A 57,671-nucleotide genomic window follows, 5' to 3' on the forward strand; every position below is an offset into this window, starting at 1 on the left:
CAGCGGCTCGATCCGGTCCCACATGGCATCAGTGATCACTAATCGGACACACACATCCGATCAACTGATCAACCCATCAAAGAGACACGCGCTAGCGGGCCATCTCCTCCTTCAGCGCGAGGACGAACGCGTCCACGTCGTCCTCGGTCGTGTCGAAGGAGCACATCCAGCGCACGTCGCCGGCCGCCTCGTTCCAGAAGTAGAACCGGAAGCGCTTCTGCAGGCGCAGCGTCGCCTCCTGCGGCAGCCGCGCGAAGACGGCGTTGGCCTGGACGGGGTAGAGGATCTCCACGCCGTCGACCGCGCGGACGCCCTCCGCGAGCCGCTGCGCCATGGCGTTGGCGTGCCGGGCGTTGCGCAGCCACAGGTCCTTGGCCAGGAGCGCCTCGAACTGGACCGACAGGAAGCGCATCTTCGACGCCAGCTGCATGGACATCTTGCGCAGGTGCTTCATGTACCGGCCGGCCTCGGGGTCGAGGACGACGACGGCCTCGCCGAAGAGCATGCCGTTCTTGGTGCCGCCGAGAGACACCACGTCGACGCCGACCGCGTTGGTGAACGCGCGCATCGGCATGTTCAGCGAAGCGGCCGCGTTGGCCAGCCGCGCGCCGTCGACGTGCACCTTCATGCCCAGCCCGTGGGCGTGCTCGACGATCGCCCGGATCTCGTCGGGCGTGTAGACGGTGCCCAGCTCGCTGTTCTGCGCGAGGGACACCACCTGCGGCATGGCGCGGTGCTCGTCGTCCCAGCCGAACGCCTGCCGGTCGATCAGCTCGGGGGTGAGCTTGCCGTCCGGCGTCGGCACGGTGAGCAGCTTGAGCCCGGCCATCCGCTCGGGCGCGCCGCCCTCGTCCACGTTGATGTGGGCGCTCTCGGCGCAGACCACCGCGCCCCACCGGTCGGTGAGGGCCTGGAGGGCGGTGACGTTGGCGCCGGTGCCGTTGAACACCGGGAACGCCTCGGCCGTGGGCCCGAAGTGGCTGTGGATCACCCGCTGGAGGTGGTCGGTGTACTCGTCCTCGCCGTAGGAGACCTGGTGGCCGCCGTTGGCCAGGGCTATCGCGGCGAGGACCTCCGGGTGGGCCCCGGCGTAGTTGTCGCTCGCGAAGCCGCGCACGGACGGGTCGTGGTGGCGGCGCGCGTCGGTACGGGTCGGGAGGGCCGGGGTCACGGCTTGGGGGTCAGCCACAGGCGCTGTCCATTCACATCCTGGGCGGGCCGGTCCCAGACGCCGGCGATGGCATCGGCCAGGTCCGTGACGTCGGTGAAGCCCGCGAACTTCGCGTTGGGGCGCTCGGCGCGCATGGCGTCGTGCACCAGTGCCTTGATCACCAGGATCGTAGCCGCGGCCGTCGGGCCGTCCTCGCCCCCCGCCTTGCGGAAGGCGTCGCCGAGCGCGAGGGTCCACGCCTCGGCGGCGGCCTTGGCGGCGGCGTACGCGGCGTTGCCCTCGGTGGGGTTGCTCGCGCCGGACTGGCTGACGAGGACGAACCGGCCGCGGTCGCTGCGCCCGAGCGCCTCGTGGAAGGCGAGCGAGGTGTGCTGCACGGTGCGGACGAGGAGCTTGTCCAGCACGTCCCAGTCCGCGAGGTCGGTGTCGGCGAACGTCTTGCCGCCGCGCCATCCGCCGACGAGGTGGACGAGCCCGTCGATCCGGCCGAACTCCTCCTCGGTGCGCGCCGCCCACGCGCGGGTGGCCGCCGGGTCGAGCAGGTCGACGGTCTCCCCGGCGACGGCGGCGTCGCCGTGCGCGGACCGGGCCGCGTCGACGGCCTCCGCGAGGCGGCCGGCGTCGGCGTCAGCGGCGACGACGGTCGCGCCGGCGGCGGCCAGCCGCAGTACGGCGGCGCGGCCGGCCGGGCCGGCCGCCCCCGCCACCGCGACGACCGCTCCGTCGAGCGCCGTGCCGTTCCCGTCAGTGGTCATGGTCCCTGCCTCCTGCGTCTGCGTTCCGGTCGTCCCGGTCCTGCCCTGCGTGCCGTCCGCGCTCACGCGGCGGTCCCCTCGACGTCGGCGGCGGTGATGCCCTTGGTGGAGGCGATCACGGACTTCAGCTTCTTGGCGAGGGCCTCGTAGAACATGCTGAGCGGGAACTCGTCCGGCAGCACGTCGTCGACGAGGCGGCGCGGCGGCTGGGTCACGTCCAGCGCGTCCGGGCCCTTGGCCCAGCGGGAGCCGGGGTGCGGGGCGAGGTAGGTGGAGACGAAGTCGTACGCGGCGAACCAGTGGACCAGCTTGGGCCGGTCGATGCCGTCGCGGTACAGCTGCTCGATCTCCCCGCAGAGCCGGTTGGTGACCTCGGGGGCGCGCCGCCAGTCGATGTGGAGGGTGTTGTCGGTCCAGCGGATCACGTCGTTCTTGTGCAGGTACGCGAAGAGCAGCTGGCCGCCGAGGCCGTCGTAGTTGCGCACGCGGTCGCCCGTGACCGGGAAGCGGAACATCCGGTCGAAGAGCACGGCGTACTGGACGTCGCGGCCGTGGGGGTTGCCCTCGGACTCCAGGCGCACGGCCTCCTTGAAGGCGGTGAGGTCGCACCGCAGCTCCTCCAGGCCGTACATCCAGAACGGCTGGCGCTGCTTGATCATGAACGGGTCGAAGGGCAGGTCGCCGTGGCTGTGGGCGCGGTCGTGGACCATGTCCCACAGGACGAACGCCTGCTCGCAGCGCGCCTGGTCGCCGAGCATCCGCCGGATGTCCTCGGGCAGCTCCACGCCCAGGACGTCGACGGCGGCCTCGGTGACGCGGCGGAAGCGGGCCGCCTCGCGGTCGCAGAAGATGCCGCCCCACGTGAACCGCTCCGGGGCCTCGCGCACGGCGACGGTCTCGGGGAAGAGGACGGCGGAGTTGGTGTCGTAGCCGGCGGTGAAGTCCTCGAAGGTGATGCCGCAGAAGAGGGGGTTGTCGTAGCGGGTGGCCTCCAGCTCGGCGAGCCACTCCGGCCAGACCATCCGCAGGACGACGGCTTCCAGGTTGCGGTCCGGGTTGCCGTTCTGCGTGTACATCGGGAACACCACGAGGTGCTGCCGGCCGTCGACGCGCTCGGCGGCGGGCTGGAACGCCAGCAGGGAGTCGAGGAAGTCCGGCACGCCGTAGCCGCCGGCGGCCCACTTGCGCAGGTCGGCGACGAGGGCGCGGTGGTAGTCGGCGCCGTGCGGGAGCAGCGGGGACAGTTCCTCGACGGCCGCGACGATCCGGTCGAGCGCGGTGTCGGCGTCCGCGCGGGCCGGGGCGTCCTCGGCGTCGAAGTCGATGGAGCCGTCCGCGGACTGCAGGACGCGGATCTCCTCCACGGCATTCTTGAGCCCGGCCCACGCGGGGTGGTCGACCACCCTCATGTCGGTGGCCGGCGCTCCACCGGCTACGCCCTGGACAAGAATTTCCGTCATTTCACTTCCTCCACAGGAGAACCTCGCGTCAAGGCACCGTATACATCCGCGCTTACCCCCCACAAGGGGCCCTGGCGTAAATTATCCTGCCCGACCCCCCTCCGGGCCGCCAATTTTCCCGTCCAGGACGGCCGGTGCACACGGTTCGGTCGCGACCGGAGGGCTGCGGCCGGACCCGGGGCGGACCGGACGGTTCCACGCAGGGTGGGTTCCGCTGCGCAGCCGGGCGGTTACGCTGCGAACGGGCCGCGCGGGCAGCCGATCCGCGTGGGATCCGCCGTCGACGGAAGCGAGAGAACCTTGAGTTTCCTCACCATCGGTCATCGCGGAGTGATGGGCGTCGAGCCCGAGAACACCCTGAGGTCCTTCGTCCGCGCGGAGCGGGCGGGCATGGACGCCATCGAACTGGACCTGCACCTGAGCAAGGACGGCGCGCTGGTCGTCATGCACGACGCGGAGGTGGACCGCACCACGGACGGGACCGGGCCGGTCGCCGACCTGACGCTCGCCGAGCTGCGCGGCCTCGACGCCGGACGGGGCGAGCGCGTCCCGGTCCTCGACGAGGTGCTGGACGCGGTGCGCTCGCCGATCCAGGCGGAGATCAAGGACGTGGCCGCCGCCCGCGTCCTGGCCGAGCTGATGCTCCGCCGCGACCTGGCGGCCCGCGTCGAGGTGTCGTCGTTCCACGACGACGCCGTCGCGGAGGTGGGCCGCCTGGTGCCGGGCGCGCGGACGGTGCTCGTCGCCGAGGAGTGGGGGCCGGACATCGCCAAGCGCGCCCGTGCGGCCGGCGCGGGCGCGCTCGCGCTGGACATCCGCCGCCTCACCCTGGAGACGGCGGACCTGGCCCGCTCCGCCGGCCTGCGGCTCATCGGCTGGGTGGTCAACACCCCGCAGCACCTCCGGCTGGCCCGCGCGCTGGAGCTGGACGGCGTGACGACGGACTATCCGGAGATCCGGCGCACGGGCCGCTTCCTCGCCTGACCTCCCCGCCATCGCCCCGCCACCGCCCCGTCGTGGTGTCCCGGCGCCGGGCACGCCACGTCGTGGTGCCCGACGCCGGGCACGCCCCCGTCAGGCGCCCGGGCCACTTGCGCCCCAGGTGTAACCGGCATGCCCCGGGGAACCCGCGTGCTGGATTCTGCCGGTCCCGGCAGCTCCCGAGAGGACAGGGACGCACACGGACGGACGCGACAGGGGCGGTCACATGAGCAACGGTTTCCTCGGACCCGAGGGCTTCGGCCCGGACCCGTTCAGCGAGTTCCTCGGCCGCCTGTTCGGAGGCACCCCCGCCTCCTCGGCGACGCGCCGCGGCCCCCGGTACATCGACATCGCCCGGATGATGAGCGAACCGGCCCGCCGCATGGTGGACGACGCGGCGTCGTACGCGGCCGAGCACGGCAGCGCGGACCTGGAGACGGAGCACCTGCTGCGGGCCGCGCTGGAGACCGAGCCGACGCGCGACCTGGTCGTCCGGGCCGGCGCCGATCCGGACGAGCTCGCCGCGGAGATCGACCGCACCGCCGGGGAGGGACCGCCGCAGTCGCGGATCGCCGTCACGCCCGCCGTCAAGCGCGCCCTGCTGGACGCCCACGACCTGGCGCGGCACATCGGCGCCTCCTACATAGGGCCCGAGCACGTGCTCGCGGCGCTGGCGGCCAACCCCGACTCGGCCGCCGGCCGCATCCTGCGGGCCGCCCGCTTCGACCCGGGGTCGGTCCCGGGCCCGCCGTCGCGCTCCCCCTCGCCGTCCGGTGGCCCTTCCGGCGGGTGGGAGAACACCGCCGCCGACCAGCGCCCCGCTCCGCAGCGGGGGACGCCGACCCTCGACAAGTACGGGCGCGACCTCACCGACATCGCCCGGGCCGGCCGCATCGACCCGGTCATCGGCCGCGAGGAGGAGATCGAGCAGACCGTCGAGGTGCTCTCCCGGCGCGGTAAGAACAACCCCGTCCTCATCGGTGACGCGGGCGTCGGCAAGACCGCCGTCGTCGAGGGGCTCGCCCAGCGCATCGCCGACGACGACGTCCCCGACTCGCTGCGCGGCCGCCGCGTCGTCGCCCTCGACATGACGAGCGTCGTCGCCGGCACCCGCTACCGCGGCGACTTCGAGGAGCGCATGACGGCGATCATCGAGGAGGTCCGGACGCACTCCGGCGAACTCGTCCTCTTCATCGACGAACTGCACACCGCCGTCGGGGCCGGCGGCGGGGGCGGGGGCGGCGAGGGCGGCTCCATGGACGCCGGCAACATCCTCAAGCCCGCGCTGGCCCGCGGCGAGCTGCACGTCATCGGCGCGACCACGCTGGAGGAGTACCGCCGGTACGTCGAGAAGGACGCGGCGCTCGCCCGGCGCTTCCAGCCCATCCTGGTCCCCGAGCCGAGCCCGCAGGACGCGCTGGAGATCCTGCGCGGGCTGCGCGACCGGTACGAGGCGCACCACCAGGTCCGCTACACCGACGACGCCCTCGACGCCGCGGTGGAGCTGTCGGACCGCTACCTCACCGAGCGCTTCCTGCCCGACAAGGCGATCGACCTGATCGACCAGGCGGGCGCCCGCGTGCGGCTGCGCTCGCGCAACCAGGACACCGACGTGCGCGCCCTGGAGCGGGAGGTCGAGCGGCTGACCCGGGACAAGGACCAGGCCGTCGCCGCCGAGCAGTACGAGCGGGCGACCGAGCTGCGCGACCGCCTCCAGGAGCTCCAGGCCCGCGTCAAGGCGGGCCGCGACGCGCCGGTCATGCGCGACGACCGCGTGCTGGAGGTCACCGCCGAGGACGTCGCGCAGGTCGTCAGCCGCCAGACGGGCATCCCGGTCAGCCGCCTCACCCAGGAGGAGAAGGACCGGCTGCTCGGCCTGGCGGAGCACCTGCGGGAGCGGGTCATCGGCCAGGACGAGGCGGTGACCGCGGTCTCCGAGGCCGTCCTGCGCTCCCGGGCCGGCCTGGCCGATCCGCGCCGGCCGATCGGCAGCTTCCTCTTCCTCGGGCCGACCGGCGTCGGCAAGACCGAACTGGCCCGCGCCCTCGCGGACGCCCTGTTCGGCAGCGAGGAGCGCATGGTGCGGCTGGACATGAGCGAGTTCCAGGAACGGCACACCGTCAGCCGGCTGGTGGGCGCCCCGCCCGGGTACGTCGGCCACGAGGAGGCCGGGCAGCTCACCGAGGCGGTGCGCCGCCACCCGTACTCCCTGCTCCTCCTCGACGAGGTGGAGAAGGCCCACCCCGACGTCTTCAACATCCTGCTCCAGGTGCTCGACGACGGCCGGCTGACCGACGCGCAGGGCCGGACGGTCGACTTCAAGAACACCGTCATCGTCATGACGAGCAACCTCGGCTCGGAGGCGATCGGCTCCGGCCGCGGCGTCCTCGGGTTCGGCACGGACGCGTCGTCCGACGGCGGCGTGGACCGCGACCGGGTGCTGCGGCCGCTGCGCGAGCACTTCCGCCCCGAGTTCCTCAACCGCATCGACGAGATCGTCGTCTTCCGCCGCCTCGCGGAGGGGCAGCTGCGGCAGATCACGGACCTGCTGCTGGAGGAGACCCGCCGCCGGCTGCGGGCCCAGCACGTGACGGTCGACTTCGCCCCGGAGGCGGTCGACTGGCTGGCCCGGCGGGGCTACGAGCCGGAGTACGGCGCCCGGCCGCTGCGCCGCACGATCCAGCGCGAGGTGGACAACGAGCTGTCGCGGCTGCTGCTCGACGGGCGGCTTTCGGCCGGCGGCCGGGTCGCCGTGGACGTCGCGGACGGGCGGCTGGACTTCCGCGCCGAGCCCGCCGCCGGCGCCACGACCACCGGATCGGCGGACGGGGCCGGAGCCGGGGGCAGTGGCGGGGCCGGGGTCAGCCCAGCTCTTTGACCAGCAGCTCGAAGCGGAGGTCGGGCCGGCGCGGCACGCCGAAGCGCTCGTCGCCGTACGGGAACGGGGTCGTCCGGCCCGTACGGCGGTAGCCGCGCCGCTCGTACCAGGCGATGAGCTCCTCGCGCACCGAGATCACCGTCATGTGCATCTCGCGCGCTCCCCACTCCTCGCGGGCCAGCCGCTCGGCCTCGCCGAGGACGCGCCGGCCGAGCCCGCCGCCCTGGAGGCCGGGCCGGACGGCGAACATGCCGAAGTACGCGGTGTCCCCGCGGTGTTCGAGCTGGCAGCAGGCGACGAGCTCGCCGCCGCGCTCGGTGAGCACGAGCCGCGACCCGGGTGCCGTGATGACCTGGCGCACGCCCTCGGGGTCGGTGCGCTGTCCGTCCAGGATGTCGGCCTCCGTGGTCCAGCCGGCGCGGCTGGCGTCGCCACGGTAGGCGGACTCGACGAGCGCGACGAGCGCGGGGACGTCCGCCTCGACGGCGTCGCGGAAGGTCTCCGGTGCGTCCTGGAGCGGTGCGGCGGTGTCCATGGTGAGCGGTCTCCCCTCGGTGCGCGGTTCGCCCGCCGAGCCTAACGCGCCCCCGCGTACGCCCCCGCGCCCGCGTACGCCCCGCCGGCGACGGGCATCGTCCCGGACCGTGTCCGTCACGCCCCGGCGGGGCCGGGCCCGGCCGGGCCCCGACGTCGGCCGACCGCGCAGCGAGGGGTCGCGGCGCCCATCGAGCCGCGCCGACGTGCCCCGCGCGGCGGGCCGGACAGCGCGTGTCCGGGGCGCGTCGAGCGGTGCTCGAAACCGTGGTGTGCGTCACTTCACCGTCCGCGCGGACCCGATGAGCACCGTCCCGCTCATAGGCTGACGGCATGTGGGTCTCCCTCGCGTTGCTCGCGCTCGGTGTCCTGGTCGCCGTCGTGGCCCCACGCCTGCTCGCGCGGGCCGACTGGCCCGAGCGGGAACCGATCGTGGCGCTGTGGGTGTGGCAGTGCGCGGTGGCGGCGGTGCTGCTGAGCTTCGCGTTGTCGATGACGTTCAGCGCGGCCGCCGCGTGGCAGGCGGTGCGGGGCCAGGTGTTCGCCCCGGCGCCGGCGGCGGTGGTGGAGGCGTACGCACTGGGAACGCTCGGCCCCTGGGCGGGCCCACTCGCGGTGCTGCTGGCGTGCGGCGGGCTGTGGACCGGGGCCATGCTGACCCGCGAGGTGCGCGGCGCGTGGACGCGCCGGCGGCGGCAGCGCGCGGAACTCCTCGTGCGGGCGCCGCTGCTGCCCGGCGAGGAGACGGGCACGGGGCCGCTGGTCCTGCTGGAGGGCGACCGGCCGGGCGCCTGGTGGCTGCCGGGCGCGCGCCCCCAACTACTGATCACGACGGCGGCGTTGCGGCGGCTGAAGGGCCGCCAGCTGGACGCGGTGCTCGCCCACGAGCAGGGGCACGCCCGCGCGCGCCACGACTGGCTGCTGCACTGCGCCGCCGCGCTGGCCGAGGGGTTCCCGCGCGTCCCGGTGTTCGCGGCGTTCCGGGCGGAGATGCACCGGCTGGTGGAGCTGGCCGCCGACGACTCGGCGTCGAAGCGGTTCGGCCGGCTGACGATCGCGCTGGCCCTGGTCGGGCTCAACGAGGACCGGGGCGTCTTCGGTCCCTGTCCGACGCCCCACCACACGCACGTGCCGCAGCGGGTGAACCGGCTGCTGACCGCCGCGCCGCGGCTCACCCCCGGGCGGCGGCTGCGGCTGACGGCGGCGGCCGCGCTGGTGCCCGCGGCGCCCCTGCTGGTGGCGCTGGCGCCGGGGCTGAGCGCGCTCACCTGATCGGGGCGGGGCACGTCTGCCCGGCGGTTCCCCGGGCAGGATCGTCCCATGCGTCCCCCCACGAACACCCCGCCGACCGTCCGTCCACCGCTGCTCCACGCCGTCGCGGCGGGGTCCGGGGTGGCCGCAGTGGTGGCGCTGGTCCTGGTGGCGGTCGCCTGGGAGCCGCTGATGGCCGCCGACCGGGCGGTCGCCGAGGGACTGCACGCCGACGCGGTGCGCAGCCCGCTGACCGTACGGCTGGCGCGCGTCCTGACGGACTGGGTGTGGGACCCGTGGACGCTGCGGCTCCTGCTCTTCGCGGTGGTGGCCGCGCTGTGGCGGCGCGGTGAGCGGGGGGTCGCCCGGTGGCTGCTGCTGGTGTGCGGTGCGGCCGCGCTGGTGCAGCAGGGGCTGAAGGCGCTGGTGGACCGGGAGCGGCCACGGTGGCCGGACCCGGTGGACTCGGCGGAGTTCGCGGCGTTCCCGTCCGGGCACGCCTTGACGGCGGCCGTGGTGTGGGGGCTGCTGTGGTGGGTGGCGGCCCGGGCGGCCGGCGCCGTCACGGTGCGGGCGGTGGTGGTGGCCGGGGCGGTGTCGACCGTCGGCGTCGGCCTGACCCGGGTGTACCTGGGCGTGCACTGGTTCTCGGACGTGCTCGGCGGCTGGCTCCTGGGCTGCTGCCTGGCGGCCGTGGCGGTGGGTTGGTACGAACGGCGCGGCCCGGTCCTCGGACGGCTGGACGCGCCCTGACGAGCGCCTGCCCGCCTCGTGCGGGCACCCGCCGGCGCCTTCGCGCGCGCTCGCGCTCCGGCCCTCCGGGGACGACCGCGGATGCCCACGGAGCCCGGATGTCCCCGGGCGTCCCGGACGGACACGGCGTCCGCAACCCGGACGCGGGTCGGGGCGGGGCGCCACGACGGACCGGGCGATCCCCCGCGTCGCCCGGTCCGCATGACACACCCCTCGCTCGACGACGCGCTGCGTGTCGGCGAGGACGCTCTGAGTATATTGGCTGGGAGCCAGTCAACGCAGGAGTTAAGCATGTCCCCGCGGAGCGCATCGGTCAACGAAGAGCTCAGGCGGCGCTCCCGGGAGCGGCTCCTCCAGGCGACGGTCGAACTCGTGGCCGAACGCGGGTACGAGGCGACGACGCTCGCGGACATCGCCGACCGGGCCGGTTCGGCGCGCGGCCTCGTGTCGTACTACTTCCCCGGCAAGCGCCAGCTGCTCCAGTCGGCGGTGCACCGGCTGATGCACCGCACCCTCGCGGCGGCCCTGGAGCGTGAACCGGCCACCGAGGACGGCCGTGAGCGGCTCGCCCGGGCCATCGACGCCGTCCTCGGCCTCGCGGTGGAGCAGCCGCTGCTGATGCGCACGCACATGGCGGGGATCCTCCAGGCGGAGGGGTTCGTGCGGTGCCCGGAGCAGCAGCGCCTCGCGGCCCTGCTGCGGGACACCGTGCGGCGGTACGGCTCCCGTGACGTGGACGCCGACTACCCGCTGCTGCGGGCGCTGCTGATGGGCGCGGTCTTCGCCGTCCTGCTGCCGGGCGCCCCGATGCCGCTCGCACGGTTGCGCGCGGAGCTGTTCCAGCGGTACGACCTGGACTGGGAACTCGGCCGGCCACCGGCCGGCGGCCGGCCGTAGGGCGCGCGACCGGCCGGGACGTCGGGGGACCACCCCGATGACGCTCCGGGCCGACGACGCCCCCCGGTGGGATGCTGGAGGTCTCCGGTGGGGGCCGGCGGGAAGGAGCCGGGAGTGCTGCGTGTCGCCGTGATCGGTTCGGGACCCAGCGGGGTGTACACCGCCCAGTCGCTGGTCGACCAGACGTCGGTGCCGGGTGTGCGGGTGCACGTGCTGGACCGGTTGCCCTGCCCGTACGGGCTGGTGCGCTACGGCGTCGCCCCCGACCACGAGAAGATCAAGTCCCTCCAGGGCAGCCTGCGCGCGGTGCTGGAGCACGAGCGGATCGGTTTCCTCGGCAACGTCCCGGTCGGGCCGGGAGGCGTCGCCCCGGCGCGGCTGCTGGAGCTGTACCACGCCGTCGTGTACTGCGTGGGCGCGGCGCGGGACCGGCGGCTCGGCATCCCGGGCGAGGACCTCGCGGGCAGCTGCTCGGCCACCGACTTCGTCTCCTGGTACAGCGCCCATCCGGACGCCGCGGCTTTCGACTTCCCGCTGGACGGGCCCTCGGCGGTGGTGATCGGCGTGGGCAACGTCGCCGTCGACGTGGCGCGGATCCTCGCGCGGGGTCCGGACGAGCTGCGCCCCACCGACGTGCCACGGGGCGTGCTGGAGGCACTGGCGGGGAGCGGGGTGCGCGAGGTGCACGTGGTGGGGCGGCGCGGGCCGTCGCAGGCGCGGTTCACCACGAAGGAGCTGCGGGAGCTGGGGGCGCTGCCCTCGGCGCGGGTCGACGTGGAGCCCGCGGACCTGGCGCTCGACCCGGCGTACGCCGACCCGTCCGGGCTGCCGGCGGTGAACCGGCGCAACGTCGAGGTCGTCCGCGCGTGGGCGGCGGCGCCGACGGGCCGGCCCGGCGCGGTCCGCTCCGTGCGGCTGCGGTTCTTCCTGCGCCCGGTGGAGATCCTCGGCGAGGCCGGCCGGGTCGCCGCGGTCCGCTTCGAGCGCACGGTGCCGGACGGGGCGGGCGGCGTGCGGGGCACGGGGGCGTACGAGGACGTCCCGGCGCGGCTGGTGCTCCGGGCGGTCGGGTACCGGGGCGCACCGCCGGACGGGTTGCCGTTCGATCCGGCGCGCGGCACGGTCCCGCACGCGGCGGGGCGGGTGCTGCGGGACGGGGTGCCGTCGGCGGGCGAGTACGTGGCCGGGTGGATCAAGCGCGGGCCGAGCGGCGTGATCGGGACGAACCGGCCGTGCGCCAAGGAGACGGCCGCGTCACTGCTGGCCGACGCCCCGCTGCTGGCGCGGCGGGCGGTGGCCGACGACCCGGTGGGCGCGCTGCGGGCGTGGGGGCTGCGGCCCGTCGAGTGGCCGGGCTGGCTGTCCATCGAGGAGGCCGAGGCGGCGCTGGGCCGCGCCCTGGGCCGGGGTCCCGTGAAGATCCCGGACTGGCCGGGGCTGCTCGCCGCCGCGGACGCGCACCGCTGACCGGGCGGCGGACCCGGGGGTGCGCCCCCGCCCCGCGGGACACACCGCGCGTGCGGCCCCGGCCGCGCGGCACAGCGGTGACCGGGCGGCGCCGACCTGCGCCGCAGCCGTTCCGGCGGCCGTTGTCGGCGGGCGGGTGCAGACTGGCCGGTATCCGCGACAACGGCGTCCTGGAGGTGTCGGCCATGACCGACGTACTGCTGACCGTGGGTACCCGCAAGGGGCTGTTCACCGCGCGCCGCCGGGGCGGCACCTGGGAGTTCGAGGGGCCCGTCTTCCCGGCCCAGGCCGTCTACGCGATCGGCATCGACCTGCGACGGTCGACCCCCCGGCTCCTGGTGGGCGCGGACAGCGCCCACTGGGGTCCGTCCGTCTTCCACTCCGACGACCTCGGCGCCACCTGGACGGAGCCGGCGCGGCCCCCGGTGCGCTTCCCGCAGGACACGGGGGCGTCGCTGGAGCGGGTCTGGCAGCTGCACCCGGGCGGGCCCGCGGCGCCCGGCGTGGTGTACGCGGGGACGGAGCCGGCCGCGCTGTTCCGGTCGGAGGACGAGGGCGAGACGTTCGAGCTGGTACGGCCGCTGTGGGAGCACCCGACGCGGTCGCGGTGGCAGCCCGGTGGCGGCGGGGAGGCCGTGCACACGGTCGTCACCGACCCGCGCGACCCGGACGCCGTGACGGTCGCGGTGTCGGCCGCCGGGGTGTTCCGCACGGTGGACGGCGGCGGCTCGTGGTCCCCGTCGAACACCGGGGTGTCGGCGGTGTTCCTGCCGGACCCGCACCCTGCGTTCGGCCAGTGCGTGCACAAGATCGCGCAGGACGCGGGCGACCCCGACCGGCTGTACCTCCAGAACCACTGGGGCGTCTACCGCAGCGACGACTCGGGCGCCTCGTGGACGGACATCGGTGAGGGGCTCCCCTCCGACTTCGGGTTCGCCGCGGTGGCCCACCCCCGGCACGCCGACACCGCGTACGTCTTCCCGATCACCGCGGACGTCGACCGCGTACCGGCCGGCCACCGCTGCCGCGTCTACCGCACGCGGGACGCCGGCGGCAGCTGGGAGGCCCTGTCGCGGGGCCTGCCGCAGGGCGACCACCACGGGACGGTGCTGCGGGACGCGATGTGCGTGGACGGGTCCGACCCGGCGGGCGTGTACTTCGGCAACCGCAACGGCGAGCTGTACGCGAGCGCCGACGACGGCGACAGCTGGCGGCTGCTGGCCTCCCACCTCCCCGACGTGCTGTGCGTGCGCGCGGCCGTCGTCGGGTGACGGAGGCGTCGCGCTGCGCCAGTAGAGTGACGGCCGTGGCAGCACGACCGTTGAGAGAGATCGTCGAACCGGGCTGGGCCGAAGCCCTCGCGCCGGTGGCCGAACGCGTCGCGGCGATGGGGGACTTCCTCCGCGCCGAGATCGCCGCGGGACGCACGTACCTACCGGCCGGACCGCACGTCCTGCGCGCTTTCCAGCAGCCGTTCGACGAGGTGAGAGTCCTGATCGTCGGCCAGGACCCGTACCCCACACCGGGGCACGCGGTGGGCCTGAGCTTCTCGGTGGCCCCGGACGTCCGGCCGCTGCCGGGCAGTCTGGAGAACATCTTCCGGGAGCTCCACCACGACCTCGGGGTGCAGCGGCCCTCCAACGGCGACCTGACGCCGTGGACGAGGCAGGGAGTCCTGCTGCTCAACAGGGCGCTGACGACGGCTCCGCGCAAGCCCGCCGCCCACCGCGGCAAGGGGTGGGAGGAGGTCACCGAGCAGGCCATCAAGGCGCTCGTCGCACGCGGCAAGCCGCTCGTGTCGGTCCTGTGGGGCCGTGACGCGCGCAACCTCCGGCCGCTCCTGGGCGACCTCCCGGCGATCGAGTCGGCGCACCCCTCCCCCATGTCGGCGGACCGCGGTTTCTTCGGCTCGCGCCCCTTCAGCCGGGTGAACGAACTGCTGCTGCGTCAGGGGGCCCAGGCGGTCGACTGGCGCCTGCCGTGACCCGTCCCCGCCGGTGGGTGCTGGGCGTCGACTCGGGCGGATCGGGGCTGCGGATCGCCCTCGGCTCCGTCCGGGACGGCGACGCGGGCGGCGCCGCCGGGGGCGGGCACGGAGGCGGGGGCAGGCGGGACGGCGGGAGCGAGCACGGAGACAGGCGGGACGGCGGGGCGGTGGCGCCGGGCTGCCGGGTGCTGACGGTCGCCATCCACGAGATCGGCGAGCCGCTGCCCACCGGGCCCGGCGGCATCGACGCGGGCCGACTGCTGGAGCGGCTGGTACCGACCGCCCGGCGGCTCCTCGCCGAGGCCGGCGCGGCGGACGCGGGCGCGACGGGCGCTTCCGAGGAGGGACGGGCCGCGGCCCGCGGGCCGGTGGCGGTCGCGGTCGGCGCCGCGGGCACGGCGGGGCTCGGCGACCGGCTGCGCGCCGAACTGCCCGGCGCCCTGCGCGAGACCCTCGGCGTCGGGCGCCTGGCGCTGGCCTCCGACGCCGTCACGGCCTACGCGGGCGCGCTCGGGCCCCGGCCCGGAACGGTCGTCGCGGCGGGCACCGGGCTCGTCGCACTCGGCACGGACCTGGTGCGCTGGCGCCGCGCCGACGGCTGGGGCCACCTCCTGGGCGACTGCGGCAGCGGCGCCTGGATCGGCCGGGCAGGCCTGGAGGCGGCCCTGCGCGCCCACGACGGGCGGCGCGGCGGCTCGGCCGCCCTGCTGGCCCGCGCCGAGACCGTCTTCGGGCCCGTGGCCGGGCTGCCGGGCGCCCTGTACCCGCGCCCGGACCGGGCCGCCGTACTGGCGTCGTTCGCGCCGCACGTCGCGCGGTGCGCGGCCGAGACCGGGGACCCGGTCGCCGCGGGCGTCATGGCGCTCGCCGCGCGGCACGTCGCGGAGGCGGCGGCCGCCGTCCACCCGCGGGAGGGTGGTGGCGTCGTGGCCCTGACGGGCGGTCTGTGCCACCTGGGCGACCCCCTGCTCGTCCCCCTGCGGGCGGAGCTGGGGCGGCACCTGCCCGGCACCCGCACCGTGCCGGCGGCGGGCGACCCGCTCTCCGGCGCCCTCGCCCTCGCCGGCTGGCTCGCCGAGGGGGTGGTGCCGCTCCCCCGCGAGCCGGGACTCCTGGACACATACGGCGAGTGACCGGCTTTTCGGACAGATCTCCCCATAGGGCGCGGGAACGCCCCCTCCCCGAACAGCGGGGCGGACAAAACCAGTAGCATGCGGCGCCATGAGCTCCCCCACTGGGCCCGCTGGCCTGCCTGTACGAATGCCACGCCCCCGTCAGTCCGGGCGGCACCGTCGCCCCGAACCCCTGGCGGCCCCCGAGGGCGCGCCCGCACTCGTCCTCGCCGTTCCCGGCGAGCCTTCCGCCGCCGTGCGCGCGCTGGCGGAAGAGCTGGTGAGCATCGCCCGTTCCGAGCTGCCCGGCCTGCAGGCCGCGATCGGTTTCCTGGACGGGGACGACACCGAGTACCTCTCGCTGACGGGCGTCCTGAACGAGGCCGCGGCGCTCCGCGTGGAGCGGTACGAGCTGGCCAGGGCGGCCGGCCGCGAGGTCGACGAGCCCGCCGGGCCGGCCGCGGTCGTCGTGCCGCTGATGGTCGGCCCGGACGAAGCCCTGACGGTACGCATACGGCAGGCGGTCGTCGACAGCGGCGCCCCCGCCGAGCTGACGGACGTGCTCGGGCCGCACCCGCTGCTGGCCGAGGCGCTGCACGTGCGCCTCTCCGAGGCGGGCCTGGCCCGTGCGGACCGGGCGCGGCTCTTCACGGTCGCAACGGCCGCGGACGGCATCGTGCTGGCGACGACGGGCGGGGCCGAGGCGGTCCAGGCGGCCGGGATCACCGGCATGCTGCTCGCGGCCCGGCTCGCGGTGCCGGTGATGGCGGCGGCGCTGGACGAGGAGGGCTCGGTGGCGGCGGTCGCCGCGCAGCTGCGGGGCTCCGGCTCGGCGCAGCTCGCCCTGGCGCCGTACCTGGTGGGCCCCGAGCTGGGGGCCGGGCTGCTGGAGGCGGCGGCCGGCGCGGCGGACTGCCCGGTCGCCGAGCCGCTGGGCGCGTACCCGGCCGTCGGCAAGCTGGTGCTGTCGCAGTACATGACGCTGCTCGGCATCGCGCCGCAGCAGGCCGGCACGTCCGTCCGCTGACCTCGTCCCGGGCAGCGGCCCGGGACGAGGGAGGGACCCGTGCGGCGAGGGCCCGCACCGCGACCAGCGGTGCGGGCCCTCCGCGCTTGAGCGCGGGGCCACCGCGCCGGAGCGCGCCCTTTCGCGAGGGGGCCGGCCCCGCGCTTGGCTTGGGCAGGGCGTCCGCGGCTGTGGGACGGGGGCTCCGGGAGCGAGCGGGGCGTCACACGGGAGCCCTTCGCACCTCCGGCCGGACTCTCCCGGGCGCGGGCGGGGCCCCCGCGCGCGGGACGGCCCCGCGTGGGGGCGGACGGGACCTTCGCCACCGGGGGAGGGTGCCCACCGGTGGTGGCGGGTGGCGGGTGGCGCACGATGGTCCCGGCATGTCGCCGAACGTCCCTTGGGGGCCAGGGCAAGTGTGGGTCGGCGTGCTGACACGGGCCGGCGGCCACGGGCGGCGCGTGCGCACGGGCAACCGCGTGCGCACGGGGAACAGCGGGTGCGGGGGTGGCAGCGGGGCCCCGAGGGTGCCTGCGGACGACGACAGCACGGCCCTCGCTGGTCGTCGGGGCGGCACGGTGCTCTCATGGGGAGGGAAGAGGGCGTGGACGAGCCGGCGGACACGGGGGCCGGTCGTGCCACGGCGCGGTCCGCCCGGGCGGTCACCGCGGCCGCCCGCGTCGCGAAGCGGAGGAGGCCGATGCCATGCTGTACCGCCGCACGGTCGGTGACGTGATGACCGAGGAGGTCGTCACCTTCCGCCCCGACACACCGCTCCAGGAGGTCGCCGCCCTGCTGGACGCGAACGACATCGTCGCGGCCCCCGTCGTCGACGACGACGGCGCTCCCATCGGCGTCGTGTCCGCGTCCGACGTGCTGCGGCACGAGACCGGCCTGCCCGATCCGCAGGGTCAGGACGGCGACGAGCAGCGCTCCTGGGGCAAGGCCCGGGCCCGGACCGCGGGCGCGCTCATGAGCAGCCCCGTCTTCACCGCCCGCGCCGACTGGACGATCCCCCGGGCCGCGCGGGAACTCCGCAGTCGGCACGTCAAGCAGTTGCCGGTGGTCGGCGACGACGGGCTCCTCACCGGCATCGTGACCCGCAGTGACCTTCTCGACGCCTTCATCCGCTCCGACGTCGAGATCCGCGGCGAGGTCGAGCAGGACGTCCTGGGGCGCCTCCTCGATCTGGACGAGGGCGCCGTCGCGGTCGAGGTCCGGGACGGGGTCGTCACTCTGCGGGGACACGTCCCGGAACGGCGTCTCGCCCCGGTGGTCGTCGGCCTCTGCCAGGGCGTCGACGGTGTCGTCGCCGTGGAAGCCCACCTCGCCGCCGCCCGAGCGGGCTGAGTCCTCCGCCCCGGAAGGGCCGACTCCCCCGGTGCGGTCGAGTCGATCCCGGCTCGGGACGCCCCACCCGCGATCACTCGCCGTCTGTCGCACGACCCGGCAACGGCCCCCGAGCCCGTCCGCCGCTGCGCACGGGTGCGCGGGTGCCCGTGCCCCGCGCCGGAGCCCTTGTCCCCGCCGGCCCGGGCCGCTGCGCTCGCCCCGGACGGGACCGTCCGGAAGGCCACGGACGGGATCGTGCGGGACGCGGTCAGGCGATCGGGTGGGGTCAGGCGAGGACGACGCAGGAGGCGGCCGGCACGGGCACGGCGCCCGCGCGGGACGGCACGCCGGTGTGCGGGTCGACGTCGTACCAGGTGACGTCGCCGGAGCGCTCGTGCGCGACGTACAGCCGCCTCCCCAGCGGGTCGTACACCAGGTCGCGGGGCCAGTGGCCGCCGCTGGGGACCGTGGCGACCGGCCGGGCCCGCTCGCCGTCGCCGTCGAGCTCCAGGACGGCGAGCGTGTCGTCGCCCCGTACGGCGGCCCACACGCAGCGCCCGTCGGGGCTGACGGCGAGGGCGGACGGATAGCCGGCGCCCGGCGTGTCGGGCGGCCGCAGACACACCTCGTCCAGCGGCGCCAGGGCCGCGGTGGAGCCGTCCCAGCGGCACACGGTGAGCGTGGGCGCCAGTTCCGACAGGACGTACACGTACCCGCCGGAGGGATGGAAGGCCAGGTGGCGCGGGCCGCTGCCGGGCCGCAGCGCCGTCTCGCCGCGCACGGTGAGCCCGCCCGTGGCCGGGTCCAGGGCGCAGACGCGCACGGAGTCGGTGCCGAGGTCCACGGTGAGCAGGTGGCGGCCGTCGGGCGCGGGCACCACCTGGTGGGCGTGCGGGGCCGCCTGCCGGTCCGGGTCGGGGCCGTGGCCCCGGTGGCGGACGAACCCGGCGACCGGGCCCGGTGTGCCGTCGGCGCCCACGGGCAGTGCGCTGACGCCCCCGGAGCCGTAGTGCGCGGTCAGCAGGTGGCCGGCGGCGTACGCGAGGTGGGTCGGCCCCGCGCCGCCCACGGGTCGGGGGACGCCGAGGAGCCGGGGCGCCCGACCGGCGACGTCGAAGGCCGCGACGGCCCCCTCGTCGGTCTCGGAGACCGCGTACAGCACGGCGCCACCGGGGCCGAGGGCGAGGAACGACGGGTCGGCGACCTCCGCCGCGGAGCCCGTCGGGGTCAGGGCGCCGGTGCCGGGGTCGAGGCGGGCCGCGGTGACGCCGTGGCCGCCCGCGGAGGTGAAGGAGCCGACGAACGCCCGTCGTGCGCCGCCCGGGCCTCCCCCGGCCGCGCCGTCGTCCCGTGTCGCCCCCGCCGTCCCCGTACCGCGATCCCCGTGCCGCTCCACCGCGTCGCCCCTTCCCCTGGCCGTGACTGGGTTACGGGGCGACGCTAGCAGCTCTGGTCCAGACCAACGCGGGTAGCGGGTCAGGAACCGACCAACGGCGAGCGGGGCGCGGTGCGCAGCGGCGCGTCGAGCTCGGCGAGCAGCCGCTCCAGGCCGTGCAGGTGCGCCAGTGCCGGTACGGCGTGGGAGGCGCCCGGCCCGTCACCCGTCGCGGGTACGGGTACCTCCACCACGTCGGCCACCCGAACCGGTGCGGCGTGCCGGTCGGCGGCGGGATCCGAGGCGGCATCGGCGTGGCGGTCTGCGGCGTCCCGGGCGCGTTCCCGGGTGAGCAGGGCCTCCACGGCCGCCTCGACCCGCCAGCACGCCGCGGCGAGCCGGGCGTCGTGCCCGGCGTCCGGATCGGCGGCCACCGAGGCCAGGCCGCGCACCTCGCGGGCGCAGTCGTCGAGCAGCGCGAGGACCTGCCGCGCCCGGGCCCGGCGCCCGCGGAACGGGCTCAGGGGGTGTACCAGCGGCGACAGTGACATCCGTACGCGGGCCAGCAGCGCCTCCAGCTCGGCGGCGTGCGGAGCCGGGTCGGCGGTCGCCGAACCCGCCAGCCGCTCGGCCGCCTCTGCGGTGCACCGGCGCACGGCGTGCAGGGCCCGCTGGATCCAGGCCTCGTTGGTGTCGTGGGTGGTGACCGGCAGCACCAGGGTGACGGCCAGGGCGGCGAAGAGCGCGCCGACGGCCGTCTCGGCGAGCCGCAGCACGAGCAGGTGCGGGGTGAGCACGCCGAGCAGCCCGTAGAGGAGACCCGCCATGACCGTGACGGCCAGCATCATCCAGCTGTACGACACGGGCGCCGTGTAGAAGATGCCGAAGACGCACACGGCGACCAGCGCCGCCGTCGGCGCGGGCGCGCCGTCCAGCGGCAGCGCCACGGCCAGGCCCGCCACGATGCCGAGGACGGTGCCGAGGACCCGGCGGAAGCCGCGGACCAGGGTCTCACCGCGCGACGCGGTGTTCACGAAGATCCACCAAGCGGTGCCGACGGCCCAGTACCAGCGCTCCTCCGAGAGGACCTGGCCCACCGCCAGGGCGAGGCCGCACGCCACGGTCGCCTGCACCGCCTGCCGGGTGGTCGGCCGGGCGAGGCCCCGGCCGGGCAGCGGCGCCGGCGCGGCGACGGGCGGGATGCGCCGTTCGATGGGCCACAGCGCGAACCGCACGGCGGCGGCGACGGCCAGCGCGATGCCGACGGCGAGGTACAACTCGGGCAGCTGGGCCGGAGCCGCGTGCAGGAACTGCACCACGAAGTACTGCATGAACGCGAAGATCCCGAGCGCGTGGCCGCGGGGGCCCCAGCGCCGGGCGTACACGCCGCAGAAGACGACGGCGAGGAAGGCCGCGTCCCGGTACGGGGACAGGTCGTGCAGGGCGGTGGCGAGGGCGAGCGCGGGGAACCCGGCGGCCGGGAGCAGGACGGTCGTGATCCGCTGGGCGCGGACGGTGCCGTCGATGACGGTGAAGAGCGCGAGCAGCGCGGCGAGGCCGCCGGTGATGGACGCGGTCAGGGACAGTCCGGCCAGTTCGGCGGCCGTGACGGCGAGACCGACGCCGACCACGGCGCGGGTCGCGTTCCTCAGCCTGAGGTGCCCCGGGTCCGGGGCCACGAAGATCCTCTTCACGACGGTGGTACCGCCCCCCTGTCTTGCTCTCGCCGGCCCGGAGGCGCCCGGGGGTGGTGGGCGTCCGGAGGCACGACGAAGGCGCCGCGGTCCGGGGCCGGCGTCGTTGCCGTCCGGCGCTGCGCGGCGCCGCTGATACGTGGATGGCACAAGGAAACCATCCGGTGGGGCGTTGGCTCAACACACGACCGGAGGACTGGGCCATTGGCCGCGATCGGGCGCCGGCCGCTCGGCCAGAAGCGAGCCAACGGACCAGATCACGCCACTGGCCGACACGCATCGGTCGCGACGGACGTCCGGTCGGCTCTCCGCTGCTGGAAGAGGGCCCCCGCCCTTCCGGCCATCGGGCCCACCGTGCCCGAGCCCACCCCGGACCCGGCCGGAGGGCCTTGACGAGGCGGACCGGGACGGGTCCGCGCGGGGACGGGTCCGGACAGGGCGGGGTGGGCCCGGGCGGGGGTGAGGTGGGCCCGGACGGGGCGGGGGGTGAGGCCGGGCAGTGCGGGCGGCACGCGGCTACGGGGCGACCGGCCCGCACACGGATCCGGCGGCGGGCCGGCCGGCAGGCAGACACGTGACGCCCCCGCCGGCACGCGGCGCCCTGCCGGCAAGCGGCACCGCGGCCGGCACCCGACGGGCGACCGGCGACGGGCGACCGGCGACCGGCGACCGGCGACCGGCGACCGGCGACCGGCGACACTCCCGCCCGGTACGCCCGTCACCCCCGCCCGGGCAGCCCCCTCACCCCCGCCCGGGCAGTTCCGTCAGGCCGTGGCCGAGTCCGGGCACGGTCGGCACGGTGACGCGCCCGGTGTCCGCCGTGGTGGCGAAGGCGGCCGGGGCGAGCGGCTCCGCCGCGACCAGGAGCGGACCCACGAGGTCGGCCGGGACCGTCGCGTGCGGCAGCGCGGCGGCGAGGTGCGCGGCGGCGAGGGTGGCGACGCCGAGCTCCGGCATGGTGCCGATCTTCACGGCGAGCCCGGCGGCCTCCGCGATGGCCGCGACCTGGCGGGCGCGGTGGAGCCCGCCCACCTTCAGGATCTTGATGTTGAGGACGTCGGCGGCGCCCCGGCGCACGATCTCGACCGCGTCGTGCGGGGACTGCACGGACTCGTCCGCCATCACGCGCGGCATGCCCCGGCCGCGCAGGGCCGCCATGCCGGTGAGGTCCCAGCGGGGCAGCGGCTGCTCGACCAGGTCGAGCCCCGCCTCCGCGAGCCGCGCCACGGTACGGGCGGCGGTGGACGGGTCGTACCCCTCGTTGGCGTCGAGGGAGAGCTCGACGTCGCCGGGGACGGCCGCGCGCACGGTGCGCACCAGCTCGACGTCCCGGTCGGGGTCCTCGCCGCCCTTGACCTTGAGGTGGGTGAAGCCGCGCGCGGCGTGGTCGGCGGCCTCCTTCGCCATCTCCTCCGGGCCGCCGAGGCCGACGACCCAGGCGGTGGGGACCTCCCGTCGCACCAGCCCGCCGAGGAGCAGGTGCACGGGCCACCCGGAGACGCGGCCCGCCAGGTCGTGCAGGGCCAGGTCGAGGGCGGCCTTGGCGAGGTACTGGCCGCGGATCGCCGCGTCCATGGCGGCGTGCGCCCCGGCGAGGTCCCGCGGGTCGCGGCCGACGAGGGCGGGGGCGACGTGGCCGGTGAGGGCCGCGCGCAGCCCCTCCAGGGTCTCGCCCGTGTAGGCGGTCATGGGAGAGGCCTCGCCGTAGCCGGTGGCACCGTCGTCGGTGCGCACCTCGACGACGAGGCTGACGAGTTCGGGGCTGGTCCCGCTGCTGATGGCGAACGGGCGTCGGTAGGGGGCCTGGACGACGTGGCTGCGAATCGAGTCGATCTTCACGCGGCTCCTCCGGGTAGCGGCCCCGCCCGTGGTCGGCGTGGGCCTGGGGCGATGTCCCGCCGGCGGGACCGGGAACCGGGGCCCGGTCCCGTCGGCGGAGCACCTGCCTGGGGGTTGTCGTACCGGTCAGGACGGAGGGGGAACGAGTCGGACCGCTCGGCCCCCGGTGCCGCGAGCCGACGCCGCCCGCCCCGGCACACGCGACCGACGCCACCCGACCCGGCACCACCCGCCCCGATCCGACCGGCGAGCCACCCCCTAGATGCTGACGCGGTAGACGGTGGGCGGCCTGCCCGTCCTGCCCTCCTGCAGGCTGCCGACGGGGACGGCGACGCCCGCCCTCTCCAGCCGCTTGAGGATGCGCCGTGCGGTGCGCTGCTGGACGGCGAGGTGCTCGGCGACGCGGTGCGCGGTGATGCCCGGCTCGGCCCCGGCGGCGACGAGTTCCCGCAGCCGTTCCAACGTCCGCGGGTCGAGCCCGACACGCCGGGCCAGCAGCCCGGTGCTCTCGGGTGCCCCGACCGGGGCGTCGTCCCCGGCCTCGTGGACGATGACGATGTCGACGTCGTCCTTCATGCAGACGACCCCGGCGACCGGGCCGACCGAGCGGGCCCGGTTCACCGCCCGCCGGGCCAGCGCCTCCGCCTCCGCGGCGGTGCGGCCCAGGCCGAACCCGACGTGGGCGGCGCCGTGCCGGGCGGCGAGCCCGTCGAGGAACGGCAGTCGGGTGAACTGGTCCGTGGCCTTCTCCAGCGCACCGCGGGTGGTCACCGCGAGGCGGCTGCCGTCGGGCAGACCGGCGAGGCTGGCGCCCAGGACGGCGAGGTCGGCGGCGAGGCCGTCGTCGCCCGCCGGCAGGTCCACGATCCCCAGCGCCACCTGGGCGTCGTCGCTGTGCGCGCCGGCCGTGGCGAGCACGAGGGCCTGGAGGGTGGCGCGTATGGAGTGCCGCGACGGGGCGAGCCGCACCGTGTGGACGCGGTGCTCCAACTGGTGGAAGGCCGATCCCAGGCAGGTCAGGGCGACCGTCGCGCCGTGCCGGTCGTGCGCGGCGAGGTGGAAGTCGACCAGGTCCGCCGAGGTGAGGCCGGGCCGGTACGGCAGGACGCGGACGTGCTCCGTGGGCAGCTTCGCCTCGATGAGCGTCTCGGTCACGTCGGCCCGGCCGAGCGTGTCGATGGAGATCCGCGACACGTCGTGCCCCAGCCGGAGGAGCTCGACGAGCGCCCGCAACAGGGTGGCGCCGCTGTACGGCACGTACATGGCGGGCCGGTCGACCAGCCCGGCGCGGGAGGCGAGCGTGTGCGGGACCACGCCGGTGAAGAGGAGGGCGTCCGCGCTGCCGGCCCCGTCCCGCACGACGTCGCACGTCTCGTCCTCGTGCCGGTACGGCAGGGCCCGCAACCGGGCGGCCCCGTTGTCCGCGGCGACCGCGACGACCCGGTCCACCAGGTCCTCGGGCCCTATCACCCCGACCGTGAGCGCCATCGGCCGGTCTCCGTTCCTCTTCCGCAGTCGTGCGGGGGTGCTTTCCGTGGGGTTGTTGACGCCCGTCCATGGGGGTCCTAATTTCGGCCCAGACCACAACGGCGTCTCTGGCGGAAGGATAGTGACCCGATGCCCGAACGGGAAATCCCCTTGCCCACGGTGCTCGAGCCCCGCGGCAGGACCATCGGCGCCGAGGAGCGGGCGGCGGTGCTGCGGGTCCTGGACTCCGGGGTGCTGTGCAGCGCGTTCGGGGAGGAGGCGCGGTCGCTGGAGGCGGAGATGGCCCGGCTGTACGGCCGTGCTCACGCCGTGGCGTGCTCCTCCGGCACGGCGGCCCTGCACCTGGCGGTGGTGGCGTGCGGGGTGGGACCGGGCGACGAGGTGGTGACGACGCCCGTCTCCGACTTCGGCACGGTCGCCCCCGTCCTGGCGCTGGGGGCCCGTCCGGTCTTCGCGGACGTGCTCGCGGGGGACGGCAACCTCGACCCGGACGCGGTCCGGGCGGCGATCACGCCGCGCACCAAGGCGGTGGTCGCCGTCCACCTCTTCGGCGGCGCCGCCGACGTCCGGCGGCTGCGGGAGGTCTGCGACCGGCACGGCCTGCCGCTGGTGGAGGACTGCGCGCAGGCGTGGCTGGCGGAGGACGGCGCGGGGCGGCTGCTCGGCACCGTCGGCGACGTCGCCTGCTTCAGCCTGCAGCAGTTCAAGCACATCACCACCGGCGACGGCGGTCTGGTGACGACGGACGACCCGGGGCTCGCCCGCCGGATGCGGCTGTTCATGGACAAGGGCTGGGACCGCTCCGAGGGCCGCATCCACCGGGAGACGGGGCTCAACTACCGCATGCCGGAGCTGGTCGCGGCCGTGGGGCGGGCGCAGCTCGCCAAGGTCGCCGGCGTCGTCCGGGCGCGCCGCGAGAGCGCCGGCCGGCTGGTCGCGGCGCTCGACGGGCTGGAGGGGGTGGCCCTCGCCGGCCGGCCGGCGGGGCACGCGTGGTGGATGGTCCCGCTGCTGGTCGAGGACAACGCCCGCTGGGCCGAGGCCCTGGGCGACGAGGGCGTGCCGGCCCTGCCCGGCTACCTGGAGCGCCCGCTGTACGCGAATCCGGCCGTGCCCGGTGGCGAGCGGGGGCTGTGCCCGCGCGCCGAGGAGCTGATCGACCGGACGCTGCTGGCGCTGCCGTGGACCGAGGGGTACACGGAGGCACACGTGGACCGGATCGCCCGCGCCCTGCACCGGGTCCACGCGCTGCACCACGGGGCCGCGCCCGTGTGAGCGCCGGCGCGCGGTCGTCCGGCGGGGCGGACGGCATCCGGCCCGCCGGCGCTCGGCGCCGCACGCCCGGCGCCCCCACCGCACGCGGGCACGCACGACGCCCCGGTCCCGCGCGCCGGACGTCCCCCGGTCAGACCGTGGCGCCCTCGTCCGCGGCGGCGCCCTCGCCCGCCGTGGCGAGCTCTTCCAGGCAGGCGACGACGGCATGCCGCTCGGCCTCCGGGAGCGGTGGGCCGTACGGGTCGTGCGCCGCCTCCTCGGGGATGATCCCCTCCCACACGGCCGCCCACATCATCCGCCGTACGTACCCTTCGATGGGGGCGAGGAACGTCACCTCCGCGAACCGGTCGAGCCGGTCCGACGCGCGCAGGAACGCACCGGCGTCACCGGCCGTCCACGCGTCGAGGACGGCGGTGGTCAGCCCCACCCGCGCGGCGGCGATGCCGACGAGGGCCGTGTCCGCGCCCCACATCAGGGAGGGGCCGAACATCCGGTCCTCGCCGGTCACGACCAGCCGTCCGCTCCCCTGCGCCGCGCGGACGGCGTCCTGGCAGTCCACGGCCCGGTCCAGTGTGGCGATCTTGATGCCGGCCGTGGACGGCAGTGCGAGCAGGCGCCGGACCAGTTCCGGCGGGTACGGGTAGCCGCCGGCGCCGGCGTGGAGGAAGAAGCCGAGCACGGGCAGACCGCTCTCCGCGGCGACCCGCTCGTGCAGCGCCACGGCGCGCTCCACCCCGTCGGGCAGACCGCCGTAACGGGCCATCGGGTACACCATCACGGCGTCGGCGCCCAGGCCGGCCGCCTCCACCGCCATGGCCACCGTGGCGTCCTCGGCGGCCGGCTGGGTGGCGGCGCGCTCCGAGCGGGGCACGCCCGCGCCCGCGACGACCGGCACGTCCAGGACGTCGCGCCACACCGTCATGACGTGGCGCCGGTCGGCGGGGGCGAGGCACAGGCCGCGCCCGGTGTGCGCCCAGACGGCGACGCCGCCGACACGCTCGGCGGCGATCCGTTCGGCGTAACGGCGCAGCGCGGGCAGGTCGACGCTCCCGGCGGTGTCCATCGGGGTGAGGACCGCGGGCAGGACGGTGCCCCGCAGCCGGGCGGTGAGTTCCTCGGTCGCGGACATGAGCGGCCCCTTGTCTGACGGTCTGTCGCCACGGTGCGCGTTCACGCTAGCCTTTACGGCCCGGACCGTAAAGGAAGGAACCGGTGCCATGCGCCTCGGTCTCTACGTCAACCTGTACGCCGACAAGGCCGACCGGCCGCGGCTCGCCGACGCCGTGGAGCAGGTGCGGCTGGCCGAGCAGGCCGGGTTCTCCTGGGTGGTGCTCGGCGAGCGTCACCTGCACCGCCCCGGCTACCACGAGGCGGTCACCACGCTGGCCTACCTGGCGGCGCACACCGAGCGGATCGGCCTCGCCACGGCCGGGCTGATCGCCCCCGTCTACCACCCGGTGTGGCTGGCGGAGACGCTCGCCCACGTCGACGTGCTCTCGGGCGGGCGCCTGACGGCGGGCTTCGTGCTCGGGTACCGGCCGGAGGAGTTCGCCCTGTACGGCACGGCGCCGCGGGAGCGGGTGCCGCGGTTCGAGGAGTGCCTGGAGCTGCTGACGCGGCTGTGGACCGAGGACGAGGTGAGCCACGAGGGCCGCTTCACCTCCCTGGACGGGGCGTTCCTCGCGCCCCGGCCGGTGCAGAGCCCGCGGCCGCGGATCTGGAACGGCGGCCGGGTCTCGGCGTCCCTGGAGCGCACGGCGCGGATGTGCGACGGCTGGACGACGTCGTTCAACGAGCTGGACGCCGACCTGCCGGAGAAGATCGCCGAGTACCTCGCGTACCCGCGGGGCGCCGCGAGCCTGGGGGCGGAGGTCATCGTCTGCCGCGAGGGCTACTGCGCCCCCACGACCCGGCTGGCGCGGGCGGCCCTGGAGGACCCGCTGCGTTCGCTGTACGACGCGTACGGCGACTGGAAGCGCACGTCGGCGGACGCGGCGCGGTACGCGCAGGAGTGGGACGACATCGCGGCCCGGTCGGTGATCGGCTCGCCGGAGGAGTGCGCGGACCGGCTCGGCCGCTACGCCGCGATGGGCGCGGACGGCGTGGTGCTGCGCGTCCAGCCGCCGGGCATGCCGCAGGCCGACGCGCTGCGGGCGATCGAGGCGTACGGCACGGACGTCCTGCCCGTGCTGCGCACGCCGTGACCGTCAGGACTTGAGGCCGGTCGTCGCGATCGAGTCGGTCAGGTAGCGCTGGAGGAGCCCGAAGACCAGCAGGCACGGCAGGACGGTGATGGTCGCCCCGGCCATGATCTGGTTGACCGCGACGTTCTCGCCCTCCAGCGTCGCCAGGCCGACGGTGAGCGTGCGCATGTGCGAGGACTGGCCGATGACGAGCGGCCACAGGAAGTCGTTCCAGTGCCACAGGAAGACGAAGACGCCGAGCGTGGCCAGGACCGGGGTGATCAGCGGGATCACGACCGTCGTGTAGATCCGCCACTCGGACGCGCCGTCGATCTTCGCGGCCTCGAACAGCTCGTCGGGCAGCTGCCGGATGAACTGGCGCATCAGGAAGACCGCCTGCGAGTTGGCGAGGGTCGGCACGATCAGGCCCCAGTACGTGTCGACGCCGCCGAGCCGCGAGACGAGGACGAAGTACGGGATGAGCGTGGCCTGGAACGGCACCATCAGCGTCGCGAGGAACGACCAGAAGAGCAGCTCGCGGCCGGGGAAGCGCTTCTTGGCGAAGGCGTAGCCGGCCATCGACGAGAAGAGCAGGATCAGGACCACGGACACCAGCGAGTACACCAGGGAGTTGACGGCCCAGCGGGTGATGTCGGCGCCGGAGAGCACCGCGGAGAAGTTCTCCCAGGTGGCGCGGGTCAGGTCGAGCGCCCCCGGCAGGGTGCGGCCGCCCGCGGGGGCGAAGGCGACCAGCACCATCACCACGAACGGCGTCATCGTCACCAGCGCCACCAGGACCAGCAGGGCCGGCAGTCGCATTCTCGCCATCAGTCGTCCCGTCCGATCAGCCGGCGCTGGATCAGGGAGAACACCAGGACCACCAGGAAGAGGACCAGTCCCAGCGCGCTCGCGTAGCCGAAGTCGAAGAACTTGAAGCCGGTGTCGTACAGCAGGTAGACGAGGGAGTAGCTGGCGCGCACCGGTCCGCCGGCCGTCATCACGTACATCGCGTCGAACACCTGGAACGCCCCGATCGCCTCGATGACGAGGACGAAGAAGAGCACGGGGCGCAGCAGTGGCAGCGTCACCCAGCGCAGCCGCTGCCAGCCGGTGGCGCCGTCGATGACGGCGGCTTCGGTGACCTCGCGCGGGATGGACTGGAGCCCGGCGAGGAGAATGAGCATCGAGTAGCCGAAGCCCTTCCACGCGGACGTGGCGGCGATGGCCGGCAGCACCAGCCGCTCGTCGCCGAGGAAGTCCAGGGGACCGAGGGACAGGAGGCCGAGGGCGGCGTTGAGCAGGCCGTCCTCCACGTCGTAGATCCACTTCCAGATCACGGCGGCCAGCACGATGCTCGTGACGTACGGCAGGAAGAACACCCCGCGGAAGAAGCCGCGCAGCCAGACGGCGCGGTGCAGGAGCAGGGCGGTGCCGAGGGAGAGGCACACCGTCAGCGGCACGAAGACCAGTGTGTACAGGGCGGTGACGCCGAGGCTGGCCCAGAAGAGGTCGTCCTCCAGGAGGCGGACGTAGTTCTCGACGCCGATGAACCGCCAGTCGCCGCTGAGCCGGTAGTCGGTCAGGGAGAGGAAGGCCGCGCCGAGGGTGGGGCCGAACCGGAAGACGAGGAACAGCAGCAGCATCGGCGCCACGAACAGCAGGCCGACGCGCGCCTCGCGCCGGCGCACCGGCCTCGGCGGCCGGCCTGCCGGGCGGGGCGGGTCGGGTACGGCGACGGGCTCCGGTGTCGGCGCGGCCAACTCGCCGGTCGTGCTCGCCGTCAACGCTGCCGCGCCAGCAGGTCGTCGGCCTGGCCGGCGGCGGCGTCCAGGGCCTCCTTCGGACTCTTGCGCCCGGTGAGGGCGGCCTGGATCTCCGGGGCGATCAGTGACATCAGCTGGCGGGCGACGGGGCTGGGTTCGCCGGGATAGGCGAACGGCAGCGCCTCCTGGAACTCCTTGGCGTGCGGGGCGCCGCTGGGGACGGTGACGTCGGTGCGCGGGGAGAGGAAGCCGCTCGCCTTGCCGAGGCTCCGGATCTGCTCGGGCCGCGCCATGAAGGCGAGGAACTTCTCGGCGCCCGCCGCGTTGTCGGAGCGGGCGTTGACGCCGAGGCCGCCGGGGACGCCGAAGCCGACCTGCTTCACGTTGCTGAGCGGCTTGCCGACGACGACGTTCCCCGGCCCCCAGGTCTTGGCGGCCAGTTCGGCGTCGGCGAGGGTGTTGGTGAAGCCCATGGCCACCTGCTGCTTGCCGAGCGGGTGGTCGGCGAAGATGTTGGTGTTGGTGAGCGCCGACTTGGGAACGGCGCCCTCCTTGTAGAGGTCCGTGAGGAAGGTGAGGGCGGCGACGCCCTCGGGGCCGTTGAACGCCGCCTTCCGGCCGTCCTTGGAGAAGACCTTCCCGCCGGCCTGCCACAGCAGCGGGTAGAAGTTGAGGTTGAGCGTCGCCTCGTTGCTCGCCGAGTAGTCGAGCGTCGCGATGCCGGCCTGCTTCAGCTTGGGGGCCGCGGCTTTGATCTCGTCCCAGGTGGCGGGGGGCTTGGTGACGCCCGCGCGGTCCAGCAGCCGTTTGTTGTAGAGCGTGCTGGTGACGGTGTGGTAGATGGGCACCGCGAACAGCTTGCCGTCGTGGGAGAGGGCGGTGAGGGCGTTGGGGAGGAACTCCCCCTTGACGGACGCGACGGCCGGATCGACCGGGCGGAGGGCGCCGTTGGCGACGTACTGGGGGACCTGGTCGGGGTTGAGGAGCACGACGTCGGGGCCCTTGCCGCTGCCGAAGGCGGTGGCCAGCTTCTCGTCGCGGTTCTCCCAGGGCTGTTCCTCGATGGTGACGGTGGTGCCGGGCGTCGCCGCCTCGAAGTCCTTCTCGACCTGCGCCCAGTAGGCGGAGTTGGCCTTCGGGTCCGCGATCACCGGGTACATCCAGACGGTGACGTCCTTCGCTCCCGAACCGTCGTCGCCGCTGCCGCACCCGGCCAGCAGTGACACCGCCGCGACGAGGGCGAGCGGGGTGGTGGCGCGCTTGGGGCGTCTGGTCATGTGGGGCCTCCGCTGGGCCTGGGGTGGGCACGCGAACCCGGTCACTTTCGGTCTGGGCCGAAAGTAACCGGGCCGATTCGGGCTGTCAATGGGCTCCGGGCTCAGCGGCGCACGTCGACCGTGTACAGCTCGGGTCCTCGGCTGAAGTACAGGAACCCTTCGTGGGCGGCGAGTCGGCGGTGCGGGAAGTTGACCAGCAGCTGCGGGTCGCGGTTGGGGAACAGCGGGTCGACCCGGAAGATCAGCGCGCCGTCGACGGACACGTACAGCTTGCGGCGGCTGATGACTATCGAGCCGTCGTTGTTGCGGGTGCCGAGCTCCAGGCGGCGGACGACCTCCCCCGTCCCGGGGTGCAGCGCGAAGAGCGAGTGGCCGGTGAGCGCCCACACCGCGCCCCCGGCCACGGCGACCGCGCTCACGGCTCCTATCCCCTGCACGAGTTCCCGCTCCCAGAGCTTCTCGCCGCGCTCGACGTGCCAGGCGAAGGCCGCCCCGGCGGTCCGCGTCGGCGGGGTGGTGCCCAGGCCGCCGAAGATGGACGCGCCGCCGTAGACCACGCCGTACTCGGCCGCGAGGCTGATGATGGACATGTCGCGCACGACGTTGCGGGTGAACGTCCAGTCGCCGGTGGCCTTGTCGTACAGGGCGAGTCCGCCGCCGAGGCGGTTGCCGTCGGGGACGGTGCCCACCGCGACCTTCTGGCCGACGTCGGCGAGGCAGCGGGCCCGCGACTGGAGCTCCGGCTTCAGGGTGACCACGACCTGGGGGTTCGGCGGTGTCCCGGGCGGGCCCTCCGGCGAGTACTCGGGGCTGTTCCACGGCTTGTCGGGGCGGTAGCGGAAGAGCCGCGCGTCGGGGTACTGCCCGATCCACACCGTCCCCTCGGCGTCGCGCAGGATCGCCTCGACCTGGCCGAAGCGGTGGAAGGAGGGCGCGCCGGTCCGGGTGTCGACGGCGGCGAGGCCGCCGTTGAGGAAGCCGCCCGCGTAGAGGGTGCGGCGGCCGCCGGCCTCCAGGGCCTGGATGTCGATCGGCTCCTTGCGGACCTTCGTCCCGAGGATGGCGTGGGCGCCGGTGGTGGGGTTGTAGCGGAACATGTCGCCCCGCCACAGGGTGCCGACGACGCTCCGGCCGGGGTAGTCGGCCAGGCCGAGCTCGGCCCAGCCGAACGAGCGCGCGTTCTGCACCTTGCCGGTGAAGTGCAGCCCGGTGCCGGTGTTCGCGCCCGTGGCCGGGTCGTAGCGGCGCAGCTCGCCGCGCTGGATGAAGTAGACGGCGCCGTCCTCGCCCGGCGGGCAGACGCTCAGGCCGTGGACCTCCGGGATGGGCGCCGACCAGGTGCGGGCCGTGAGGTCGAAGACGTACAGGGGGTTCGGCGCGTCGGAGCCGATGCGCGCGTAGAGCCGGCCGTCGTAGGCGTCGAGGTCGTAGACGGGCTTGCCGGTGATCGTGTCGAGGCCGGGTGGCGTGGGCAACTGGGTGAAGGTGCCGGTCGCCGGGTCGAGCTCGGCGATGTGCGCGGCGGCGTACGAGCCGCTGTACACCTTCCCGCCGGAGCAGGCGATGCTGCGGACGTACGTCTGGCCCGGGACGGCCTGGCCGAAGTCGGTGAAGGCGCGGGTGGCGGGGTCGAAGCGGAACACCTTGCCGCCGGGGAACGTACCGCCCCAGACCTTGCCGGCGGCGTCGGTGGCGAGGGCCCAGATGAAGGTCTGCCCCGGCGCCGGGAGGCCCAGGTCCTCGGCGGCCTCGCCGGACTCCGGCGACCAGCGGTACAGGTGGGCGTTCCCGTAGGTGCCCGCGTACACGCCGCTGGGTGCTTCGGTCACCGACCAGGCGCCGTCACCGCCGGTCAGCGGAGCGCTGACGAGGAGGTCACCGGTGGTGGGGTCGAGGGCGTTGAGACGGGCGGGTTTGCCCGTCGAGGCGCTCCAGAGGGCCTGCTTCCCGGTCGGGCCGGGGGCGACGGTGCCGCCGAGCAGCAGGACGTCGGAGAGCGGGACTCCGATCAGCTGGGGATCACGCATGAATTGGCTCCCGGCCTCGGCGTGTGCTTCGGGAGTGGGGGGCAGGAGGGTGGCGGAGATAACTGCGGTCGAGCCGGCGAGGAACGCGCGTCGCGTCGCCACAGACGGAACACCTCCCGGAAGGAGAGAGTTACGGCACTAGCCGAAAGTGATACGCCGCAGCTCATGGGCCGTCAACGGTACTCGTCACGCTGACGGTGCTCCGGTGCGACACACGGTCACCTCCCGCGCGTCAGCCGGAGGAGCGACACCGTGGTCACAGGGTGTGCGGGCCTCTTCCGACCGGGGTTGTGGCGATTTTCGGCCAACTCCTCGGCCATGGTCGGAGAAACGATCCTGCAGCGGCTCCGGGGGCGGGTGGAGGCGGCCGGAGGACCGCGCGACGGCACGCCCCGCGCGGTAGGGCGGCGATCGGGGCGGGCCGGGTGGCGAGCGGTTCCGGGTGGTCGGGCGGCGGGCGGCTCCGGGGGGCGGGCGGCGGTCCGGGCGGCGGTCCTGGCGGCGATCGGTTCCAGGCGGTCGGGTGGCGAGCGGTTCCGGGCGGTGGGCCCGGGCGGCGGGCGGTTCCGGGCGCTCGTGCCGCGGTCCGGGTGGCCGGGCCGCGGTCCGGGTGGCGGTCCTGGCGGCGGTCCGGGCGGCGGGCGGCTCCGGGTGGCCGGGCCGCGGTCCGGGTGGCCGGGCGGCAGGCGGCTCCGGGTGGCCGCGGTCGGGCCGGGCGGTCGCGTGGCCCGGACGTGCGTACCGCGGCCACCCCGGGCCCGCGCCGGTCGCCGCCCGTCCCGCACCTGGCACGGCCGGAGGGGGAGCCGGTGGGCCGTTGGTACAGTCGATGCCAGGGCCTCCCGGCCGCGAGGAGGGTGAGGGACCATGCCGGTCGACGAACTGGACACGCGGATCCTCCGGCTGCTGATCGAGCAGCCGCGCACGAGCGTGCGGGAGTACGCGCGGATCCTGGGCATCGCGCGCGGCACCCTGCAGGCCCGGCTCGACCGCCTGGAGCGAGAGGGCGTGATCACCGGTACGGGGCCCTTCCTCTCCCCCGCCGCGCTCGGCCACCCGGTGCTCGCCTTCGTCCACGTCGAGGTGACGCAGGGCCACCTGGAGGAGGTGGGCGACGCGCTCGCCGCCGTACCGGAGATCGTCGAGGCCTTCTCGATCACCGGCGGCGGGGACCTGCTGACCCGGGTGGTGGCCCGGGACAACGGCCATCTGGAGGACGTCATCCAACGGCTGATCCGGCTGCCGGGCGTGGTGCGGACGCGGACCGAGGTGGCCTTGCGCGAACGCGTGCCGTTCCGGCTGCTGCCGCTGGTGGAGGCGGTGGGCCGGGCCTCCGAGGCGACGCGGGCGGCGGGCGGGCGGGCCCGGTGACCGCCGTCCTCTTCGACCTCGACGGCACGCTCGTCGACAGCGAACCGAACTACTTCGAGGCCGGGCGCAGGACGCTGGCGCGGCACGGCGTGACGGACTTCGAGTGGGAGCGCCACACGGACTTCATCGGCATCGGGACGCGCGAGACCCTGGCGGTGCTGCGGTCCGCGTACGCGATCGCCGCGCCGCTGGAGGAGCTCCTCGCCGCCAAGAACGGCCACTACCTGGACCTGGCGCGGGCGGGGACCCGGGTCTTCCCCGGCATGCGGCGGTTCGTGGAGCGGCTGCACGCCGCGGGGGTGCCGATGGCGGTCGCGTCCGGCTCCTCCCGGACGGCGATCGGCGCCGTGCTGGCCGGTACGGGCCTCGCCGGGTACTTCCCCGTGCTCGTCTCGGCCGAGGAGGTCCCGCGCGGCAAGCCCGAGCCCGACGTGTTCCTGGAGGCCGCCCGTCGGCTGGGCGCCGACCCGGCCGACTGCGTCGTCGTGGAGGACGCCCCGCCGGGTGCGGCCGCCGCGCACGCGGCGGGCATGCGGTGCGTCGCCGTGCCGTACGTACCGGGGACGGCCGACGACCCGGCGTTCCTGCGGGCGGGCCTGCTCTTCCCCGCCGGCCAGGACGCCTTCGACCCGGCCGCGGCCTACGCCTACGTCACGGGGCGGGGGGACACCGGGTCGCCGGCGTGACGGCGGGGCCCGGTCCCCGGGGTCGCTCGCGCCGGAGGAAGGGACGCGTCCGGCGCAGCCGCCGGGTCAGCCGGGTCACCGCCCACGCGTAGGCGATGCCGAAGACGAGTGAGACGAGGAACGCCAGGTGCTTCGAGAAGCCGTCGAAGACCGGGTAGATCTGCCAGTGCGTCAGATGGATGGCGAGGGAACTCCCGGCCAGGAGGCCGGCCACCCGGTTGAGCCGGGGGCCGCTCGGCAGCGTGGGGAACCACACGAGGAGCACGAAGCCCGCCATGACGAACAGCTCGTGGCGCGGCTCACCGGGGAAGAAGCCGGGCACGGCGGCGAGCGCCGCGACCGTGACCAGCAGCCGCCGGGGCACGGTGCCCGCGCGGGCCGCCGCCCAGCCGAGCGCGAAGAGCCAGAAGACGGTGACGGCGTCGGTGATCTGGGTGCGGTCGGGGAGGCCGACGAGTTCGTAGCGGGTGAGCAGCCCGATCCCCACGAGGACGGTCGGCAGTGCGTACGGGTGGCGACGGGTGACGCGGTCGTCACGGCTCAGGTCCCGTCCAGCGTGACCACCCGCCCTCTCCGGTGGAGAGGTCGCGGGCCGTGGCGGGGCCGGGCGTCCGCCGAGCCCGCCGCTCCGGCTCCGCACCGGAGCCGGAGCGGGGCCACTCGTCAGCGCTGCAGCGTCAGCAGACCGGGCCGGTAGGGCCACTGGCCGTAGTCGCCGCCGGAGCGGGGATCGCGTCCCTGGTAGAGGAACCTCAGGTTGCAGGGATCGACCGTGAAGGTCTGGTCGGCGCCGGTGCGGATCAGCTCGCCGTGGCTGATGTCGTCGGTCCAGGTGGCGCCGCTGTTGGCCTTGCCGGCGAAGGGGTTGCTCTCGGTAGCGGCCTGGGGTGTCCAGGAACCGTTCAGGCTGGTGGCCGTGAACGAGCGGAAGTACCGGCCCCGCGAACCGATCGCCTCGACGATCATGAGGTAGCGGTCCTGGCCCTGGAGCTTGTAGACCTGCGGGGCTTCGAACAGGTTGTTCGTCGTGTCGCTCATGACCACCGTCGAGGTCGTGCCGAAACTGCCGGGGAAGTTCCCGATCGGCATGCCGGCCCGGTAGATCTTGCCGTTGTCGCCGGCGAAGAACAGGTACATGTTCGTGCCGTCACCGATGAGCGTCTGGTCGATGGGGCCCGTTCCCGAGTCCGCGATGGTTCCGGAGAAGAGCTCCTGCTCCGCCGACCAGCCGTTCGGGTTGGTGGGATCGGTCGACGTCCGGTAGGAGAAGGCCGTCCTGCCCCACTGGTAGGCGAGCACCCATAGGTTCTTCGGCGCGAAGTGGAAGAGCGTGGGCGCGACGGCGGAGCGCGACATCGCGTTCTGGCCGGCCGAGGCCATCTCCGACCAGGTGGTGAACGGGGTGAAGTTCATCGAGCCCCAGCCCGCTCCCGTCCCCGCGGCGCCGTGCGTCGTCGCGTAGACGAGGTGCTTGCCGTTGTAGGGGGCGACGGTGAAGTCCTTGAGCGAGGCCCATCCCGCCTTGGGCTGCGCCAGCGCACCCGTCGAGGACCAGCGGTACGTCGAGGGAAGGGCACAGGCGCCGGGTGTGCCACCGGCGACCCTGACGAGCTGCCACTGCTGGTTGGCGCCGCCCCAGTCGTCGTACTGGACGATGTTCGCGCCGTCGGCGGTGGAGGCGCCCTGCACTTCGAGGGCCTTGCCGCTGTGGCGGGCGATGAGCCGCACGTGGCCGTCCGCGCTGTCGGCGAGCCGCCACTGCTGGTTGGTGCCGTTCAGGTCGGTCCACTGGACGACGGGACCGCCGTTGGCAGTGGAGAGGTTGTGGACGTCCAGGACCTTGCCGGAGTGGCGGGACGCGATGCGGTAGTAGCCGTCACCGGAGGCGACGAACCGCCACTGCTGCTGGTTCTGGTCGTTCCTGGTCCACTGGGTGATCCGGGCGCCGTCACCGGTCGCCAGGTTGTGGACGTCCAGGGCCTTGCCGCTGTTGCGGTTGACCAGCACGTACCAGGCGTCGGTGTCGACGGTCGCCGCGGCGGCGGGCGGGGCACTGAGGAGAGTGGCCCCGAGCAGCAGGGACGACAGGACCGTGAGGACGAGACCGAGGACCAGGGGTGGGCGGCGATGTCTCATCAGGGGGACTCCTTCGGGGTGAGGCGGTGGGGTGACGTCGTCGAACCGCGCGGCGGCCGCGTCCCGGGGACGGGGACGGGGACGGGGACGGGGACGGGATAGGGGCGGAGAAGGCCGCACATGCCGAAGAGCGGTTCCTCCGGGCGCTCCAGCCGCGACACTTCGCCGTGTTCGAGGTGGGAGAGGTCGCCGGCCTCCAGCGCTGCCAGTTGGCAGCCGGTCGCGAGGGTCGCCGCCAGCGGGCCGTCGCGCCAGCGGATCCACCAGGCGTCCAGCAGCTCGCGCTTCAGGCGTCGGGCCGCGCTGTGGAACTCCCGCAGCCCGCCGTCGCCCCCGTCGCGCAGGGTCAGGAAGCCTTCGAGTGCCAGGTCGCGGCGGTGGCGCGCCGCCGCGGCCCCGTCGCCGGTCAGGACGGCCGCCGCCCGGTAGGCGTCGGGATCGGCCAGCACGGGCGCGGGGAAGGTGAAGACGGCGTCGCCCGCTTCGGGGAGCCCGCTGTTCTGCATGAGCACCACGAGGCGCAGGCCGCCGCCGTTGACGAGACGGTGGATCGTTCCCGGGGTGAACCAGACGACGTCGCCGGGGCGCAGCGGCGTGTCGGCGAAACCGGCGGTGGTGAGGGTCTGGACGCTGCCGGTGCCGCCGATGACGACGTACGCCTCGGAGCAGACGAGGTGCATGTGGGGGGTGCCGCCGCACAGCCCGTCGACGGCCTCCCAGTCGTACACGGTCAGCCCGGAGATCCCCACGCCGCCGGGGAGCCCGGTCACCACGGGTGGTCCGCGATGTGGCGGGTCAGGCGCCCGAAGGTCCACGCGCCGTCGGCCACGACGATTCGGTAGCGGCGCGACAGGGTGTCTCCCGGGGCCAGCGGCAGTTCCTCGTCGAACGCCAGGGACGGGTTGACGGCGGGGATGGGCTCACTGCGGACGAACCATCGACAGGGGGCGTCCGGATCGTCCTGGAACAGCAGCGTGGAGGAGCGGTCGACCTCGTCGTGTGTGCCGACGAAGGCGAGCCAGTCCCCCTGCTCGCCCATCCCGGGGCCGATCACCTCGCCACCGGTGAAGGCGCGCGGGCCGCGCCAGAACAGACCGGAGTAGCCGGCGAGCTCCCTGCCCTGGGTGCCGGGGCTGCCGAACGTCAGAGCGGTGGCGCGGACGTTGGTGAGCGCGACCGTGACGTCCAGGGTCCAGGAGTCGGCCTCGACGTCGCATGCGGTCAGCGTGCGGCGCTCGTCGATCCAGTGCTCCCCCGCCATGGTGTGCCAGGCCAGGTCCTCGGTGATCAGGGCGCGGCCGTGGTCCGTTTCGGCGGACAGCGCGAGGCTGCGCATCGTGCCGAGGTTCGGCAGGTCGACGTAACCCCGCCCGCGCAGGTAGGTGCCGCCGCCCCAGAAGTTCTGTCCTGACACCCATGACGCCGTGAACTGGATGCCCTTGTGCCAGCGGTGGTCGTGCGGCCGGTATCCGGTGACCACGTCGCCGGCGAGCGTGCGCACCGGATGCAGATAGGGCTTCGGCGCCTCGAAGGGGTCCATGACCGGCCGGTGCACATAGCGCAAGAGGTCGGCCCCGTGAGCCCGGACGGTCAGCGCGTCCTCGTGCTCCAGGAGTTCGAGCGTCACCGGAAGACCTCCGGCCGGCCGCCGTTGAGCGACGCGTGGAACGGGTCGGCCGCGTCGATCTCCCCGCGCCGGACCGGCCGGCCGGTGATCGCGGCCTTGTACAGGGCGGTGACCAGTTCCATGGTGGGCCTGCCGAGGTCGGGCCGGGTCCCGGCCTCGTAGCCGTCGAGGAAGGCCGCGAGCTGGGCGGTGTGCGAGCTGGGCAGGTCGTCCGGAGGGTCCCACGTCGCGCGGGGCGTCCTGGCGGTGAACGTCCAGTCCGCGTTGGAGTAGCCGTAGAGGTGGCGCAGTTCGACCGTGGCGTCGGCGAGGTCGAACCTCAGGTAGCTCTCCTCGCGTGGCGACAGGACGCTGTTGAGCACCGTCGCGATGGCTCCGCTCTCGAAGCGGACCAGGGCCGCGGACACGTCCTCGGTCCGCACGTCGCGCTCCAGGCGGCCGGCCATCGCGCGCACCTCGGCCCATGCGCCGAGCACCGCGAGCATCAGGTCCATCTGGTGGATGCCGTGGCCCAGCGTCGGGCCACCGCCCTCGCTCTCCCAGGTGCCGCGCCACGGCACCTCGTAGTAGGCGTCGTCGCGGTACCACGCCGTGACGCACTGCGCGACCAGCGGACGGCCCAGCGTCCCGGCCGCGATCCGGTCGCGCAGGTACCGGGCCCCCGTGCCGTACCGGTGCTGGAACACCGCGCCCGCGAAGGCGGGCCCCTCGGCCGCGTGGATCCGGTCCAGCTCGGCCAGCGACAGCGCCACCGGCTTCTCGCACCACACCCAGGCCCCCGCCTCCAGACACGCCACGGCCTGGTCGGCGTGCAGGTACGGAGGGGTGCACAGGTGCACGAGGTCCGGCCGCTGCTCACGGAGCATCGTGTCCAGGTCGGTGTGGACGGCGGGGATGCCGTGTTCGGCCGCGAACGCCTCGGCGCGCGCGGCGTCCACGTCGACGGCTGCCACGATCACGGCCCGGTGCGCCTGCGCCCGGAGGGCGGGGACGTGGCAGATGCCGGCGATCCCACCCGTCCCGACGATCGCCGTCCTGATCATCCGCCCAGCACCTTCCGGATCGCGTGGTAGGCGGGCTTGGGCACCAGGTTCTCGTCGTAGGGCAGCGCGGCGCCCTCGCCGGGGAAGACGGAGGGGATCCACGAGTACTTGTCCGTGTAGTCCCAGAGGGTGACGCCGACGCATTTCCTGACCGCCAGGCAGGCTTTGACGTAGTCGGCGTACCAGGTGGCCTGGGTTGCGAGCATCGAAGGGGTCGCCGGGAGGCGCATCCGGATGTCGAGCTCGGTGACCGCGACCTCGACCCCGAGGTCGGCGAAGCGCTGCATGTTCTGCCGGACGTCGGCGGGGAAGCCGTACTGGAGCGCCAGGTGGCCCTGGATGCCGAAGCCCTCCACCGGGACGCCGTCGGCCTTCAGCTGCTTGATCAGGGCGTGGTAGGCGTCGCTCTTGGGGCCGATTCCGTCGACGTTGTAGTCGTTGAGGTACAGCTTGGCGTGCCGGTCGGCCTCGTGGGCCCAGCGCAGGGCGTCGGCGATGTAACCGGGGCCGAGCGTCTTGTGGAAGAGGGACTCGCGGTAGGTTCCGTCCTCGTTGAACGCCTCGTTGACGACGTCCCAGTGGATCACCTGGCCCTTGTAGTGCCGGACCACCGTCTGGATGTGGTTCTTGAGGACGGCGCGCAGCTCTCCGGCGGTCCAGCTGCGTTCGGTGAGCCAGGCGGGGAGCTGGCTGTGCCAGACGAGGGTGTGGCCGCGGACCTTCTGGCGGTGCGCCTTGGCGAAGGCCACGACCTCGTCGCCGGCGGTGAAGTCGAAGACGCCGCGCTCGGGCTCGGTGGCGTACCACTTCATGGCGTTGCCGGGGGTGGTCTGCCCGAACTCGCTGCCGAGGAGCCTCAGATAGGCGGCGTCGGTGAACTCGGGGTTGTCGGTGGCCGAGCCGAAGTACTTGTGGTGCTTCTCGGCCAGCTCGCCCAGTGTCCTCGGACGGGGCTCGGCCGTGGCGGGAGCGGCGGCGAGGCCGGCCGCGAGGCAGAGGGTGGTGGACAGGGCGATGAGGTGCCGGGACAGGGACATGGATGACTCCTCGGGTGCCGGGCGGTTCAGTCGAGGACGATCGTGGTCAGCGCGCGCGGGGCGAGTGTGGCCGTGAGGGTCGTGCCGTGCGTGGAGACGATGTCGGCCGGGGTGATCGAGCGGGTCTCGTCGGTGACGTAGCCGTCGGGGTGCCGGTCCCTCCCGCCGCGAAGGGCGAACTCGGCGGGGCGTTCGGTGGTCGCGGTGTTGAGGATCTGGATCACGCGGCTGCCGTCGGTGTTGCGGAAGGCCGTCATCCGCAGTGCGGGGTCGGTGTTCGTGACCGGCACGCGGACGGCACCGGGGCGGATGAAGCGGCTGAAGGCGGCCAGTGCCCAGTACCGCTTGGACACCCGGTAGTCGTCACCGGGGTCGGCGAGCCGGATCAGACCTCGGGTCGCGCCGAGGGAGGCGCCGACCCAGTAGACGTAGGCGTTGGCGTTGCCGACGGTCAGGGTGTGGTGGATGTCGGCCGCGACGGTGAAGCCGTCGTAGCCGCTGCCGTCGTCCCAGCTCTCGTTCCAGGTGGCGCCGTCCGGCGACCACTCCGACATCCACACGCGCTTGTCGGTCGGCTGCGGGACCGAGGTGGGACCGCTGTAGCGGTGGCCGGTGACGGTCCGCACGGCCCTGTCGGCCGCGGGGTCCGCCTCGATGGCCTCGGTGTAGGCGACCTGGCGGTCCCAGCCCGCGGCGTCGCAGCAGACCAGCTCCGTCTTCAGTCCGGACGCGCGGACGGTCGGCCCGAGCACCTTGAGGAAGTCGACGGCCTGCTGCGGGGTGAAGCGCATCGAGGCGTAGGTCGCCGTCCAGTCGGGTTCGTTGGTGAACCCCAGGTCGGTGATCCTGATGCCTTCCCGCTGGTAGAACCTCGCGTACTGGACGAGGTAGTTCGCGTAGGCCTGACGCCACGCGGGCAGGAGTTCCCCGCCGTCGTTCTCGCTGCCGTTGCTCTTCATGAAGGCCGGGGCGCTCCAGGCGTCGGCGAAGAACCGTCTGACGCCGTACGCCTTGGCCTCCTTGGCGAGCCGGACCTGGCCGGCGTCCCAGCCGTCCCAGACGTACGTAGGCGTGGCGTGCGGCCCGCCGGGATCGGTCGGCAGGATCGTCGGCATGTGGTCGTAGACCCGGTCGGTCGACGACCCGATGCCCAGACGCAGGATCGAGAGGCCCGCGCCCTTGTCCTTGCTGAGCAGCAGGTCGAGGACCTCGCGCTGCTTCGCCGGGCCGAGGCCGCGCGCGCCGTACAGCAGGTCGGCCCGCTGGAAGGCCATCGAGAAGCCGAATCCGTCGATGGGCTGGAGTGCGGCGTGGAAGTCGACGGCGGGTCGCGCCGGGTCTGCGGGTCGCGCGGGGTCGGCAGGTCGCGCGGGGTCGGCGGCGGCCTGCGAGGTGAGTGCCAGCATCAGGACGGCTGACAGCGCGGTCAGACGTTTCACGGGGGTCTCCTCGGGGGTGGAGGTGACGCGGGGCGGGTCAGCCCTTGGTGGCGCCCGCGGTGAGGCCACCGATCAACTGGCGCTCGGCGACGGCGTAGAAGGCGAGGGCGGGGACCATGGCGAGCACGACGTAGGCGAGGACGAGCGCGTAGTCGGTCGAGTACTGGCCCTGGAACTGCTGGACGCCGACGGGGATCGTCTGCCACTTCGGATCGTTGAACACCAGCAGCGGCAGGAGGAAGTTGTTCCAGCTCGCGACGATCGCCAGCACCGAGACCGTGCCGAGTGCCGGCCGCGCCATCGGCAGCAGGATCCTCCAGAAAAAGCGGAACTTGCCGCAGCCGTCCATGACGGCTGCCTCCTCGATCTCCGCCGGGATGGTCCGGAAGAACCCACGCAGAATGATGATCGTCATGGGGAGCCCGAAGGCGGCCTGCGGGAGGATGACTCCGAGCGGGTTGTCGAGCAGGTCGACCTCGCGCAGCAGCAGGAACAGCGGCAGGACGGCCACCGCGAACGGGAACATCAGCCCGATCGTGAACAGCGTGTAGAACAGCTCCCTGCCGCGGAAGGCGTACCGGGCCAGCACGAACGCCGCCATCGCGGAGGCCGCCACCGTGCAGCACGTCGTGCCGATCGCGATGCCCGCGCTGTTGGCGATCTGCTGCCAGAACATTCCGTCGCCGAGAATGCCGGTGTAGTTGCCGGTCTTCCAGTGCTCCGGCAGGCCGAACGGGTCGGTCGACAGCTCGGCGGTGCTCTTGAAGCCGGAGATCACCGCGTAGACCAGCGGCACCACGAAGAACGCGGCGATCAGCCATACCGCGGCGTGCGACGACAGGCCGCGTGCCGCCCTGCGGGCGTTCATCGGCCACCTCCCGTGGTGACGGCCCCGCTCAGGTCACGGCGGAGCACGTAACGCTGGTAGAGGAGGGAGAAGACCAGGCTGATCATGAACAGCACCACGCTGATCGCGCTGGCGTAGCCGACCTGGTAGCGCTTGAACCCGAACTGGAACATCGAGATCGCCATCGTCTCGGAGGAGTGGTTGGGTCCGCCCGCGGTCATGACCCAGACGAGGTCGAAGAGCTGGATGGACCCGATGACCGAAAGGAAGACGCTGATCCGGATCGTCGGGCCGAGCAGCGGCAGCGTCACGTGACGGAAGCGCTGCCAGGCGCCGGCACCGTCGATGGAGGCCGCCTCGAGGATTTCGGCCGGGACGCCCTGCAGCCCGGCGAGGAAGAGCATCATGTGGAAGCCGAAGTACTTCCAGACCATGACCACGAAGAGGGTCGGCATGACCGTCGAGGGGTCGGCGAGCCACGTGCCCTGCAGCCCCTCCAGGCCGAGGAGGCCGACGAGGTGATCGGCCATGCCGGCGCCGGGCAGGAAGATCATCGTGAAGAGGACCGCCGTGACCACCTCGGACAGGATGTACGGGGCGAAGAACAGCATCCGGTAGACGGCGCGGCCACGCAGCCTCTGGTTGAGCAGCACCGCGGTGAACAGGGCGAACGGCAGCTGGACCGTGATCGACAGGACGATCAGGTACAGCCCGCGCCCCAGGTCGCCGAGGAAGACCTCGTCGCCGAAGAGCCTGGTGTAGTTCGCCAGGCCGACGAAGTCGTCCATGGGGCCGATGCCGCCCCATGTGAAAAAGCTGGTGTGGACGGCGACGGCGATCGGGGCGAGGACGAAGACGAGGAAGAGGGCCAGGGCCGGGACGAGGAACCAGGCGGTCGACGCCCAGCTTCCCAGCGCGCGCGGGAGCGACCGGGACGGGGCGGGCGGGTGCACGGGGACGGCGTCCTCCGTCCACTCCCCGGCCGAGCGCTGGGCCGGGACCTCGGACGGGTCCTCGGTCGGGGTGACCACGGGACTACGCACCCTTCGCAGCCTCGGTGATCGACCGGGTGACCTGCTCGGGCGTCTTCCTGCCCGCGATGAGGTCGGCGACACTGTCGTTGACCTCCTGGCCGACCGCCGGCGGGTAGGCCTGGTCGAGGAAGAGCTGGAAGCCCGTCGCCTTGACCAGGCTGTCGGCCACCACCCTCTTGTTGGCGTCGGTGAGCCGGCGCTCCGCGCCCTTGACCACCGGCAGGTAGCCGTTGGAGGCCAGCAGCTTGGACTGGTTCTCCAGGACGAGGAACTTCAGGAAGTCCAGCGCCTCCTTCGGGGCGCCCTTGCGCAGCGCGAAGCCGCCACCGCCGCCGAACACCTCGGTGGCCCGGCCGGCTCCGCCGTCGACCGTCGGGAAGGGGAAGAAGCCCAGGTCCGCTCCGAGGTCGGCGCCGGCGTCCTTCTGCACCGACGGCGCCCACTGCCCCATCAGCTCCATGGCGGCCTTGCCGTTGCCCACGGTCGCGGCCTGGCCGCCCGGGGTGGCGTAGCCGGCGCCGAGGAAGGCCGCCTGGAACGGCCGGAGGTCGACCAGCTCCTTGAGGTGGGTACCGGCCTGGACGAAGCCCGCGCCGGTGAAGTCCCCGGTGGTCGCGGCCCGCTGCAGCGCCGGGAGGCCCGCGACCCGCATCGCGAGGTAGGCCCAGTAGTAGTGGCCCGGCCACTTCTCCTTGCCGGCGAGGGCGATCGGAGTGACGCCGACGGACTTCAACCTGGCGACGTCTGCCAGGAGTTCCGACCAGGTGGCCGGCGGCGCGGTGATACCGGCCCTGGCGAAGAGCTTCTTGTTGTACCAGAAGCCGACCATGCCGATGTCGTAGGGCACCGCGTAGGTACGGCCCTCGATCCGGTAGGCCTGCAGCGACACCGGGGTGAGGTCGGACGACCAGTCGAACGCGTCGGTGATGTCCTCGACCAGCCCCGCGTCGACCTGCTGCCGCAGCACGCCGCCGCCCCAGGTCTGGAAGACGTCGGGGAGCCTGCCGGAAGAGGTCGTGGCGGTCAGCTTGGCCTTGAACGCCTCGTTCTCCAACGAGGTCGTCTCGATCCTGACGTTCGGGTGGGCGGCCGTGAACGCCGAGGAGATCTGCGGGAAGAGGGACCTGCCCGGCTCCGTCGTGGCGATGTTCCACCACGCGAAGGTCACCTTGCCGTCGGCCGACGGCTGGTCGCCGGAGTCTCCACCGCCGCAGGCCGCAGCCAGCGGGACGGACAGTGCGGTGAGGCCCGAGAGCGCCAGGAAGCGTCGTCGACTCGGGGGAGAGCTGGCCATGGGACCTCCGAGGTGGGGTAAGGCCGATCGTCGAAAATATTTCGAAACACTCTCGAATTCCGTGCTGCCACAAACTAGGAACGCGGGGCTTCACGGTCAAGACCTGTCACCGAATTCCCTTGCAAACAGCTGCTCTTCTGCTTGACAGGTCGGCCACGGCGACCGGAGACTCGTCGAAAAGTTTGCGTTATCTGTCGCCGACCCCGGGCGTCCACGCAGAGGAGACAAGGTGAGCGAGCAGCGTCCGACCCTGGCCGTCATCGCCGCGGAGGCGGGGGTCTCCCAGGCCACCGTGTCCAAGGTGATCAACGGCCGCTCCGATGTCGCGTCCTCGACACGCGAACGGATCGAGACCCTGCTGCGATCCCACAACTACCTCCCGCCCGGCCGGCAGGGCAGGGCCCGCAGGTCGGGCCTGGTCGACCTGATCATCGGCGGTCTGGACAGCGCCTGGGCGGTGGAGATACTGCGTGGTGTCGAGGCCGAGTGCGCCCAGCGGAGCGTCGGCACCGTCGTGTCGCTCGTCCCGCCGGGCGAGGCCACCCCGTCGAGCTGGGCCGCGCTGCCGGTCCTGCACCACAGCGACGGCGTCATCCTCGTCACCGCCTCGGTCACCCAGGCCCAGCGCGCCCAGGTCGAACGGGCCGGGGTGGCGCTGGTCGTCATCGACCCGATCGACCTGCCGGGCAACGGCGTGCCGAGCATCGGCGCGACCAACTGGGCGGGCGGTCTCGCCGCCACGGAGCACCTGCTGGAGATGGGCCACCGCCGGATCGCCGCGATCGGCGGGCGCAGGGACATGCTCTGCAGCCAGGCCCGCATCGACGGGTACCGGGCCGCGCTGGAGCGGGCCGGGATCGAGGTGGACCGCGACCTGATCCGGTTCGGCGACTTCCAGCACGAGGGCGGGTTCCGGCGCGCCCGGGAACTGCTCGACCTGCCCGAGCCGCCGACCGCCATCTTCGCCGGCAGCGACCAGCAGTCGATGGGCGTGTACGAGGCCGCCCGGCAGCGCGGCTTGAGCATCCCGCAGGACCTCAGCGTGGTCGGCTTCGACGACCTGCCGATGTGCGAGTGGCTGTCTCCTCCGCTGACGACGGTGCGTCAGCCGCTGGAGGAGATGGGCCGGCTCGCCGCCCGCACGCTCTTCCAGCTCCTGGAACGGCAGCCCCTGGTCAGCCCCCGGATGGAACTCTCGACCGAGCTGAAGGTCCGGCTCTCCACCGCCCCGCCTCGTCGCTAGGAGACCCCCTTGACCGAGCCCTGGCGTGACCCCCGCCTGCCCGCGTCCGTACGAGCCGCCGACCTGCTGAGACGCATGACGCTGGAGGAGAAGGCGGGGCAACTCACCGGCTACTGGGCGCTGCCCTCCGATCCGGGAGCACCTGTCGCGCCGATGGAGGACGACTCCGGCGAGTCCGCGCCCGGCCTCGACGACATCGTCGCCCACGGGCTCGGCCAGCTCACCCGGGTGTACGGAACCGCCCCGATCGCCGCGGAAGCCGGGATGGAACGGCTCGCCTCGCTCCAGCGGCAGGTGACCGGGGCCGGCCGGTTCGGGATCCCGGCGGTCGCTCACGAGGAGTGCCTGACCGGGTTCATGACGTTCGGGGCCACGGTCTTCCCCGGGCCGCTGGCCTGGGGTGCGTCCTTCGATCCCGGGCTCGTGCGGCAGATGGCCGCCGCCATCGGCGAGGGGATGCGGCGGGTGGGCGTCCACCAGGGGCTGGCTCCGGTCCTCGACGTGGTCCGCGACTACCGGTGGGGAAGGACCGAGGAGTGCATCGGCGAGGACCCCTACCTCGTCGGAGCGATCGGCACCGCCTACGTGCAGGGCTTGGAAGGCGCCGGGGTCGTGGCGACGCTCAAGCACTTCGCCGGGTACTCGGCCTCACGCGGCGGCCGGAACATGGCCCCGGTCGCCTCGGGGCCGCGCGAGTTCGCCGACGTCCTGGTCGAGCCCTTCGTACGGGCGCTCCGGGAGGGGGGCGCCCGGTCGGTGATGAACAGCTACACCGACGTGGACGGCGTCCCCGTGGCCGCCGACGAACGACTGCTGACCGATCTGCTCAGGGGTGAGCTCGGCTTCGGCGGGGTGGTCGTCGCCGACTACTACGCCGTCTCCTTCCTGGAGACCCGGCACTGCGTCACCGGGTCGCGCGGCGCGGCCGGCGCGCTGGCGCTGACCGCCGGAATCGACGTCGAGCTGCCCACGGCCCGCTGCTACGGCGAGCCGCTGACGAAGCTCGTGCGGTCGGGAGACGTACCCGAGGCGCTCGTCGACCGCGCCGCGGAACGGGTGCTGCGCCAGAAGGCGGAGCTCGGCCTGCTCGACCCCGACTGGGAACCCGTCAAGCCCGAGCCGGTCGACCTCGACCCGCCGGAGAACCGGGCACTGGCCAGGCTTCTGGCGGAGCGGTCCACCGTGCTGCTCGCCAACGACGGCATCCTGCCGCTGCGGCCGTGCCGGGTCGCGGTCAGCGGACCCTACGCCGACGACCCGCAGTCCTTCCTCGGCTGTTACTCCTTCCCCAACCACGTCGCGCTCCCCGGCGACCTCGGGCTGGAGATCCCGACGCTCGGCGAGGCGCTCACCGCCGCCGGGTTCACGGTCACCGCGGACGATCCGGACGTGCACGTGCTGGTGCTCGGGGACCGGGCCGGCATGTTCGGCCGGGGCAGCTCCGGGGAGGGCTGCGACGCCGAGACCCTCGACCTGCCCGGCGACCAGGCCGCACTCGCCTCCGCCGTACTGGACTCCGGGGTGCCGACCGTCCTGGTCCTCGTCTCCGGCCGGCCGTACGCGCTCGGCTCGCTGGCCGAGCGCGCGTCCGCCGTGGTGCAGGCCTTCTTCCCCGGCGAGGAGGGCGGGACGGCGCTGGCCCGGATCATCAGCGGGGCCGCGGAACCGTCCGGGCGGCTGCCCGTCTCCGTCCCCCGCCGGGTCGGCGGCCAGCCCGGCACCTACCTGCACTCCAGGCTCGGCGGGCACACCGACTGGAGCTCGGTGGACCCGACCCCGCTGTTCCCCTTCGGACACGGGCTGAGCTGGACCCGCTTCGACCTCTCGGAGCTGGCGGTGGATCCCGTCGCCGCGACGGACGGATCCGTCCGCGTCGCGGTCACCGTGCGCAACGTCGGTGAGGTGGCGGGGACCGAGGTGGTCCAGCTGTACCTCTCGGACCCCGAGGCGTCCGTCGTCCGGCCGCAGCGGTGGCTCGCCGGGTTCTGCAGGGTCGAGCTGCGGCCGGACGCGGCCGCCCGGGTCACCTTCACCGTCCACGCCGACCGGACCTCCTTCACCGGGGTCGACCTGCGCAGAAGAGTGGAGCCCGGGGAGATCGGCGTGGCCGTCGGGCGGTCCAGCGGGGACCTTCCGCTCCGGGGCTCCTTCACCCTGCACGGTCCCGTACGCCACCCGGCGGCCGACCGGGTGCTGTCCGTGCCGGTCGAGACGGTCCCGGTTCCGTGACCGCGCTGTTCGGCGATCCCGTGCTGCCCGGGTTCCGGCCCGACCCGTCCGTGTGCCGGGTGGGAGCGGACTACTACCTGGTGACGTCCAGCTTCGAATGGTTCCCCGGCCTTCCCGTGTTCCACAGCCGCGATCTCGTGAACTGGCGGCGTCTCGGCTCCGCGCTCGACCGGCCGTCCCAGCTCGATCTCGACGGGTGTGCGCCCTCACGCGGTCTGTTCGCGCCGACGATCAGGCACCATGACGGGGTCTTCCACCTCGTCTGCACGCTGATGGACGGCCCCGGCCATTTCGTCGTCACGGCGACCGACCCGGCGGGACCGTGGTCGGAGCCGCAGTGGCTGGAGGGCGACGGCTTCGACCCCTCGTTGTTCTTCGACGACGGGCCAAAGGACGGCGACGGCCGTGCCTGGTTCACCGCCGCCCGCGTCCTGGACGAGGCCGCCGGCCGCACCGAGATCTGGATGCGCGAGTACCTTCCCCGCGAGCGACGGCTCACGGGACCCGAGTACGTCCTGTGGTCGGGAAGCCGGCCGGCCGCCCGTTGGTCGGAGGCCCCGCACCTCTACCGGATCGACGGCACCTGCCTCCTGCTCACCGCGGAGGGCGGCACCGGTGTGGACCACCGTGTGGTGGCCGCCCGCGCCGACCACGTGACCGGCCCGTACGAGGGTGCCCCCGCCAACCCGGTGCTGCCTCCCGCCACGGGCCCGGTCACCTGCACCGGGCACGCCGACCTCGTCCAGACCCCGCACGGCGACTGGCGGGCCGTCCTCCTGGGCGTCCGCCCGGGCTCCGCCATCGGCCGCGAGACCTTCCTCAGCCGGGTCACCTGGAGCGACGGCTGGCCGGTCTTCTCCCCGGTCGGCCACACGAGTCCCCGCCACCGTCTCCACGACGACTTCGCCGCCCTCTCCGCCGACTGGAGCACCCTGCGCACCCCACGCGCGCCGTTCTGGACCACCGGTGACGGGCTCCGCCTCCGGCTCCGCCCCGAACGCCTCGGCGAACGCACCGTCCCGTCCCTCCTGGCCCGCCCCCAGGAGCAACACGACTGCGACGTGTCCACCGAACTGCACTTCACCCCCGCCGCACCAGGCGAACAGGCCGGCCTCGCCGTGGTCCTCGACGACGACGCCCACCTCCTCCTCCTTCGCACCACGGAAGGGCTCGTCCTCCGTCACGGGCCTGACGTCCTGGCCGACGTTCCCGTCCCCCCGGGCCCCCTTCGTCTGGGAGTCCGCATCCGCGGCTTCAGCCATTCCTTCCGCCACGCGGCACCCGACGGCGCCTGGCAGGACCTGGCCGCCGTCGAAGCCACCTTCCTCACTCCGCTGTTCACCAGCGTCCAGCTCGGCGTCTACGCCACGTCCGCCGGCCGTCCCTCCACCAATCGGGCCCGTTTCACATGGTTCGACATCACGTATCCGCACCGGCGGGAACCGGCGGGACAGCAGAGGCGCCGGCGGGCGGCGCCCGCCGCGTGATGCCGCCGGCGAACCGGCGGCAGCGGCAGTCGACCGTACGCGGAGAATGCCGGCCGCCGCACAGGAGGAAAGCGCCGAGCAGTTGCACACCGGCGAAGAGCTTCCGCCCATCTCGGATATCCCTGCGCCCGTCCGACCGGAAAGACGCGGGCGACTCGACGGCAGCCGCAGATCGGGCGCCTTCCTCCTCGAAACATTTCGATGGGGAAGGCGCCCGTGGAATTGCCTTCCGAGCCACCTCGAAGAGGCAGGACTTCGAAACACCTTCGAAACCATTGACATGCCCATGTCGTATTCTCACACTGATTTCCAAGGTGGTGTCACTTCTCCTCCCACACCCCCGCGGTGCCGTCTCGAATGGTCACGTCCTCGCGGCACACACCCCCTTTCCCGTAGGCGCGGGACACCGGAGAAGAAAAGCCCTCGTGCCGCGCTCGAATCCTTCCGTGTGATTTCCGTCCTGGAGGCTCAGTCATGCGCCCACACCTCGTTCGGCCGTCCACTCTCCGCAGAAAGATCGGCGGTGTGTGCGCGGCGCTGATCGTCGGCGTCCTCGGTTCGGCCACCGTCCTGGTGGCGCCGCCGGCCTCTGAGGCCGCCGAGAGCACGCTCGGCCGTGCGGCGGCCCAGAGCGGCCGCTACTTCGGCACCGCCATCGCCTCGGGAAGGCTCAACGACTCGACGTACACGACGATCGCGAGCCGCGAGTTCAACTCCGTGACCGCCGAGAACGAGATGAAGATCGACGCCACCGAACCCCAGCAGGGCCGGTTCGACTTCACCGCCGCCGACCGCGTCCACAACTGGGCGGTGCAGCACGGCAAGCAGGTGCGCGGCCACACCCTGGCCTGGCACTCCCAGCAGCCCGCCTGGATGCAGAACCTCAGCGGCAGCGCCCTGCGTCAGGCGATGGTCAACCACATCAACGGCGTGATGGCCCACTACAAGGGCAAGATCGCCCAGTGGGACGTCGTGAACGAGGCGTTCGCCGACGGCCCCTCGGGAGCCCGGCGCGACTCCAACCTGCAGCGCACCGGCAACGACTGGATCGAGGTCGCCTTCCGCGCCGCGCGCGCCGCCGACCCGGCCGCCAAGCTCTGCTACAACGACTACAACGTCGAGAACTGGACCTGGGCCAAGACCCAGGCCATGTACGCCATGGTCCGGGACTTCAAGCAGCGCGGCGTGCCCATCGACTGCGTCGGCTTCCAGTCGCACTTCAACAGCGACAGCCCCTACAACAGCAACTTCCGCACCACCCTCCAGAACTTCGCCGCCCTCGGCGTCGACGTGGCCATCACGGAACTCGACATCCAGGGCGCCTCGCCCACCACCTACGCCAACGTGACCAACGACTGCCTGGCCGTCCCGCGCTGCCTCGGCATCACCGTCTGGGGGGTACGCGACACCGACTCCTGGCGACCGCAGCACTCGCCCCTGCTGTTCAACGGCGACGGCAGCAAGAAGCCCGCTTACACGTCCGTCCTCAACGCCCTCAACGCCGTCTCCCCCACCCCCACCCCGACGCCCTCCCCCGGCTCCGGACAGATCAGGGGAGTCGCCTCGGGCCGGTGCCTGGACGTGCCCGGAGGCAGTACGACCGACGGCATCCAGCTCCAGCTGTGGGACTGCGGCAACGGCGCCAACCAGCAGTGGACCCACACCGCCACGGGCGAGCTCAGGGTCTACGGCGACAAGTGCCTGGACGCCGCCGGCACCGGCAACGGAGCCAAGGTGCAGATCTACCGCTGCTGGGGCGGTGACAACCAGAAGTGGCGCCTCGACTCCGACGGTTCCATCGTCGGCGTCCAGTCCGGCCTCTGCCTCGACGCCGCCGCCAACGGCACCACCAACGGCACCCTGATCCAGCTCTACTCCTGCTGGAACGGTGCCAACCAGCGCTGGACCCGCACCTGACCTGGTGCACCACCGCACGTCCTCACCGCGTCGCCCGCTCGGGACGAGACCGCGCGACGCATCCGCCGTCAGGAAACCGAGGTAACCGCCATGCGCCGCACAGTCCGCGCCCTCGTCACCGCCCTTGCCGCGCTGCCACTGGCGCTCGCCGTCGCGCCGCCCGCCCACGCGGCGGACCCCACCACCATGACCAGCGGCTTCTACGTGGACCCGAACTCCAGCGCCAAGCAGTGGGTCGCCGCCAACGCCGGTGACGGCCGGGCGCCCGCCATCCACACGTCCCTGGCCAACACGCCCACGGCCCGCTGGTTCGGCGCCTGGAGCGGCACCATAGGCACCGCCACGGGCGCGTACGTCGGGGCGGCGGACCACGCGGACAAGCTGCCCGTCCTGGTCGCCTACAACATCCACCTCCGAGACTCGTGCGGCGGGCACTCCGGAGGCGGGGCATCATCGCCCTCCGCCTACGCGACCTGGATCGCGCAGTTCGCCGGCGGGATCGCCAACCGCCCGGCCGTCGTCGTCCTCGAACCCGACTCTCTCGCGGACTACGGCTGCCTGAACCCGACCCAGGTCCGCGAACGTCAGGGCATGATCAGCGGCGCCCTCGCCGAGTTCAACCGTCAGGCGCCCAACACCTGGGTCTACCTGGACGCGGGCAACCCCGGCTGGGTGAGCGCGGCGACGATGGCCCAGCGCCTCCACGAGGCAGGCCTCCGCCAGGCCCGCGGTTTCTCCCTCAACGTCTCGAACTACTACACCACCGCCCAGAACACGGCCTACGGCAACGCCGTCAACAGCGCGCTCGCCGCCCGCTACGGCTACACCAAGCCGTTCGTCGTCGACACCAGCCGCAACGGCAACGGCTCCAACGGCGAGTGGTGCAACGCCGCGGGCCGCCGCATCGGCACCCCCACCCAGATGGGAGGCGGCGCCGAGATGCTGCTGTGGATCAAGGCCCCCGGCGAGTCCGACGGCAACTGCGGCGTCGGCACCGGCTCCTCGGCCGGTCAGTTCCTCCCGGAGGCCGCCTACAGGATGATCTACGGCTACTGACATCCACTCCTGCGGCCGGGACTCCGCCGCCCCGCGACCGGGCCACGGGCCACCACCGGGGGGCGGGGTCCCGCGCGCGTGCGCGGGACCTCCTCACTCACCCCCGGGCGCCGCCCGCTCCGGCGGGACCCGAGGGACCTGGCTGGTTCACGGCGTCGCGATCACCGCGAAAGAGAAGCGACGCTGAACCGCTTGGTCCGGCCGGACATCCCGCCTACGGTCCCGCGATACCCGCCGCTACCCGAGGAACGACAGCCGTACCTGGCGGTCCGGGTTGTCCTTGTTGGTGTCCACCAGGCAGACCGACTGCCAGGTGCCCAGCGCCATGCGGCCGTCGATCACCGGGAGGGTCGCGTGGGGCGGGACGAGGGCGGGCAGGACGTGGTCGCGGCCGTGGCCGGGGCTGCCGTGGCGGTGCTGCCAGCGGTCGTCCGCGGGCAGCAGGGTGTGCAGGGTGGCCAGCAGGTCGTCGTCGCTGCCGGAGCCCGTCTCCAGGACGGCCACGCCGGTCGTGGCGTGGGGCGCGAAGACGTTCAGCAGGCCGTCCCGGCCGGCCGCGACCTCGTTCAGGAAGGACGCGCAGTCCTCCGTCAGGTCGTGGACGACCTCGCGGTGTCCGGTGGCGATCCGCAGCGTTCGGGTGGTGAATGCGTCGCTCATGCCTCCATGGTGCCCGCTGTGCGGCCGGGGAAGATCCCTCCGCTCCGGCTGGTTGGTGGAAGGGTGAACGGTTTCGAGGTGCGTGACGTGCGGGGCGTGCGGGACGTGGACGTGGTCGTCGTGGGGGCCGGGCAGGCGGGATTGTCCGCCGCGTACCACCTGCGGCGCGCCGGGTACGAGCCGGACCGCGACGTGGTCGTCCTCGACCACGCGCCGCGGCCGGGCGGCGCCTGGCAGTTCCGGTGGCCGTCGCTCACGTACGGCAAGGTGCACGGCATGTACGCGCTGCCCGGCATGGAGCTGACCGGGGCCGACGCGGGCCGCCCGTCCGCGGAGGTGATCGGGGAGTACTTCGCCCGGTACGAGGAGGCGTTCGCCCTGCGCGTGCACCGGCCCGTGCACGTGGCGGCGGTACGGGACGGCGGGGACGGCCGGCTGCGCGTCGAGACGTCCGAGGGGGTGTACGCGGCGCGGGCCCTGATCAACGCCACCGGTACGTGGGACCGCCCGTTCTGGCCGCGCTACCCCGGGCAGGAGACGTTCCGCGGGCGGCAGCTGCACACGGCGGACTACCCGGGTCCCGAGCCGTTCGCCGGGCGGCGGGTCGTCGTGGTGGGCGGCGGCGCCTCCGGCACCCAGCACCTCATGGAGATCGCGGACGTGGCGGCGGAGACGACGTGGGTGACCCGGCGCGAGCCGGTCTTCCGCGAGGGGTCCTTCGGCGAGGCGGAGGGGCGGGCGGCCGTCGCCCTGGTGGAGGAGCGGGTGCGGCAGGGGCTGCCGCCGCGCAGCGTGGTGAGCGTGACCGGGCTGCCGCTGAACGACGCGGTCCGTGCGGCACGGGAGCGGGGCGTGCTGGACCGGCTGCCGATGTTCGACCGGATCACCCCCACGGGCGTGGCGTGGGACCCCGCGCCGGCTGCGGGCGCGGGCGACGGTGGGCGGCCCACGGCGGGGCGGGTGGTGGACGCGGACGTGATCCTGTGGGCGACCGGTTTCCGGGCGGCCGTCGACCACCTCGCGCCGCTGCGGCTGCGCGAGCCGGGCGGCGGCATGCGGCTGGACGGCACCCGGGCCGTGCGCGATCCGCGGGTCCACCTCGTGGGGTACGGGCCGTCGGCGTCGACCATCGGGGCCAACCGCGCCGGGCGCGCCGCCGTCCGCGACGTCAGGCGGCTGCTGGAGCGGCCGGCCGACGGGACGGACGTGTCGGGGCTCGGCGGGGCGGGCGCACCGGGGCTCGGCGGAGCGTCGGGTGCCGGCGGGTCCGCGACCGACGTGGCCGACGAGACTGCCGGGGCTGCCGGGACTGCCGGGACTGCCGGGCACGGGGACGCGGGTGCCGGGGCCTCGGGTGCCGGTGACGCCGGGGCGGCGCGTGACAGGGCCGTCGCGGGTGCCGCCCACGGGGCCGCCGCGGGCGCCGGTGCCGGTGGGGCCGTGGTGCGGGGAGCGCTCGTCGGTACGGGGCGCGCGCGGGCGGACGCCTGAGTCTCAGGGCGTGGCGCTGCGGCGGTGGGCGTTGAACTCCTCGACGTTCCGCTGCTGTTCGGCGTAGTCGTCGGTGAAGCGGGTGTCCCCGGGCCGCACGGTCACGAAGTACAACCAGTCGCCCGGAGGCGGGTCGATCGCGGCGTGCACGGCCTGCTCGCCGGGGTTGCCGATCGGTGTGGGGGGCAGGCCCGTGCCGACGTAGGTGTTGTAGGGGCTGTCGATGCGGGTGTCGGCGTGCGAGGTGTCCAGGGTGGAGCGGCCGAGGGCGTAGTTGAGCGTCGAGTCCATCTGCAGCGGCATGCCACTGGCGAGACGGTTGTGGATCACCCGGGCCACCTTGCCCATGTCCTCCGCGGTGTCGGCCTCGGCCTGCACGATGCTGGCGATGGTCACCGTCTCGTAGAGGCTGAGGCTGCTCCGTTGGGCTCCCTGCGTCACACGGGAGGTCCCGAACCGCTCGCCCGCCGTGGTGACCATGTAGCGCAGGAGGCCGCGCGGCGTCGTGGCGTCCACGACCGGGTACGTGGCCGGGAAGAGGAACCCCTCGGGGTTCCCCCGGGCGGCGGCGGGCAGGCCGAGTCCCGGTGACGCGGCGGTGGCCCGGGTGGTGCCGGGCGGCACGCCGAGGGCCTTGTCGACCGCCTCGTACACCTGGGTGGAGCGCCAGCCCTCGGGGATGAGCAGGTGCCGGGGCTCTTCGCGCGGCGGCGGGGCGGGCTCGCGCATGAGGAGCAGGGGCACCAGGGTGCCCGCCGCGACGAGGGCGAGCACACCGGTGATCAGTACCAGTCGGCCACGACGGGTCAGGCGCGGCCGTCGGTGTCTGCGGCGGGACTTCCTCGGGATCGGGAACCTCATGCGGGCACGCTAACCCGCAGATCATCATAAAGCGTGCATATCCGACTTCACGCCCCGCGTGCCCGAACAAGCGAACGCGGGATCGGATGTTCGCCGGAACGTGTGGTCGGCACCGGAAGCCGTTGCTCCGCACGCGTGCGGCGCAGGATGCTTACGGTGCGCAAGCGACGGGCTGCAGACCGCGAGGGCGCGAGTCCCACACACATGCACGACGCACAAGGAGTCCCACCCCATGAACCTCATCACCAACCTGCTCGCCGGTGTCCTCCACTTCGTGGGCTGGCTGGTCTGACGCTCGCTCCGTCCGGCGCCGTCGCTCCCCCGTCCCAGGGGAGCGGCGGCGCCGCCGCGTGTGCGCCGTCCGCGCCCATGCGGGCGTCGCCGTGGACGAGGGCGGCGTACCGGCCTCCCTTGGCGAGGAGCTCGGCGTGGCTGCCGCGCTCGACGATGCGGCCGGCGTCGAGGACGACGATCTGGTCGGCGGCCCGCACCGTGGAGAGCCGGTGGGCGATGGTGATGGTGGTCCGCCCGGCGGAGAGGGCGTCGATCGCCTGCTGCACGGCCTGTTCGGTCCGGGTGTCCAGGGCGCTCGTCGCCTCGTCGAGGATGAGGACGGGCGGGTCGCGCAGGATGGTCCGGGCGATGGCGAGGCGCTGCTTCTCGCCGCCGGAGAAGCGGTAGCCGCGCTCGCCGACGAGGGTGTCGTAGCCGTCGGGCAGCGAGGCGATGTGGTCGTGGATCTGCGCCGCCCTGGCCGCGGCCTCGATCTCGGCGTCCGTGGCGTCCGGCCGGGCGAAGCGGAGGTTGTCGGCGACGGACGCGTGGAAGAGGTACGTCTCCTGGGAGACGACGCCCACGCCGCGGGCGAGGGTGTCGAAGTCGAGCTCGCGCACGTCGACCCCGTCGAGCGTGACGCGGCCGTCGGTGACGTCGTAGAGCCGGGGCACCAGGTAGCTGAGGGTGGACTTGCCGGAGCCGGTGGCGCCGACGACGGCGAGGCTGCCGCCCGCGGGGACGGTGATGTCGATGCCGTCGAGCGTCGGTCCGCTCTTCTCGTCACCCCGGTCGTAGTGGAAGGCGACGTCCTCGAAGCGGATCTCGCCGCGGATCCGCTCCAGGCGCACGGGCCGCTCGGTCTCGGTGATGTCGACCGGCAGGTCCAGGTACTCGAAGATCCGCTGGAAGAGCGCGAGCGAGGTCTGGATCTGCACGCCGGTCGAGAGCAGGCTGACGGCGGGGCGCAGCAGTCCCTGCTGGAGCGTGACGAAGGCGACGAGCGTACCGATGGAGATGGTCGGCCCGCCGGCCCGCAGGGCCAGGCCGGCCGCCCAGTACAGCAGGGCGGGCATGGCGGCCATGACGATCGTGATGGTCGCCATCCGCCACCGGCCGGCCATGGAGGCGCGGACCTCCAGGTCGACCAGGCGCTCGGACTCGTCGGCGAAGGAGCGGGTCAGGGAGTCCGCCCGGCCCATGGTGCGCCCCAGCAGGATGCCGCTGACGGAGAGCGATTCGGTCACCGTCGCCGCCATCGCGGCCATCTGCTTCTGCCGCTGGGTCGTGATCGCCTTGCGCTCGCGGCCCACCCGGCGGCTGATCCACACGAAGACCGGCAGCAGCAGGAGCGAGACGACCGTCAGCCGCCAGTCCAGCGCGAGCATCGCGACGATCGTCGCGAGGACGGCGGTGACGTTGGAGACGAGGGACG

At 73.9% G+C, this 57,671-nt stretch carries 46 protein-coding genes and 1 pseudogene (1 of these 47 running past the window's edge); 21 read left to right on the forward strand and 26 right to left on the reverse strand.

Annotation, left to right across the window (positions count from 1 at the left end):
- Positions 1-91: 91 nt before the first annotated feature.
- The 3 genes from ACF053_RS26215 to ACF053_RS26225 all read right to left on the reverse strand — a co-directional run bounded on the left by ACF053_RS26215 (position 92) and on the right by ACF053_RS26225 (position 3,386).
- A complete protein-coding gene (locus tag ACF053_RS26215) occupies positions 92-1,171 on the reverse strand; it encodes a threonine aldolase family protein (protein ID WP_391956390.1) in 1,080 nt (359 codons plus the stop codon).
- Positions 1,168-1,926, reverse strand: a complete 759-nt coding sequence (locus tag ACF053_RS26220) for an SDR family NAD(P)-dependent oxidoreductase (protein WP_391956240.1) — start codon at positions 1,924-1,926, stop codon at positions 1,168-1,170. Before ACF053_RS26220 ends, ACF053_RS26215 begins: the two co-directional genes overlap by 4 nt.
- A 62-nt stretch (positions 1,927-1,988) precedes the next feature.
- Positions 1,989-3,386: a DUF6421 family protein gene (locus ACF053_RS26225; protein WP_391956241.1), complete on the reverse strand. Its 1,398-nt coding sequence runs from the start codon at positions 3,384-3,386 to the stop codon at positions 1,989-1,991.
- Positions 3,387-3,686: 300 nt separating this feature from the next.
- On the opposite strand from ACF053_RS26225, the gene ACF053_RS26230 reads away from it, so the two are divergent.
- Positions 3,687-4,370, forward strand: a complete 684-nt coding sequence (locus ACF053_RS26230) for a glycerophosphodiester phosphodiesterase (RefSeq protein WP_391956242.1) — start codon at positions 3,687-3,689, stop codon at positions 4,368-4,370.
- A 223-nt stretch (positions 4,371-4,593) separates the two neighbouring features.
- On the forward strand, positions 4,594-7,245 hold the full coding sequence (locus ACF053_RS26235; protein WP_391956243.1) for an ATP-dependent Clp protease ATP-binding subunit: 2,652 nt from the start codon (positions 4,594-4,596) through the stop codon (positions 7,243-7,245).
- On the opposite strand, the gene ACF053_RS26240 is transcribed toward ACF053_RS26235, so the two are convergent.
- Complete coding sequence (locus ACF053_RS26240) at positions 7,229-7,780, reverse strand: GNAT family N-acetyltransferase (RefSeq protein WP_391956244.1); 552 nt, start codon at positions 7,778-7,780, stop codon at positions 7,229-7,231. The two genes, ACF053_RS26235 and ACF053_RS26240, sit on opposite strands and share 17 nt — an antisense overlap.
- 332 nt (positions 7,781-8,112) lie before the next feature.
- Here ACF053_RS26240 and ACF053_RS26245 point away from each other — a divergent pair, with 332 nt between their 5' ends.
- The 9 genes from ACF053_RS26245 (at position 8,113) to ACF053_RS26285 (ending at position 17,602) form a co-directional block, all read left to right on the forward strand.
- Positions 8,113-9,051 carry a M56 family metallopeptidase gene (locus ACF053_RS26245; RefSeq protein ID WP_391956245.1) on the forward strand — a complete coding sequence of 313 codons (939 nt, stop codon included), beginning with the start codon at positions 8,113-8,115 and terminating at the stop codon, positions 9,049-9,051.
- 48 nt (positions 9,052-9,099) lie between these two features.
- A complete protein-coding gene (locus ACF053_RS26250) occupies positions 9,100-9,783 on the forward strand; it encodes a phosphatase PAP2 family protein (protein ID WP_391956246.1) in 684 nt (227 codons plus the stop codon).
- 291 nt (positions 9,784-10,074) lie between these two features.
- Positions 10,075-10,680, forward strand: a complete 606-nt coding sequence (locus ACF053_RS26255; protein WP_391956247.1) for a TetR/AcrR family transcriptional regulator — start codon at positions 10,075-10,077, stop codon at positions 10,678-10,680.
- A 114-nt stretch (positions 10,681-10,794) separates the two neighbouring features.
- Positions 10,795-12,147: an FAD-dependent oxidoreductase gene (locus ACF053_RS26260; protein ID WP_391956248.1), complete on the forward strand. Its 1,353-nt coding sequence runs from the start codon at positions 10,795-10,797 to the stop codon at positions 12,145-12,147.
- A gap of 185 nt (positions 12,148-12,332) precedes the next feature.
- On the forward strand, positions 12,333-13,418 hold the full coding sequence (locus tag ACF053_RS26265) for a WD40/YVTN/BNR-like repeat-containing protein (RefSeq protein WP_391956249.1): 1,086 nt from the start codon (positions 12,333-12,335) through the stop codon (positions 13,416-13,418).
- 35 nt (positions 13,419-13,453) lie between these two features.
- Positions 13,454-14,131, forward strand: a complete 678-nt coding sequence (locus tag ACF053_RS26270; RefSeq protein ID WP_391956250.1) for a uracil-DNA glycosylase — start codon at positions 13,454-13,456, stop codon at positions 14,129-14,131.
- Positions 14,128-15,267 (forward strand): N-acetylglucosamine kinase, encoded by a 1,140-nt coding sequence (locus ACF053_RS26275; RefSeq protein WP_391956251.1) that lies wholly within the window; start codon positions 14,128-14,130, stop codon positions 15,265-15,267. The genes ACF053_RS26270 and ACF053_RS26275 overlap by 4 nt, the downstream gene beginning before the upstream one ends.
- 88 nt (positions 15,268-15,355) lie before the next feature.
- Entirely contained in the window at positions 15,356-16,273 is a 918-nt protein-coding gene (locus tag ACF053_RS26280) for a sirohydrochlorin chelatase (protein ID WP_391956252.1), read from the forward strand.
- Between the two features lie 684 nt (positions 16,274-16,957).
- Complete coding sequence (locus ACF053_RS26285; protein ID WP_391956253.1) at positions 16,958-17,602, forward strand: CBS domain-containing protein; 645 nt, start codon at positions 16,958-16,960, stop codon at positions 17,600-17,602.
- 268 nt (positions 17,603-17,870) lie between these two features.
- Here ACF053_RS26285 and ACF053_RS26290 read toward each other — a convergent pair whose 3' ends face one another.
- From ACF053_RS26290 to ACF053_RS26305, 4 genes are all read right to left on the reverse strand, one after another.
- Positions 17,871-18,980 carry a lactonase family protein gene (locus ACF053_RS26290; protein ID WP_391956254.1) on the reverse strand — a complete coding sequence of 370 codons (1,110 nt, stop codon included), beginning with the start codon at positions 18,978-18,980 and terminating at the stop codon, positions 17,871-17,873.
- 80 nt (positions 18,981-19,060) lie between these two features.
- Entirely contained in the window at positions 19,061-20,653 is a 1,593-nt protein-coding gene (locus ACF053_RS26295; protein ID WP_391956255.1) for an FUSC family protein, read from the reverse strand.
- Positions 20,654-21,394: 741 nt separating this feature from the next.
- Positions 21,395-22,492: a mandelate racemase/muconate lactonizing enzyme family protein gene (locus tag ACF053_RS26300; protein ID WP_391956256.1), complete on the reverse strand. Its 1,098-nt coding sequence runs from the start codon at positions 22,490-22,492 to the stop codon at positions 21,395-21,397.
- A 258-nt stretch (positions 22,493-22,750) separates the two neighbouring features.
- Positions 22,751-23,980, reverse strand: coding sequence for a hypothetical protein (locus tag ACF053_RS26305; protein ID WP_391956257.1), 1,230 nt, complete (start codon positions 23,978-23,980; stop codon positions 22,751-22,753).
- 129 nt (positions 23,981-24,109) lie between these two features.
- Between ACF053_RS26305 and ACF053_RS26310 the strand changes: the two genes are divergently transcribed.
- Positions 24,110-25,255 (forward strand): DegT/DnrJ/EryC1/StrS family aminotransferase, encoded by a 1,146-nt coding sequence (locus ACF053_RS26310; RefSeq protein WP_391956258.1) that lies wholly within the window; start codon positions 24,110-24,112, stop codon positions 25,253-25,255.
- Between the two features lie 130 nt (positions 25,256-25,385).
- On the opposite strand, the gene ACF053_RS26315 is transcribed toward ACF053_RS26310, so the two are convergent.
- Positions 25,386-26,384, reverse strand: a complete 999-nt coding sequence (locus ACF053_RS26315; RefSeq protein ID WP_391956259.1) for a dihydrodipicolinate synthase family protein — start codon at positions 26,382-26,384, stop codon at positions 25,386-25,388.
- 88 nt (positions 26,385-26,472) lie between these two features.
- On the opposite strand from ACF053_RS26315, the gene ACF053_RS26320 reads away from it, so the two are divergent.
- Positions 26,473-27,459 carry an LLM class flavin-dependent oxidoreductase gene (locus tag ACF053_RS26320; protein WP_391956260.1) on the forward strand — a complete coding sequence of 329 codons (987 nt, stop codon included), beginning with the start codon at positions 26,473-26,475 and terminating at the stop codon, positions 27,457-27,459.
- A gap of 3 nt (positions 27,460-27,462) precedes the next feature.
- On the opposite strand, the gene ACF053_RS26325 is transcribed toward ACF053_RS26320, so the two are convergent.
- The 4 genes from ACF053_RS26325 to ACF053_RS26340 form a co-directional block, all read right to left on the reverse strand.
- The gene (locus ACF053_RS26325; RefSeq protein WP_391956261.1) at positions 27,463-28,266 is read right to left on the reverse strand and encodes a carbohydrate ABC transporter permease; all 804 of its coding nucleotides are present in this window, start codon (positions 28,264-28,266) and stop codon (positions 27,463-27,465) included.
- Positions 28,266-29,222, reverse strand: a complete 957-nt coding sequence (locus ACF053_RS26330) for a carbohydrate ABC transporter permease (protein WP_391956262.1) — start codon at positions 29,220-29,222, stop codon at positions 28,266-28,268. The genes ACF053_RS26325 and ACF053_RS26330 overlap by 1 nt, the downstream gene beginning before the upstream one ends.
- Positions 29,219-30,478 (reverse strand): ABC transporter substrate-binding protein, encoded by a 1,260-nt coding sequence (locus tag ACF053_RS26335; protein WP_391956263.1) that lies wholly within the window; start codon positions 30,476-30,478, stop codon positions 29,219-29,221. The genes ACF053_RS26330 and ACF053_RS26335 overlap by 4 nt, the downstream gene beginning before the upstream one ends.
- Before the next feature lie 101 nt (positions 30,479-30,579).
- Positions 30,580-32,505, reverse strand: a complete 1,926-nt coding sequence (locus ACF053_RS26340; protein WP_391956264.1) for a hypothetical protein — start codon at positions 32,503-32,505, stop codon at positions 30,580-30,582.
- 867 nt (positions 32,506-33,372) lie between these two features.
- Here ACF053_RS26340 and ACF053_RS26345 point away from each other — a divergent pair.
- Together ACF053_RS26345 and ACF053_RS26350 are read left to right on the forward strand one after the other, a co-directional pair.
- The gene (locus tag ACF053_RS26345) at positions 33,373-33,876 is read left to right on the forward strand and encodes an Lrp/AsnC family transcriptional regulator (protein ID WP_391956265.1); all 504 of its coding nucleotides are present in this window, start codon (positions 33,373-33,375) and stop codon (positions 33,874-33,876) included.
- Positions 33,873-34,562, forward strand: coding sequence for an HAD family hydrolase (locus ACF053_RS26350; RefSeq protein ID WP_391956266.1), 690 nt, complete (start codon positions 33,873-33,875; stop codon positions 34,560-34,562). Before ACF053_RS26345 ends, ACF053_RS26350 begins: the two co-directional genes overlap by 4 nt.
- Here ACF053_RS26350 and ACF053_RS26355 read toward each other — a convergent pair.
- The 10 genes from ACF053_RS26355 to ACF053_RS26400 all read right to left on the reverse strand — a co-directional run bounded on the left by ACF053_RS26355 (position 34,528) and on the right by ACF053_RS26400 (position 45,019).
- On the reverse strand, positions 34,528-35,049 hold the full coding sequence (locus ACF053_RS26355; protein WP_391956267.1) for a hypothetical protein: 522 nt from the start codon (positions 35,047-35,049) through the stop codon (positions 34,528-34,530). The two genes, ACF053_RS26350 and ACF053_RS26355, sit on opposite strands and share 35 nt — an antisense overlap.
- 176 nt (positions 35,050-35,225) lie before the next feature.
- Complete coding sequence (locus ACF053_RS26360; protein WP_391956268.1) at positions 35,226-36,698, reverse strand: non-reducing end alpha-L-arabinofuranosidase family hydrolase; 1,473 nt, start codon at positions 36,696-36,698, stop codon at positions 35,226-35,228.
- A complete protein-coding gene (locus tag ACF053_RS26365) occupies positions 36,698-37,468 on the reverse strand; it encodes a cupin domain-containing protein (RefSeq protein ID WP_391956269.1) in 771 nt (256 codons plus the stop codon). The genes ACF053_RS26360 and ACF053_RS26365 overlap by 1 nt, the downstream gene beginning before the upstream one ends.
- Complete coding sequence (locus tag ACF053_RS26370; RefSeq protein ID WP_391956270.1) at positions 37,465-38,325, reverse strand: DUF6807 domain-containing protein; 861 nt, start codon at positions 38,323-38,325, stop codon at positions 37,465-37,467. Before ACF053_RS26370 ends, ACF053_RS26365 begins: the two co-directional genes overlap by 4 nt.
- Positions 38,322-39,368: a Gfo/Idh/MocA family protein gene (locus ACF053_RS26375; protein WP_391956271.1), complete on the reverse strand. Its 1,047-nt coding sequence runs from the start codon at positions 39,366-39,368 to the stop codon at positions 38,322-38,324. The genes ACF053_RS26370 and ACF053_RS26375 overlap by 4 nt, the downstream gene beginning before the upstream one ends.
- Positions 39,365-40,405, reverse strand: coding sequence for an endo-1,4-beta-xylanase (locus ACF053_RS26380; protein WP_391956272.1), 1,041 nt, complete (start codon positions 40,403-40,405; stop codon positions 39,365-39,367). Before ACF053_RS26380 ends, ACF053_RS26375 begins: the two co-directional genes overlap by 4 nt.
- 26 nt (positions 40,406-40,431) lie before the next feature.
- Positions 40,432-41,844, reverse strand: coding sequence for a glycoside hydrolase family 30 protein (locus ACF053_RS26385; RefSeq protein WP_391956273.1), 1,413 nt, complete (start codon positions 41,842-41,844; stop codon positions 40,432-40,434).
- Positions 41,845-41,881: 37 nt separating this feature from the next.
- Positions 41,882-42,712 (reverse strand): carbohydrate ABC transporter permease, encoded by an 831-nt coding sequence (locus ACF053_RS26390; protein ID WP_391956274.1) that lies wholly within the window; start codon positions 42,710-42,712, stop codon positions 41,882-41,884.
- Complete coding sequence (locus ACF053_RS26395) at positions 42,709-43,644, reverse strand: carbohydrate ABC transporter permease (protein WP_391956391.1); 936 nt, start codon at positions 43,642-43,644, stop codon at positions 42,709-42,711. Before ACF053_RS26395 ends, ACF053_RS26390 begins: the two co-directional genes overlap by 4 nt.
- An 82-nt stretch (positions 43,645-43,726) precedes the next feature.
- A complete protein-coding gene (locus tag ACF053_RS26400; RefSeq protein ID WP_391956275.1) occupies positions 43,727-45,019 on the reverse strand; it encodes an extracellular solute-binding protein in 1,293 nt (430 codons plus the stop codon).
- Positions 45,020-45,248: 229 nt separating this feature from the next.
- On the opposite strand from ACF053_RS26400, the gene ACF053_RS26405 reads away from it, so the two are divergent.
- The 5 genes from ACF053_RS26405 to ACF053_RS26425 all read left to right on the forward strand — a co-directional run bounded on the left by ACF053_RS26405 (position 45,249) and on the right by ACF053_RS26425 (position 52,951).
- Complete coding sequence (locus tag ACF053_RS26405; protein WP_391956276.1) at positions 45,249-46,262, forward strand: LacI family DNA-binding transcriptional regulator; 1,014 nt, start codon at positions 45,249-45,251, stop codon at positions 46,260-46,262.
- Positions 46,263-46,271: 9 nt separating this feature from the next.
- The gene (locus tag ACF053_RS26410; RefSeq protein WP_391956277.1) at positions 46,272-48,491 is read left to right on the forward strand and encodes a beta-glucosidase; all 2,220 of its coding nucleotides are present in this window, start codon (positions 46,272-46,274) and stop codon (positions 48,489-48,491) included.
- A complete protein-coding gene (locus ACF053_RS26415; RefSeq protein WP_391956278.1) occupies positions 48,488-49,978 on the forward strand; it encodes a glycoside hydrolase family 43 protein in 1,491 nt (496 codons plus the stop codon). Before ACF053_RS26410 ends, ACF053_RS26415 begins: the two co-directional genes overlap by 4 nt.
- Before the next feature lie 474 nt (positions 49,979-50,452).
- The gene (locus ACF053_RS26420; RefSeq protein ID WP_391956279.1) at positions 50,453-51,895 is read left to right on the forward strand and encodes an endo-1,4-beta-xylanase; all 1,443 of its coding nucleotides are present in this window, start codon (positions 50,453-50,455) and stop codon (positions 51,893-51,895) included.
- Between the two features lie 90 nt (positions 51,896-51,985).
- Positions 51,986-52,951: a glycoside hydrolase family 6 protein gene (locus ACF053_RS26425; RefSeq protein WP_391956280.1), complete on the forward strand. Its 966-nt coding sequence runs from the start codon at positions 51,986-51,988 to the stop codon at positions 52,949-52,951.
- 237 nt (positions 52,952-53,188) lie between these two features.
- Here ACF053_RS26425 and ACF053_RS26430 read toward each other — a convergent pair whose 3' ends face one another.
- Positions 53,189-53,611 (reverse strand): secondary thiamine-phosphate synthase enzyme YjbQ, encoded by a 423-nt coding sequence (locus tag ACF053_RS26430; protein ID WP_391956281.1) that lies wholly within the window; start codon positions 53,609-53,611, stop codon positions 53,189-53,191.
- 96 nt (positions 53,612-53,707) lie between these two features.
- Between ACF053_RS26430 and ACF053_RS26435 the strand changes: the two are divergent.
- Positions 53,708-54,811 (forward strand): annotated as a pseudogene (locus ACF053_RS26435) (FAD-dependent oxidoreductase); the annotation flags it as partial.
- A gap of 294 nt (positions 54,812-55,105) precedes the next feature.
- On the opposite strand, the gene mltG reads toward ACF053_RS26435, so the two are convergent.
- Complete coding sequence (mltG, locus tag ACF053_RS26440; protein ID WP_391956282.1) at positions 55,106-55,963, reverse strand: endolytic transglycosylase MltG; 858 nt, start codon at positions 55,961-55,963, stop codon at positions 55,106-55,108.
- Positions 55,964-56,205: 242 nt separating this feature from the next.
- Positions 56,206-57,671: the 3' portion of an ABC transporter ATP-binding protein gene (locus tag ACF053_RS26445; protein WP_391956283.1), read on the reverse strand. It continues 460 nt past the right edge of the window; the window shows 1,466 of its 1,926 coding nt (coding positions 461-1,926); its start codon lies off the right edge, out of view — the gene reads right to left on this strand; it ends in the stop codon at positions 56,206-56,208.

The organism is Streptomyces kanasensis (genome assembly GCF_043077165.1).
Taxonomy (GTDB): Bacteria; Actinomycetota; Actinomycetes; order Streptomycetales; family Streptomycetaceae; genus Streptomyces; species Streptomyces changanensis.

What these genes read in the sequence shown, in the direction of transcription:
- ACF053_RS26310 (WP_391956258.1), top strand. Translation starts at nt 24,110, where the DNA reads ATGCCCGAACGGGAAATCCCCTTGCCCACGGTGCTCGAGCCCCGCGGC.
- ACF053_RS26235 (WP_391956243.1), top strand. Translation starts at nt 4,594, where the DNA reads ATGAGCAACGGTTTCCTCGGACCCGAGGGCTTCGGCCCGGACCCGTTC.
- mltG (WP_391956282.1), bottom strand. Translation starts at nt 55,963, where the DNA reads ATGAGGTTCCCGATCCCGAGGAAGTCCCGCCGCAGACACCGACGGCCG.
- ACF053_RS26250 (WP_391956246.1), top strand. Translation starts at nt 9,100, where the DNA reads ATGCGTCCCCCCACGAACACCCCGCCGACCGTCCGTCCACCGCTGCTC.
- ACF053_RS26220 (WP_391956240.1), bottom strand. Translation starts at nt 1,926, where the DNA reads ATGACCACTGACGGGAACGGCACGGCGCTCGACGGAGCGGTCGTCGCG.
- ACF053_RS26315 (WP_391956259.1), bottom strand. Translation starts at nt 26,384, where the DNA reads ATGTCCGCGACCGAGGAACTCACCGCCCGGCTGCGGGGCACCGTCCTG.
- ACF053_RS26320 (WP_391956260.1), top strand. Translation starts at nt 26,473, where the DNA reads ATGCGCCTCGGTCTCTACGTCAACCTGTACGCCGACAAGGCCGACCGG.
- ACF053_RS26265 (WP_391956249.1), top strand. Translation starts at nt 12,333, where the DNA reads ATGACCGACGTACTGCTGACCGTGGGTACCCGCAAGGGGCTGTTCACC.
- ACF053_RS26240 (WP_391956244.1), bottom strand. Translation starts at nt 7,780, where the DNA reads ATGGACACCGCCGCACCGCTCCAGGACGCACCGGAGACCTTCCGCGAC.
- ACF053_RS26345 (WP_391956265.1), top strand. Translation starts at nt 33,373, where the DNA reads ATGCCGGTCGACGAACTGGACACGCGGATCCTCCGGCTGCTGATCGAG.
- ACF053_RS26285 (WP_391956253.1), top strand. Translation starts at nt 16,958, where the DNA reads ATGCTGTACCGCCGCACGGTCGGTGACGTGATGACCGAGGAGGTCGTC.
- ACF053_RS26430 (WP_391956281.1), bottom strand. Translation starts at nt 53,611, where the DNA reads ATGAGCGACGCATTCACCACCCGAACGCTGCGGATCGCCACCGGACAC.
- ACF053_RS26340 (WP_391956264.1), bottom strand. Translation starts at nt 32,505, where the DNA reads ATGCGTGATCCCCAGCTGATCGGAGTCCCGCTCTCCGACGTCCTGCTG.
- ACF053_RS26305 (WP_391956257.1), bottom strand. Translation starts at nt 23,980, where the DNA reads ATGGCGCTCACGGTCGGGGTGATAGGGCCCGAGGACCTGGTGGACCGG.
- ACF053_RS26225 (WP_391956241.1), bottom strand. Translation starts at nt 3,386, where the DNA reads ATGACGGAAATTCTTGTCCAGGGCGTAGCCGGTGGAGCGCCGGCCACC.
- ACF053_RS26400 (WP_391956275.1), bottom strand. Translation starts at nt 45,019, where the DNA reads ATGGCCAGCTCTCCCCCGAGTCGACGACGCTTCCTGGCGCTCTCGGGC.
- ACF053_RS26335 (WP_391956263.1), bottom strand. Translation starts at nt 30,478, where the DNA reads ATGACCAGACGCCCCAAGCGCGCCACCACCCCGCTCGCCCTCGTCGCG.
- ACF053_RS26380 (WP_391956272.1), bottom strand. Translation starts at nt 40,405, where the DNA reads ATGTCCCTGTCCCGGCACCTCATCGCCCTGTCCACCACCCTCTGCCTC.
- ACF053_RS26255 (WP_391956247.1), top strand. Translation starts at nt 10,075, where the DNA reads ATGTCCCCGCGGAGCGCATCGGTCAACGAAGAGCTCAGGCGGCGCTCC.
- ACF053_RS26425 (WP_391956280.1), top strand. Translation starts at nt 51,986, where the DNA reads ATGCGCCGCACAGTCCGCGCCCTCGTCACCGCCCTTGCCGCGCTGCCA.
- ACF053_RS26280 (WP_391956252.1), top strand. Translation starts at nt 15,356, where the DNA reads ATGAGCTCCCCCACTGGGCCCGCTGGCCTGCCTGTACGAATGCCACGC.
- ACF053_RS26375 (WP_391956271.1), bottom strand. Translation starts at nt 39,368, where the DNA reads ATGATCAGGACGGCGATCGTCGGGACGGGTGGGATCGCCGGCATCTGC.
- ACF053_RS26390 (WP_391956274.1), bottom strand. Translation starts at nt 42,712, where the DNA reads ATGAACGCCCGCAGGGCGGCACGCGGCCTGTCGTCGCACGCCGCGGTA.
- ACF053_RS26360 (WP_391956268.1), bottom strand. Translation starts at nt 36,698, where the DNA reads ATGAGACATCGCCGCCCACCCCTGGTCCTCGGTCTCGTCCTCACGGTC.
- ACF053_RS26325 (WP_391956261.1), bottom strand. Translation starts at nt 28,266, where the DNA reads ATGGCGAGAATGCGACTGCCGGCCCTGCTGGTCCTGGTGGCGCTGGTG.
- ACF053_RS26245 (WP_391956245.1), top strand. Translation starts at nt 8,113, where the DNA reads ATGTGGGTCTCCCTCGCGTTGCTCGCGCTCGGTGTCCTGGTCGCCGTC.
- ACF053_RS26420 (WP_391956279.1), top strand. Translation starts at nt 50,453, where the DNA reads ATGCGCCCACACCTCGTTCGGCCGTCCACTCTCCGCAGAAAGATCGGC.